This is a genomic window from Sphingomonas limnosediminicola (genome assembly GCF_039537965.1).
Classification (GTDB): Bacteria; Pseudomonadota; Alphaproteobacteria; order Sphingomonadales; family Sphingomonadaceae; genus Sphingomicrobium; species Sphingomicrobium limnosediminicola.
The window spans coordinates 1789315-1843990 of record NZ_BAABBM010000001.1 but is presented as its reverse complement, the minus strand read 5'-3'; the positions used below and the strand labels follow the sequence as shown (position 1 = coordinate 1843990).

General features: G+C 63.5%; 63 protein-coding genes and 1 tRNA gene (2 of these 64 running past the window's edge). 23 read left to right on the top strand and 41 right to left on the bottom strand.

Features of this window, described 5'->3' with window-relative positions; translation table 11 throughout:
- The 3 genes in view from ABD704_RS09275 to ABD704_RS09265 are tightly spaced (at most 55 nt apart) and all read right to left on the bottom strand, a layout consistent with a single transcriptional unit that may run on beyond the window.
- Window positions 1-69 carry the 5' portion of a kynureninase/PvdN C-terminal domain-containing protein gene (locus ABD704_RS09275; RefSeq protein WP_344699401.1) on the bottom strand. The gene continues 1086 nt to the left of window position 1, outside the view, so the window shows 69 of its 1155 coding nt (coding positions 1-69); its start codon is at window positions 67-69; the stop codon falls past the left edge of the window.
- Between the two features lie 13 nt (window positions 70-82).
- Window positions 83-850: a tryptophan 2,3-dioxygenase gene (locus tag ABD704_RS09270; protein ID WP_344699399.1), complete on the bottom strand. Its 768-nt coding sequence runs from the start codon at window positions 848-850 to the stop codon at window positions 83-85.
- 55 nt (window positions 851-905) lie between these two features.
- Window positions 906-1370 carry an outer membrane protein assembly factor BamE gene (locus ABD704_RS09265; protein ID WP_344699397.1) on the bottom strand — a complete coding sequence of 155 codons (465 nt, stop codon included), beginning with the start codon at window positions 1368-1370 and terminating at the stop codon, window positions 906-908.
- A 130-nt stretch (window positions 1371-1500) separates the two neighbouring features.
- Here ABD704_RS09265 and ABD704_RS09260 point away from each other — a divergent pair, with 130 nt between their 5' ends.
- Entirely contained in the window at window positions 1501-2010 is a 510-nt protein-coding gene (locus tag ABD704_RS09260) for a ubiquinol-cytochrome C chaperone family protein (protein ID WP_344699396.1), read from the top strand.
- On the top strand, window positions 2007-2534 hold the full coding sequence (locus tag ABD704_RS09255; RefSeq protein WP_344699395.1) for a YceD family protein: 528 nt from the start codon (window positions 2007-2009) through the stop codon (window positions 2532-2534). Before ABD704_RS09260 ends, ABD704_RS09255 begins: the two co-directional genes overlap by 4 nt.
- Here ABD704_RS09255 and ssb read toward each other — a convergent pair.
- From ssb to ABD704_RS09230, 5 genes are all read right to left on the bottom strand, one after another.
- Entirely contained in the window at window positions 2531-3025 is a 495-nt protein-coding gene (ssb, locus tag ABD704_RS09250) for a single-stranded DNA-binding protein (RefSeq protein WP_344699394.1), read from the bottom strand. The two genes, ABD704_RS09255 and ssb, sit on opposite strands and share 4 nt — an antisense overlap.
- Before the next feature lie 28 nt (window positions 3026-3053).
- A complete protein-coding gene (gene feoB, locus ABD704_RS09245; protein ID WP_344699393.1) occupies window positions 3054-4901 on the bottom strand; it encodes a ferrous iron transporter B in 1848 nt (615 codons plus the stop codon).
- A complete protein-coding gene (locus ABD704_RS09240; protein ID WP_344699392.1) occupies window positions 4898-5167 on the bottom strand; it encodes a FeoA family protein in 270 nt (89 codons plus the stop codon). Before ABD704_RS09240 ends, feoB begins: the two co-directional genes overlap by 4 nt.
- A 79-nt stretch (window positions 5168-5246) precedes the next feature.
- On the bottom strand, window positions 5247-5900 hold the full coding sequence (locus ABD704_RS09235; RefSeq protein ID WP_344699391.1) for a COQ9 family protein: 654 nt from the start codon (window positions 5898-5900) through the stop codon (window positions 5247-5249).
- Window positions 5901-5905: 5 nt separating this feature from the next.
- Window positions 5906-6799, bottom strand: a complete 894-nt coding sequence (locus tag ABD704_RS09230) for a DMT family transporter (protein WP_344699390.1) — start codon at window positions 6797-6799, stop codon at window positions 5906-5908.
- 88 nt (window positions 6800-6887) lie between these two features.
- Between ABD704_RS09230 and ABD704_RS09225 the strand changes: the two genes are divergently transcribed.
- Window positions 6888-7514, top strand: coding sequence for an SOUL family heme-binding protein (locus ABD704_RS09225; RefSeq protein ID WP_344699389.1), 627 nt, complete (start codon window positions 6888-6890; stop codon window positions 7512-7514).
- Here the strand turns inward: ABD704_RS09225 and ribH are convergent.
- The 8 genes from ribH to ABD704_RS09185 form a co-directional block, all read right to left on the bottom strand.
- A complete protein-coding gene (gene ribH / locus ABD704_RS09220) occupies window positions 7511-7933 on the bottom strand; it encodes a 6,7-dimethyl-8-ribityllumazine synthase (RefSeq protein WP_344699388.1) in 423 nt (140 codons plus the stop codon). The two genes, ABD704_RS09225 and ribH, sit on opposite strands and share 4 nt — an antisense overlap.
- The gene (gene ribB / locus ABD704_RS09215) at window positions 7934-9217 is read right to left on the bottom strand and encodes a 3,4-dihydroxy-2-butanone-4-phosphate synthase (RefSeq protein ID WP_344699387.1); all 1284 of its coding nucleotides are present in this window, start codon (window positions 9215-9217) and stop codon (window positions 7934-7936) included.
- A 52-nt stretch (window positions 9218-9269) separates the two neighbouring features.
- Complete coding sequence (locus ABD704_RS09210) at window positions 9270-9878, bottom strand: riboflavin synthase (RefSeq protein ID WP_344699386.1); 609 nt, start codon at window positions 9876-9878, stop codon at window positions 9270-9272.
- 9 nt (window positions 9879-9887) lie between these two features.
- A complete protein-coding gene (gene ribD / locus ABD704_RS09205; RefSeq protein ID WP_344699385.1) occupies window positions 9888-10865 on the bottom strand; it encodes a bifunctional diaminohydroxyphosphoribosylaminopyrimidine deaminase/5-amino-6-(5-phosphoribosylamino)uracil reductase RibD in 978 nt (325 codons plus the stop codon).
- Window positions 10862-11182, bottom strand: coding sequence for a hypothetical protein (locus ABD704_RS09200; protein WP_344699384.1), 321 nt, complete (start codon window positions 11180-11182; stop codon window positions 10862-10864). The genes ribD and ABD704_RS09200 overlap by 4 nt, the downstream gene beginning before the upstream one ends.
- 51 nt (window positions 11183-11233) lie before the next feature.
- Entirely contained in the window at window positions 11234-11908 is a 675-nt protein-coding gene (locus tag ABD704_RS09195) for a TonB family protein (protein ID WP_344699383.1), read from the bottom strand.
- Window positions 11909-12001: 93 nt separating this feature from the next.
- On the bottom strand, window positions 12002-13321 hold the full coding sequence (gene gltX / locus ABD704_RS09190; protein WP_344699382.1) for a glutamate--tRNA ligase: 1320 nt from the start codon (window positions 13319-13321) through the stop codon (window positions 12002-12004).
- Window positions 13318-14979: an NAD+ synthase gene (locus ABD704_RS09185; RefSeq protein WP_344699381.1), complete on the bottom strand. Its 1662-nt coding sequence runs from the start codon at window positions 14977-14979 to the stop codon at window positions 13318-13320. The genes gltX and ABD704_RS09185 overlap by 4 nt, the downstream gene beginning before the upstream one ends.
- Window positions 14980-15070: 91 nt before the next feature.
- Here ABD704_RS09185 and ABD704_RS09180 point away from each other — a divergent pair, with 91 nt between their 5' ends.
- The 4 genes from ABD704_RS09180 to rplT all read left to right on the top strand — a co-directional run bounded on the left by ABD704_RS09180 (window position 15071) and on the right by rplT (window position 17414).
- Window positions 15071-16006 carry a ribose-phosphate pyrophosphokinase gene (locus ABD704_RS09180; protein WP_344699380.1) on the top strand — a complete coding sequence of 312 codons (936 nt, stop codon included), beginning with the start codon at window positions 15071-15073 and terminating at the stop codon, window positions 16004-16006.
- A gap of 32 nt (window positions 16007-16038) precedes the next feature.
- The gene (locus ABD704_RS09175) at window positions 16039-16695 is read left to right on the top strand and encodes an SDR family oxidoreductase (RefSeq protein WP_344699379.1); all 657 of its coding nucleotides are present in this window, start codon (window positions 16039-16041) and stop codon (window positions 16693-16695) included.
- A 132-nt stretch (window positions 16696-16827) separates the two neighbouring features.
- Entirely contained in the window at window positions 16828-17031 is a 204-nt protein-coding gene (gene rpmI / locus ABD704_RS09170) for a 50S ribosomal protein L35 (protein WP_028968696.1), read from the top strand.
- A 14-nt stretch (window positions 17032-17045) separates the two neighbouring features.
- Window positions 17046-17414 carry a 50S ribosomal protein L20 gene (rplT, locus tag ABD704_RS09165; protein WP_344699377.1) on the top strand — a complete coding sequence of 123 codons (369 nt, stop codon included), beginning with the start codon at window positions 17046-17048 and terminating at the stop codon, window positions 17412-17414.
- Window positions 17415-17477: 63 nt separating this feature from the next.
- Here the strand turns inward: rplT and ABD704_RS09160 are convergent, their stop codons facing one another.
- A complete protein-coding gene (locus ABD704_RS09160; protein WP_344699376.1) occupies window positions 17478-18266 on the bottom strand; it encodes a hypothetical protein in 789 nt (262 codons plus the stop codon).
- 163 nt (window positions 18267-18429) lie between these two features.
- On the opposite strand from ABD704_RS09160, the gene ABD704_RS09155 reads away from it, so the two are divergent.
- Window positions 18430-19239 (top strand): L,D-transpeptidase family protein, encoded by an 810-nt coding sequence (locus ABD704_RS09155; protein ID WP_344699375.1) that lies wholly within the window; start codon window positions 18430-18432, stop codon window positions 19237-19239.
- 7 nt (window positions 19240-19246) lie between these two features.
- Here ABD704_RS09155 and aceB read toward each other — a convergent pair whose 3' ends face one another.
- From aceB to aceA, 3 genes are read right to left on the bottom strand one after another with little or no spacing between them, the layout of a single operon-like run.
- Entirely contained in the window at window positions 19247-20767 is a 1521-nt protein-coding gene (gene aceB / locus ABD704_RS09150) for a malate synthase A (protein ID WP_344699374.1), read from the bottom strand.
- A gap of 44 nt (window positions 20768-20811) precedes the next feature.
- The gene (locus tag ABD704_RS09145; protein WP_344699373.1) at window positions 20812-21009 is read right to left on the bottom strand and encodes a DUF4170 domain-containing protein; all 198 of its coding nucleotides are present in this window, start codon (window positions 21007-21009) and stop codon (window positions 20812-20814) included.
- A gap of 10 nt (window positions 21010-21019) precedes the next feature.
- Entirely contained in the window at window positions 21020-22312 is a 1293-nt protein-coding gene (gene aceA / locus ABD704_RS09140) for an isocitrate lyase (RefSeq protein ID WP_344699372.1), read from the bottom strand.
- Window positions 22313-22441: 129 nt separating this feature from the next.
- Between aceA and ABD704_RS09135 the strand changes: the two genes are divergently transcribed.
- On the top strand, window positions 22442-23857 hold the full coding sequence (locus ABD704_RS09135; protein ID WP_344699371.1) for a helix-turn-helix domain-containing protein: 1416 nt from the start codon (window positions 22442-22444) through the stop codon (window positions 23855-23857).
- On the opposite strand, the gene ABD704_RS09130 is transcribed toward ABD704_RS09135, so the two are convergent.
- The gene (locus tag ABD704_RS09130) at window positions 23854-24765 is read right to left on the bottom strand and encodes a DUF5996 family protein (RefSeq protein WP_344699370.1); all 912 of its coding nucleotides are present in this window, start codon (window positions 24763-24765) and stop codon (window positions 23854-23856) included. The genes ABD704_RS09135 and ABD704_RS09130 overlap by 4 nt on opposite strands.
- 58 nt (window positions 24766-24823) lie before the next feature.
- Here ABD704_RS09130 and pheS point away from each other — a divergent pair, with 58 nt between their 5' ends.
- On the top strand, window positions 24824-25885 hold the full coding sequence (pheS, locus tag ABD704_RS09125; RefSeq protein ID WP_344699369.1) for a phenylalanine--tRNA ligase subunit alpha: 1062 nt from the start codon (window positions 24824-24826) through the stop codon (window positions 25883-25885).
- On the top strand, window positions 25882-28236 hold the full coding sequence (pheT, locus tag ABD704_RS09120) for a phenylalanine--tRNA ligase subunit beta (RefSeq protein ID WP_344699368.1): 2355 nt from the start codon (window positions 25882-25884) through the stop codon (window positions 28234-28236). The genes pheS and pheT overlap by 4 nt, the downstream gene beginning before the upstream one ends.
- Here pheT and ABD704_RS09115 read toward each other — a convergent pair.
- The 4 genes from ABD704_RS09115 to ftsE are packed head-to-tail and all read right to left on the bottom strand — an operon-like array spanning window position 28233 to window position 31025.
- Complete coding sequence (locus ABD704_RS09115; protein WP_344699367.1) at window positions 28233-28910, bottom strand: lysophospholipid acyltransferase family protein; 678 nt, start codon at window positions 28908-28910, stop codon at window positions 28233-28235. The genes pheT and ABD704_RS09115 overlap by 4 nt on opposite strands.
- The gene (locus ABD704_RS09110) at window positions 28910-29446 is read right to left on the bottom strand and encodes a YdcF family protein (RefSeq protein ID WP_344699366.1); all 537 of its coding nucleotides are present in this window, start codon (window positions 29444-29446) and stop codon (window positions 28910-28912) included. The genes ABD704_RS09115 and ABD704_RS09110 overlap by 1 nt, the downstream gene beginning before the upstream one ends.
- Window positions 29443-30312, bottom strand: a complete 870-nt coding sequence (locus tag ABD704_RS09105; protein ID WP_344699365.1) for a cell division protein FtsX — start codon at window positions 30310-30312, stop codon at window positions 29443-29445. The genes ABD704_RS09110 and ABD704_RS09105 overlap by 4 nt, the downstream gene beginning before the upstream one ends.
- Complete coding sequence (gene ftsE, locus ABD704_RS09100; protein WP_344700524.1) at window positions 30312-31025, bottom strand: cell division ATP-binding protein FtsE; 714 nt, start codon at window positions 31023-31025, stop codon at window positions 30312-30314. Before ftsE ends, ABD704_RS09105 begins: the two co-directional genes overlap by 1 nt.
- Window positions 31026-31138: 113 nt before the next feature.
- Between ftsE and ABD704_RS09095 the strand changes: the two genes are divergently transcribed.
- Window positions 31139-32047 (top strand): zinc-ribbon domain-containing protein, encoded by a 909-nt coding sequence (locus tag ABD704_RS09095; RefSeq protein ID WP_344699364.1) that lies wholly within the window; start codon window positions 31139-31141, stop codon window positions 32045-32047.
- Between the two features lie 6 nt (window positions 32048-32053).
- Here the strand turns inward: ABD704_RS09095 and ABD704_RS09090 are convergent, their stop codons facing one another.
- Window positions 32054-32281 (bottom strand): hypothetical protein, encoded by a 228-nt coding sequence (locus tag ABD704_RS09090; protein WP_344699363.1) that lies wholly within the window; start codon window positions 32279-32281, stop codon window positions 32054-32056.
- Between the two features lie 169 nt (window positions 32282-32450).
- Between ABD704_RS09090 and ABD704_RS09085 the strand changes: the two genes are divergently transcribed.
- Window positions 32451-32537, top strand: a tRNA-Leu gene (locus ABD704_RS09085).
- Window positions 32538-32561: 24 nt separating this feature from the next.
- On the opposite strand, the gene ABD704_RS09080 is transcribed toward ABD704_RS09085, so the two are convergent.
- The 5 genes from ABD704_RS09080 to ABD704_RS09060 all read right to left on the bottom strand — a co-directional run bounded on the left by ABD704_RS09080 (window position 32562) and on the right by ABD704_RS09060 (window position 38092).
- A complete protein-coding gene (locus ABD704_RS09080; RefSeq protein WP_344699362.1) occupies window positions 32562-35249 on the bottom strand; it encodes an MSCRAMM family protein in 2688 nt (895 codons plus the stop codon).
- A gap of 27 nt (window positions 35250-35276) precedes the next feature.
- Entirely contained in the window at window positions 35277-36107 is an 831-nt protein-coding gene (locus tag ABD704_RS09075) for a fimbrial biogenesis chaperone (protein WP_344699361.1), read from the bottom strand.
- 113 nt (window positions 36108-36220) lie between these two features.
- A complete protein-coding gene (locus tag ABD704_RS09070; protein ID WP_344699360.1) occupies window positions 36221-36712 on the bottom strand; it encodes a DUF4402 domain-containing protein in 492 nt (163 codons plus the stop codon).
- A gap of 210 nt (window positions 36713-36922) precedes the next feature.
- Entirely contained in the window at window positions 36923-37432 is a 510-nt protein-coding gene (locus ABD704_RS09065) for a DUF4402 domain-containing protein (protein WP_344699359.1), read from the bottom strand.
- 138 nt (window positions 37433-37570) lie between these two features.
- Entirely contained in the window at window positions 37571-38092 is a 522-nt protein-coding gene (locus ABD704_RS09060; RefSeq protein WP_344699358.1) for a DUF4402 domain-containing protein, read from the bottom strand.
- 119 nt (window positions 38093-38211) lie between these two features.
- Between ABD704_RS09060 and ABD704_RS09055 the strand changes: the two genes are divergently transcribed.
- Complete coding sequence (locus ABD704_RS09055) at window positions 38212-40326, top strand: transglycosylase domain-containing protein (RefSeq protein WP_344699357.1); 2115 nt, start codon at window positions 38212-38214, stop codon at window positions 40324-40326.
- On the opposite strand, the gene ABD704_RS09050 is transcribed toward ABD704_RS09055, so the two are convergent.
- Together ABD704_RS09050 and ABD704_RS09045 are read right to left on the bottom strand one after the other, a co-directional pair.
- Entirely contained in the window at window positions 40279-40998 is a 720-nt protein-coding gene (locus ABD704_RS09050) for a M48 family metallopeptidase (protein ID WP_344699356.1), read from the bottom strand. The two genes, ABD704_RS09055 and ABD704_RS09050, sit on opposite strands and share 48 nt — an antisense overlap.
- Window positions 40976-41413, bottom strand: coding sequence for a YcgN family cysteine cluster protein (locus ABD704_RS09045; RefSeq protein WP_344699355.1), 438 nt, complete (start codon window positions 41411-41413; stop codon window positions 40976-40978). The genes ABD704_RS09050 and ABD704_RS09045 overlap by 23 nt, the downstream gene beginning before the upstream one ends.
- Before the next feature lie 63 nt (window positions 41414-41476).
- Between ABD704_RS09045 and ABD704_RS09040 the strand changes: the two genes are divergently transcribed.
- Window positions 41477-42067 carry an ankyrin repeat domain-containing protein gene (locus ABD704_RS09040; protein ID WP_344699354.1) on the top strand — a complete coding sequence of 197 codons (591 nt, stop codon included), beginning with the start codon at window positions 41477-41479 and terminating at the stop codon, window positions 42065-42067.
- Here ABD704_RS09040 and ABD704_RS09035 read toward each other — a convergent pair whose 3' ends face one another.
- The 8 genes from ABD704_RS09035 to ABD704_RS09000 form a co-directional block, all read right to left on the bottom strand.
- Window positions 42068-42553: an MmcB family DNA repair protein gene (locus ABD704_RS09035; protein ID WP_344699353.1), complete on the bottom strand. Its 486-nt coding sequence runs from the start codon at window positions 42551-42553 to the stop codon at window positions 42068-42070.
- A gap of 88 nt (window positions 42554-42641) precedes the next feature.
- Window positions 42642-43232, bottom strand: coding sequence for a cell wall hydrolase (locus ABD704_RS09030; RefSeq protein ID WP_344699352.1), 591 nt, complete (start codon window positions 43230-43232; stop codon window positions 42642-42644).
- A 275-nt stretch (window positions 43233-43507) separates the two neighbouring features.
- Window positions 43508-43849, bottom strand: coding sequence for a DUF1491 family protein (locus ABD704_RS09025; RefSeq protein WP_344700523.1), 342 nt, complete (start codon window positions 43847-43849; stop codon window positions 43508-43510).
- Window positions 43846-44310 carry a PTS sugar transporter subunit IIA gene (locus tag ABD704_RS09020; RefSeq protein ID WP_344699351.1) on the bottom strand — a complete coding sequence of 155 codons (465 nt, stop codon included), beginning with the start codon at window positions 44308-44310 and terminating at the stop codon, window positions 43846-43848. The genes ABD704_RS09025 and ABD704_RS09020 overlap by 4 nt, the downstream gene beginning before the upstream one ends.
- A 59-nt stretch (window positions 44311-44369) precedes the next feature.
- Window positions 44370-44936, bottom strand: coding sequence for a ribosome hibernation-promoting factor, HPF/YfiA family (gene hpf / locus ABD704_RS09015; protein WP_344699350.1), 567 nt, complete (start codon window positions 44934-44936; stop codon window positions 44370-44372).
- Between the two features lie 67 nt (window positions 44937-45003).
- Complete coding sequence (gene dnaQ / locus ABD704_RS09010) at window positions 45004-45702, bottom strand: DNA polymerase III subunit epsilon (RefSeq protein ID WP_344699349.1); 699 nt, start codon at window positions 45700-45702, stop codon at window positions 45004-45006.
- 8 nt (window positions 45703-45710) lie between these two features.
- On the bottom strand, window positions 45711-46304 hold the full coding sequence (gene coaE / locus ABD704_RS09005; protein WP_344699348.1) for a dephospho-CoA kinase: 594 nt from the start codon (window positions 46302-46304) through the stop codon (window positions 45711-45713).
- The gene (locus tag ABD704_RS09000; protein ID WP_344699347.1) at window positions 46301-46882 is read right to left on the bottom strand and encodes a Maf family protein; all 582 of its coding nucleotides are present in this window, start codon (window positions 46880-46882) and stop codon (window positions 46301-46303) included. Before ABD704_RS09000 ends, coaE begins: the two co-directional genes overlap by 4 nt.
- A gap of 341 nt (window positions 46883-47223) precedes the next feature.
- On the opposite strand from ABD704_RS09000, the gene hemE reads away from it, so the two are divergent.
- From hemE to rsmG, 8 genes are all read left to right on the top strand, one after another.
- A complete protein-coding gene (gene hemE / locus ABD704_RS08995; protein WP_344700522.1) occupies window positions 47224-48237 on the top strand; it encodes a uroporphyrinogen decarboxylase in 1014 nt (337 codons plus the stop codon).
- Complete coding sequence (locus tag ABD704_RS08990) at window positions 48234-48686, top strand: CopD family protein (protein WP_344699346.1); 453 nt, start codon at window positions 48234-48236, stop codon at window positions 48684-48686. Before hemE ends, ABD704_RS08990 begins: the two co-directional genes overlap by 4 nt.
- 182 nt (window positions 48687-48868) lie before the next feature.
- Window positions 48869-50125, top strand: coding sequence for a transcription termination factor Rho (gene rho, locus ABD704_RS08985; RefSeq protein WP_344699345.1), 1257 nt, complete (start codon window positions 48869-48871; stop codon window positions 50123-50125).
- A 12-nt stretch (window positions 50126-50137) separates the two neighbouring features.
- Entirely contained in the window at window positions 50138-50809 is a 672-nt protein-coding gene (locus tag ABD704_RS08980) for a YjbE family putative metal transport protein (RefSeq protein ID WP_344699344.1), read from the top strand.
- A gap of 8 nt (window positions 50810-50817) precedes the next feature.
- Complete coding sequence (locus tag ABD704_RS08975) at window positions 50818-51462, top strand: YjbE family putative metal transport protein (RefSeq protein ID WP_344699343.1); 645 nt, start codon at window positions 50818-50820, stop codon at window positions 51460-51462.
- 3 nt (window positions 51463-51465) lie between these two features.
- On the top strand, window positions 51466-52743 hold the full coding sequence (mnmE, locus tag ABD704_RS08970; RefSeq protein ID WP_344699342.1) for a tRNA uridine-5-carboxymethylaminomethyl(34) synthesis GTPase MnmE: 1278 nt from the start codon (window positions 51466-51468) through the stop codon (window positions 52741-52743).
- Window positions 52744-52781: 38 nt separating this feature from the next.
- Window positions 52782-54458: a tRNA uridine-5-carboxymethylaminomethyl(34) synthesis enzyme MnmG gene (gene mnmG, locus ABD704_RS08965; RefSeq protein ID WP_344699341.1), complete on the top strand. Its 1677-nt coding sequence runs from the start codon at window positions 52782-52784 to the stop codon at window positions 54456-54458.
- Window positions 54455-54676, top strand: partial view of a 16S rRNA (guanine(527)-N(7))-methyltransferase RsmG gene (rsmG, locus tag ABD704_RS08960; protein ID WP_344699340.1) — the 5' end (the start) only. Its footprint extends 390 nt past the window's final position; 222 of the gene's 612 nt are visible here — the first part of the coding sequence; its start codon is at window positions 54455-54457; the stop codon falls past the right edge of the window. The genes mnmG and rsmG overlap by 4 nt, the downstream gene beginning before the upstream one ends.

The window sequence follows — 54676 nt, the reverse complement described above, 5'->3', positions numbered from 1 at the left end:
GTGCGCTGCGAAGTGCAGCCGATCGGGATCGGCCGACAGGCTTCGCGAGAAGAGAGGTTTGAAGCTCACTGGGGCTTGAAGCTCAAAGAGCGGTCCTCAGCGACCACAGCTCCGGGAAGACGCGCTTTTCGAGAGTCGCGCGAAGATAGGGGGCGCCAGCGGAGCCGCCCGTGCCCGCCTTGTTGCCGATGATCCGCTCGACTGTAAGTACGTGCTTGTGACGCCAGGATGCGAGCGCGTCGTCGATGTCCACCAGCTTCTCCGCAAGCTCGTAGAGCTCGAACCAACGATCGGCATCGCGGTAGATCTCGAGCCACGCCTTCGCGATCGCTTCCGCCGAGCGGTCGCCCAGGTCGAAGCCGGCCCGTTCCAGCGCGCCGAGCGACGCCTCGCGCAGGCTCGGCTCGGACAAGGCCGCTTCAAGTGCCGCGCGCTCAGCGCTGTCCTTGTCATAATGATTGATGAAGTTCGGCTCCTTGAGGCCGAGCCGAAACTCGATCTCCCGAAACTGCGCCGACTGGAACCCGGACGAGGTGCCGAGTACGTTGCGAAACTTGAGATAGTCGACGGGTGTCAGTGTCGAGAGGACGTCCCACGACAGTGTCATCACCGCCTGGATGCGGCTAATCCTCGCCATCGCCTTATAGGCTTCGGCAAAGCGATCTTCCTGCACCAGCGAAACGGCGAAGCGGAGCTCGTGAAGAAGCTCCTTCATCCACAGCTCCATCGTCTGGTGGATGACGATGAACAGCATTTCGTCGTGGAGGGTCGACAGAGGCTGCTGCGCCGACAGAAGCGGGTCGAGCTTGAGGTAGTCGGCATAGGTCATGCCGGCGGGCGTCGCGGTCATGCAGAGACCGTTACGGCAAACCAAAGCTCAAGACAAAGCGCGCGAGAAAGTGCGCTTAGGGCTTGGTGCCGCTGCCCCCGATGCCGCCCGAACCGACGGAACCAATGTTGCCGAACAGCTCCTCGAAGAAGCTCTTCTGCCGACCGAGCGTCGGCGTGTTTCGCTTTGTCGGGTTGACGTTCATCACCAGCTCGCGGCCAGTTTCATTAACCGACGTGACATTGCCCTTCGCGTCGAAGGTCACGTGCAGCACCGTCGTCTTGCGGACCCGCGGATTTGCGAAGCCGAGCTGGTTGGTATCGCGCGACACATAATACCAGTCGTTCGACGTGAAGGCGCCGTCAAAACTGGGCCGGCCAAGCAGCTTCTCAACCGAATCCTTGTTATCGACGCCGGGCTGAATCGCGCCGACCAGCCGACGGTCGATGACGGTCCCTTTGTGAACCTGGTTGGTGGCGCAGCCCGCGAGAAGCGCCGGCAGCGCAGCCGCGATCAAAACTGTCCGAACAACAACCTTCATTCCGTAAGACCTCTCCATGAGGACGCGCCTATGTGCGCGAATCCGTGAGCCGGGCTTGCCTCGCCGCTCGCCGGCCTCAATATGCTGGCGACAAGCAAGGGCGCAAGCTTTAGCGCCCAAAGAAGGACCTATGCTCGGCTCCCTGTTCCGCAGATTAACGGCCGAGAATGCCGCCGGCCCCGCACTGTTCGACGCGATCACCGCGCGGACGCGCCAACCGCATTGGTATGTCGAAGGCGGCTTGCCCGACACGCTCGACGGGCGATTCGCCGTGCTGAGCACGATCACCGCGCTCGTTCTGCTGAGGCTGGAGCAATTCGATGAGGCGGGCAACTCGGCGTCGGTTGCACTGACCGAGCGCTTCATCGAGGTGATGGAAGCAGAGCATCGCGAGCTGGGGCTCGGCGATCCGACATTGGGCAAGACGGTGCGGAAGCTCGTGGGTTCGCTTGCTCGTCGCACGGCGTTGTGGCGCGAGACGGTCGGCCAAGCTGATTGGTGTGAGGCGACTCGCTCGAGCCTCTACAGAGATAATCCGTCCGCCGAGGCGATCCGTCACTCAGAAAACGCGCTACGAACGTTGTGGGCCGGCCTCCGAGGGGCCGATCTCAAGGCACTCGAGGAGGGCAAGCTTCAATGACGGACGGCTTCGCCCATCAGCTACGCCTCGATCAGATCCGGGACGGTGAGCGGCTCGAGCTGATCGCCGACGACGCCGAGCGTCACGCCATCGCGCAGCGGCTTGGCCTTGGCGGCATTGATCGGCTGGAAGCGCACGTGACGCTGACGCGGCAGGGCGAAGCAGTTCGCGCGTCGGGCCGTCTGATGGCCTCGTTGGAGCAGGCTTGCGTCGTAACCGGCGACCCGGTCCCAGCCGCCGTGGACGAGCCGTTCGACCTGATCTTCACGCGGGAGCCCGTGGTTGGCAGCCCGGACGAGGAGATCGAGCTTGGCGCGTCCGACTGCGACGTTGTCTTCTACGATGGAGCGATGATCGATCTCGGCACGGCCGTCGGCGATACGCTCGCGCTTAGTCTCGATCCCTACCCGCGCAGCGCGGGCGCCGAGGCGGCGCTCAAGGAAGCGGGCGTTATGAATGAGACCGAGGCAGGCCCGTTCGCGGCACTCGCTGCGCTCAAGCGGACCGACAGCAACGAGACTTAGAACGGGACGTCGTCGTCCAGGTCGGTGTCGAACGCCGCCGGCTGCGGCCGCGACTGCTGCCTCGGCGGTGCGCCGCCCCCGAAATCGTCGCCGCCACCAAAGTCTTCGCTGAACGCGCCGCGGCCACCGCCACCACCGCCGCCGTCACGGCTGTCGAGTAGGACGAGTTCACCGCGGAAGCGCTGAAGGACGATCTCGGTCGTGTACTTGTCGTTGCCCGATTGGTCCTGCCACTTCCGCGTCTGCAGCTGGCCTTCGAGATAGACCTTCGACCCTTTGCGCAAGTAGCTCTTCGCGACCCGCCCAAGGTTTTCGTTGAAGATCACGACATTGTGCCATTCGGTCCGTTCCTGGCGGTTGCCGTCGCGGTCCTTCCAGCTTTCGGACGTGGCGATTCGCATGTTCACGACCTCGCCGCCGTTGTTGAGCGAACGCGATTCCGGATCCGCTCCCAGATTGCCGACCAGGATCACCTTGTTCACGCCCGCCATCTCAGTCTCTCCCTTGCTTGAGGGACAGCTATAGACCCAGCGCGACCGCCGTCCAGTAGGTCAGTCCAGCTGCGCAATAAGCAAGGACAAAAAGGTACGAGACCATGAAGATCGGCCACTTCCATCCGTTAGTCTCCCGGCGAGTGACGGCGATCGTGGAGATGCACTGGGGCGCGAAAACGAACCAGGCGAGGAAGGCGAGCGCAGTGGCCAGCGACCAGCGATGCTGGAGACGCTGCTCGAGCTTCTGCGCGCCGGCGCCGTCGTCGGCCGAGTCTATCGAATAGACGGTCGCAATCGAGCTCACCGCCACCTCGCGCGCCGCCATCGCGGGAAGCAGCGCCATGCTGATGTCGCGGTTGAAGCCGATGGGCTTCACCAGCACTTCAATGCCCGCGCCGATCTTACCGGCGATCGAGACATCGCTCTGCCTTTGGCCGGGTCCCGCCTGCGGGATGCTGGCAAGCGCCCACAGGATGATGGTGGTGCCGAGGATGATCGTTCCGGCCCGCTTGAGGAAGATTTGCGCACGGGTGAGCAGGCCGATCAGCACGTCCTTGAGCGGCGGCCACTGATATTTCGGAAGCTCCATCATGAAGCCGCTGCCGCTGCCCTTGAGGACGCCGCGGCGGAGCACGAGCGCGGCGATCAGCGCCCCGGCGATCCCGGCGATGTAGAGGCCAAACATCACCAGCCCCTGCAGCCCGACACCCCAGGCCACGCGGGTGTTCGGGATGAAGGCCGCGATGATCAGCGTGTAGACCGGCAGCCGCGCCGAGCAGGTCATCAGCGGCGCCACAAGGATCGTGGTCAAGCGGTCCTTGGGATCGTCGATGGTGCGGGTCGCCATGATGCCGGGAACGGCGCAGGCGAAGCTCGACAGAAGCGGAATGAAGGCGCGCCCGGAGAGGCCGACGCCATGCATCAGCTTGTCCATCAGGAAGGCGGCGCGGACCATGTACCCGGTGCCTTCGAGAAGGAGGATGAACAGGAACAGGATGAGGATCTGCGGCAGGAACGTCACCACCGCGCCGACGCCGGCGATCGCGCCGTCGACAACCAATGATCGTAGCAGGCCGCCCGGGAGCACGGCGGTCGCTTGCACCGACAGCCAGCTCACAGCGTCCTCGATCCACGACACCGGCGTCTGACTCCAGGCGAACACGGCCTGGAACATGACGAACATGATGAGCGCGAGGATGACGGGGCCCGCTATCGGATGGAGGAGCACGGCGTCGAGACGATGCGTCCAGCGGCGGACAGGTGTTTCACTAACCACCGCAGCCGTGGCGATTTCGCGGGCGCGGCGCTGCAGGTGGATCAGGTCACTCTTTGCCGGTGGCTGCACGCCGCAGAACGGCGCGGAAAGCATATCGTCCAGCGCCATCTGCAGCTCGGCAATGCCGCGGCGCCGCACGGCAACGGTCTCAATTACGGGAACGCCCAGTTCAGCCGACAAGCGCTGTGGATCCAGTTCGAGTCCGTCGCGCCGGGCGAGGTCGACCATGTTGAGCGCAACGATGGTCGGCAGCCCAAGCTCGAGCAGTTGGAGAGCGAACCGGAGGTGGTTGTCGAGATTGGACGCGTCGAGGACGATGACCAGAGCGTCCGGCTGGCGCTCACCTTTTTGCCTTCCCAGAAGAACGTCACGGGTGACCGCTTCGTCGGGGCTTGCAGGATCAAGGCTGTACGACCCGGGAAGGTCGACCATCTCCACGGGGCGACCATCCGCAAGCGTGAGACGACCGGATTTCCGCTCGACGGTGACGCCGGGATAATTTCCGACCTTTTGGCGCGCACCGGTGAGCGCGTTGAACAGCGCGCTCTTGCCGGCATTGGGATTGCCGGCGACAGCAACGAGTGGAAGCGGGTTCACCTGCCGAGCGGGACGACGCGGATGGCGACGGCGTGCTTTCGCCGGATCGCGACTGTCATGCGCCCGACGCGAATCGCAATCGGGTCGCGGCCGAACGGGCCGAGATGCATTGGCTCAACCGCGACGCCTTCATCGAAGCCGAAATTCTGAAGGCGGCAAGCTTCGCCTTCCTCCAGCCGTTCCCACTCAATCGAGGCGACGCGCGCTTTGGTCCCAACCTTCAGTTGGTCGAGGCTGATCATCTCAGGCTGAAATGGCGCGTTCATTCTTGCGACTGATTATCATTAACTGCCTAGCGATTCCAGTCACCGTGGCATTTTTTGCGCAGGCGCAGCATGCGTAACTCTACCTAGGCGGGTAGCGCAGCCTGCCGAGGAACCGCGAGAGGCTCAGTCGCTGCTCGGAAGAACCGCGCCATTCGGCCTTCATCTTCTCAATCTTCATCACATCGTCGATGCGCCGGTCGAGAAAGGCGGCGGTGTCAGTCCATCCTTCCGTCTGGTCGTCGAGCCAGACCAGCAATGTCGAGGCATAGACGGCACCGAGCGTCATCCGCTTCGTGTAGTGGTTGAAATCGGTGCTGGTGTCGCCGGCGATGCGCCACATGGTGTCGGCGGTGCGCCAACCGATGCGCAGGCCGAGCGGCAGGTTCTGCGGCATGGCGAGGATGGCAAGCGCGCGCCGCAACGCTTCGCGGGCCGGTCCCTGGATTTCCAGCCGGTGCCAGATAAGCGAACGGATCTTTTCGCGAATTTTCATTCCGGCGAGACGCTTGGGCGTGAACCAGGCTTCGAGCGCGCGATCGACCTCCTGGATGTAGAGGTCGATCATCTCGGCGTGGCCCTTTGGCACCGCGAGGCGCGCCTGAACCGGATCGATCCCTAGCTGCCGCGCAGCCGAGTCGACAGCGGCCTGCGTCCAGCCGTCGAACACGGCATTTTCACCGACCGCGAGTGCGAGCTGGCGGCGCAGTTTCTCTAGAGGGCTTGGGCTGTCCATGGCGCTCAACTGGGCTGCTCTTCCAGCGTTCGCAACCCCCGCTCCGGCAAACGCACGAGCACCAAGGCCGCGCCGATCGCAAACGCCCCGACCCAGTCGAGCGGGCGGAGCTTCTCGCCATAAGCGAACCATCCGACCAACGCCGAGATCGCGGGCTGCGTAAGCAACACGAGCCCGACGGCGAGCGGCGGTACGTGCCCGATTCCGTAAACGAGCAGCCCCTGTCCGAGGACCTGGCTGCCGAGCGCGAGTAGGAAAACGTAGGTCCAGTCGTGCGGAATGATCTGTTCGCCGAGCAGCAAAGAGACGGGAAGAAGCATCGCGGCGCCGAAGAGGCTGGACAGAAACAACAAGGGCATCGGCTTCAGTGAGCCACGGCCCTGCTGAACGGCGATGAGATAGCCCGCATAGAGAATGCCGGCGAACAGACACAGCAGGTCGCCGGCAAAATTGCGCGGGGAGAGCTCGAAGCTGCTTCCCATCAGCAAGGCTGCTCCCAGTGCGGCGAGGCCGAGCGCGCCGGCTTGCAGCGGCGACGGCATCCGGCGCGCCAGCCACAGGCCCCAGGCTGCAAAGGCGAAGCTGGACACATTGCCGAACAAGGTCGCGTTGCCGAGCTTCGTCATGTGGATGCCCGCGTGCCAGGCGGCGAGGTCGGCTGCAAAGAAGAAGGCAGCGAAGGCGACAAGAACCGCGAGTTTTCGTCCCGGCCAGTGGACGGCTTGCCCGGTCACCGCTGCGATGACGAAGAGGAAGGGCAACGCCAGCGCCAGGCGCCAGAAGCCGGCTGCCACCGGTCCAACCTCCGACAAGCGGACGAGCCAAGGCCCGAACGCGAGTGCGCTGCTGCCGACAAGGACGGCAAGAAAGGCGAAACGATGCCGGTCGGGTTCGGTCACCTCGGCGCCTTAGCGGACGGGCCCGCCGAGTCGAGCGTGGCGTGGGAACAGCCTGTTAGGTCGCCGGTTTGATCGCCGGAGGCGAGATATGCGGAAGAGTGCAATTGCGGGCGCGGCTGTCGGAGTGGCGGCACTTGGCGGCGCGTTGATCTATTATTTTCGGGAGAAGGCGACGCCGGGCCCCGAATATCGGACGCTTGAAAGCGACGGCGAGTTTGAGCTCCGGGCTTATCCGGACATCGTCGTGGCCGAAACTGTCGTTCAAGGTCCGCGGAAGGACGCGTTGAACCAAGGTTTCCGGATCCTCGCTGACTATATTTTCGCCAAGTCGCGCGATGGCGAGGAGCTGCCGATGACGGTGCCCGTCGTGCAGGACGGCGGCGATCCGATGGCAAGTGAGCCGCCCGTTTTCGATGACGGCCTCGAAGGAGCGTGGCGCGTTCGCTTCGTCATGCCGGAAGGCCGCACGAAGGCCGACCTGCCCGAGCCCCCGGAAGACGTGTCGCTCGTTGAAGTGGGGCCGCGGAAAATTGCCGCCGTCAAATTCTCGGGCGTGGCCAGCAACGAGAAGCTCGACGACGCCGAGCACCGGTTGCGTGGCTGGCTTGCGCGACGTGGACATCATACCGCGACGACGCCTGAATATGCCTTCTACAACTCGCCGATGATTCCGCCGCCGTTACGGCGCAACGAAGTCCTGCTCCCACTGAATTAAGGCGCGTATTTCTCGCGAAGCTGGAAGAGCGACAGGGCGGCCTCCGCGGCGCCGCCGCCCTTGTTACCGAGCCGCGGATCGGCGCGCACCCGGGCCTGCTCTTCGTTCTCGACGGTGAGGATGCCGTTGCCGATTGCGAAGCCCTGCAGCGTCAGGTCCATCAGACCGCGTGCGCTTTCGTTCGAGACGGCCTCAAAATGATAGGTCTCGCCCCGGATCACGACGCCGAGCGCGACAAAAGCGCAGAAGCGGCCACTGCGAGCCGCAAGCGCGATTGCGCCGGGGAGTTCGAGCGCACCGGGGACCGTTAGCGTCTCATGCTTGTGGCCCGCGGCTTCGATGGCTGCGCGAGCGCCCTCAAGCAGCATGTCGTTCAGGTGCGGGTAGAAGCGCGCCTCAGCGATCAGGATCGTCGACATCTACGCGGCCGCCTTGATGCGACGTTCCTCGACGATGGCCAGACCGTAGCCGCCAAGCGCGATCGGCGAATGGTGTGTGTTGGTCAGCAGGATCATGTCGTGAACACCGAGCGCGGCAAGGATCTGCGCCCCCGTGCCGTAACCGCGAACCGCGTCTCCCGCTTCGGCGGGTTTGCCGGCGCGAAGGTCAATGGAGCGCGACAGCGATCCGGGTGCCGCAGCGTGGAGGGTAACGAGCACGCCCGAGCCTTCCTCTTCAATCATGCGCATCGCCGCCTGAAGCAGTCCCGAACGCGGCGTTGCCTCTTCGAGCACGTCGGAGAAGAGGTCGAGGCTGTGCATGCGCACCATCACCGGCTGCGAGGAATCGATCGCGCCGTGAACGAGGGCGAGTTGCTCTTCGCCGCTCGACTTGTCGCGGAAGACCTGCGCCTGCCATTCGGCGCCGCTGCTCGCCTTGAAATTGGCCGTCGAGACGCGCTCGACGAGATGATCCTTCTTGAGGCGGTAGGCGATGAGGTCGCGGATCGTGCCGATCTTGAGGCGGTGCGTCCGCGCGAATTCCATCAGGTCTTCGAGGCGGGCCATAGTCCCATCCTCGCGCATGATCTCGCAAATCACGCCGCTGGAATTGAGGCCGGCCAGGCGCGACACATCGACCGCTGCCTCAGTGTGCCCGGCACGAACCAGCACGCCGCCGGGCTTGGCGACGAGCGGGAACACGTGGCCGGGGGAAACGATGGCGTCCGGCCCATGCGCTGCATCGATGGCGACGGCGATGGTGCGGGCGCGGTCGGCGGCGCTGATGCCGGTGGAGATGCCCTCGCGCGCCTCGATCGAAACGGTGAAGGCCGTCTCGTTGCGGCTACGGTTGGTGCGCGTCATCGGCTCCAGGCCAAGTTGATCGGCGCGATCTTTGGTAAGGGCGAGGCAGATAAGCCCGCGCCCGTGGCGTGCCATGAAGTTGACGGCGTCGGGCGTCGCCATCTGCGCGGGGATGACAAGGTCGCCCTCATTCTCGCGGCCTTCGTCGTCGACGAGGATAAACATGCGGCCGTTGCGGGCCTCATCGATAATCGCCTCGGTACCGACCAGAACTTCGGTGTTCCCGCGCTGGATCAGCTTTTCGAGCCGCGTCAGCGTATCGGCCGTCGGATTCCAGTCTGCCTGCCCGACCTTGCGCAGGCTATTGGGATGAAGGCCGGCGGCGCGGGCGAGGCCGGCGCGGCTGACTTCGCCCGTGGCGATGATCGCTTCGAGCTGCTCGATCAGATTGGTGCTCATAAGCACTCCATATCACATTATGATGTGATCGAAAGGAGGAACAAATGTGTTCCTACTGTGCGCGAGCGGACAGCATCCGGTCAATGTAGCGGGCAAGCACGTCAATCTCGACATTAAGCTGTCGCCCCACGGCCAACCGAGCGAGCGTCGTCTGCTGCGCCGTATGGGGAATGATGTTCACCGAGAAATGCGTGCCTCCGTCCTCCGCATCGCGAACCTCGTTGACGGTCAGTGACACACCGTCGATCGAAATCGACCCTTTCGCCGCAATCATCGGACCGAGTTGGCGAGGCACCGAGATGCCGACCTTTACCGAGTCGCCCTCGGGACAGACGTCAACGACCTCAGCAACCGCATCGACGTGCCCGGTGACAATGTGTCCGCCCAGTTCATCGCCAAGGCGTAGAGATCGCTCCAGATTCAGCTTCGCGCCTTCGCGCCATATGTCCTTGGCGGTCCGCGACAAGGTTTCCCCCGAAACGTCGACCGCGAACCAGTCCTCGCCCTTATCGACGACCGTCAGGCAGACACCAGAACAGGCGATCGAGGCGCCCAGATCGACCGTTCCAAGATCATAACCGGTCTCAATCTCCAGCCGCAGGTCGCCGCGCTGCTCGGCCTTTCGGACGGTGCCGACGTCGGTGACGATCCCGGTGAACATGCGCCGCGCCTAGCCTTCGCGGACCCGCTCGTAAACTTCGAGGCGGTCGACGCCGAGATGGTGGTCGTCGACAAACCGCCAGCGGCCATGCGCGTCGCCGATCGCGTCGAGGCCGACATAGCCGAACGATGACTTGCCTTCGCCGACGATGATCGGCGCGCGATAGATGAGAATGCGGTCAACCAAATCTTCGGCCAGAAACGCCGTCGCGGTCGCCGACCCGCCCTCGACCAGCAGCTCGTTGACGTCATGAAGTCGATATACATCTTGCGGATCAGTAAGGATTTCCCAGCCATCGACCGCTTCTCCATGAGTGAGGAGCGCGCGCCGAGGCGAGCGCTCCTCAAGACCGGGGAGCCTCACGTCGAGCCGCGGCTGATCGGCCAGGTAGGTCCCGCGCCCGACGAGGATCATGTCCGAGTGCGCGCGTTCCAAATGGACGTGGCGCCGGGCATCCTCCCCGGTGATCCATTTGCTCTCCCCTGACGGCAGCGCGATCTTTCCGTCGATCGACAGCGCCAGCTTGAGCGTCACGCGGGGGCGGCCAAGCTTCGATCGCGTCAGCCAACCAGCGAGGGAGCGTCTTGCCGCGTCACGGTCAAGGCCAAGTTGAACTTCGATACCTGCTGCACGTAGCCGCTTGATGCCTTTGCCGCTGGTGCGCGGGTCGGGGTCCTTAAGCGCGATGACAATACGTTCGGGCTTGGCTGCCCGCAGGAGCTCCGCGCACGCCGGCCCGCGCGGGCTTTGGTGCGCACAGGGTTCGAGCGTCACATAAACCGTCGAGCCGGCCGCCTTCTTGCCTGCCTGCTGAAGCGCGATAGCCTCAGCATGCGGCCTGCCGCCTGAGGCGGTAGAGCCGCGCCCCACGATGCGGCCGTTTGTCGATACGATCACGCAACCGACGTTGGGATTGGGCGCGCTCTGCCCGCGCGCGGCTTCGGCGAGCGCCAGCGCTTCGGCCATGAAGCGCTTGTCGGCGCTCACATCCCGAGCTGTTTCTCGAGCTTCTGGTATTGCCGTTGCTTCTCGAGCTCGGCGGCGCGCTTTTTCGCCGCGTCCTTCTTCTGGTCAGCGATGATCTGCGCGTCCGTGCGGTTCGACGGGAAAAGCTCGACGTAGACGACTTGCGGCGGCGGCGCCGTGCCCATCTTCGCATCGAGCACGAACTCGATGACGATGATCGTCGTCACCAGGACTGCGAGCATGCCGCCGATCACCTGCTCCCGGCTGCGGTGACGCAGGAAGGCGGCAAGGTCGGCAAAGGCGGCGCGTGGGCCGGACGGACGGGGAAACCAGGACATCGTTCACGAAAATAGGGCTGGCGGGGGGCCGGCGCCAGCCCTGGACTAAAACTAGCCGTTGAGCTCGAAGCGGAGCGTCACGACGGTGGTCGAGGCAATCGCGTGTCCGTCTTCGCTCGCCGGCTTGAACCGCCAGTGCGCCATCACATGCTTGCGCGCCGAGGCAAGGAAAGCGGGATCGGCACGCCCGACTGGATCGACGGCGACGACGTGGCCGTTGTCGTCGATCGTCAGCTTGACCGTGACCGCGCCTTCCTCCTCGTTGAGAAGCTTCATTGGCGGATAGGGCGGCTTCAGCTCTGCACCTGACGTCAAGAGGCGCGCGGCAGAGCGAACCGAGTTCGGCGGGATGATAGGATCGATGTGCGGGATCACGGTGGTTCCCGTGCCACCAAGCGTCCCGAGGTCGATGGGGTCCGACCCTGTCTCGGCCTGCCGGCCTATCGTCGTGACCAGATCGACTTGGGTCGGAGGCCTGTAAATTACGGACAGCGTTGTCCGCGGCGGTTGCGGCACCTGCGGCTTGATATCGATTGGAGGAGGATCGTTCTCTATCGGCACGAAAATGAGATCGGTTCCGTGAAAGGTGGGTCGGATCGGCAGGTCCATCTTGGCGCTCATCAGGATGGCGACGGCGGCAACGTGCGCACCGATCACAATCAACATGAGATTGGGGTTGGAGCTGCGGGCGGCGATGCGCCTGCTGCCGGCGGCGTAAGCGAGCATACAACCCTCCTTCACGCGACTCTGATGTAAGGAATGTTACATCATTACATTTGTTCCGCAAGAGGCTTGTTGATGCGGCGCGTGGGGGCAGAATCAGCGTTTGGCAGCGGCTTCGAGGCGACGGAGCGCGCGGTCCTTGCCCATCGTTTCGAGCAAGCCGGCCATCTCCGGCCCGCTGTCGCGTCCGGTGAGCGCAAGGCGCAAGGGGTGAAACAGGTCGCGACCTTTGCGCCCGCTCGACTGTTTCAGCTCGCCGGTCAGGGTCCGCCAAGTGTTGGCGTCCCAGTCCAGCTTTTCGGCCGCGGCCGCTGCGTCGCGGATGAAGAGACGCTCCTCGTGGCTGAGCACCGCCGGATCGACTTCCCCGTGAAGCACGGCAAACCACTCGTCGAAGTCCGACAACTTTTGCAGATTCGGGCGCAGGAGCAGCCAGTCCCCCTCCGTGGCATCTTCGGGGAGCCGATCGGCGACATCGGAATAGTCGAGCTGGTGCAGAAGTCGCGCATTGACGAGTTCGACCTCATGCGGGTCGAAGTGCGCAGGCGCGCGGCCGAAGGTTGCGAAGTCGAAGCTGTCGGCAAGCGCGTCGAGACTGGCGACCGGCTCAACCGGCTGCGACGTGCCAATGCGGGCGAGCACGGAGAGCATCGCCATCGGCTCTACGCCCTCGGCCCGAAGATGTTCGGCACCATATGACCCAAGCCGCTTCGACAATTTGCCCTCGGCCGCAACAAGCAAGGCCTCGTGCGCGAACTCTGGCGGGCTCGCGCCGAGTGCTTCGAACATCTGGATCTGCGCAGCGCTGTTCGAGACATGGTCCTCGCCGCGCACGACGTGCGTGATGCCGAGGTCGACGTCGTCGATGACGCTCGGCAACAAATAGAGCCAGCTGCCGTCTTCGCGCCGGACGACCGGATCGCTGAGCAACTTGGGATCGAACCGTTGCTCACCCCGAATGAGGTCGTGCCAGACGATCGGCACCTCATGATCGAGCCGGAAGCGCCAGTGCGGCGCCCGCCCTTCAGGCACCGGCGCGTCGGCCGGCTTGCGTTCGTAGACCGGCGGGAGGCCACGCCCGAGCAGCACCTTGCGCCGAAGGTCGAGCTCTTCCGTCGTCTCGTAGCAGGCGTAGACGCGGCCCGCAGACTTCAGCCGCTCGAACTCGCGCTCGTAGAGATCGAACCGCTCCGACTGACGGACGAGCTGGTCAGGATCGAGGCCCATCCACTGAAGGTCGTCCCGGACCGCCTGGTCGAATTCGGCGGTCGACCGCTCCCGGTCGGTGTCGTCGATGCGCAGAATGAAGCAGCCGCCATGCTTTCGCGCGAACAGGAAATTGTGAAGCGCTGTTCGGATGTTCCCGACGTGAAGCCGACCGGTCGGCGACGGGGCGAAGCGGGTGACGACAGTCATTGCGACGCCTTCGCGCTCGGCCCGGTGTGGAAGAAGTTGCTGATCGGGTAGCGGCGGTCTCGGCCGAAATTGCGGTTTCCGATCTTTACGCCTGGCGGCGCCTGGCGGCGCTTATACTCGGCCCTCAACATCATCGTTTCGATACTGGCGACGAGAGCGGCGTCCTCACCGGTCGCGTCGGCGACCTCCTTCACCGAGAGCTCCCTATCGACAAGGCCGTCGAGGATGCGATCGAGCACCGAGTAAGGCGGCAGGCTGTCTTCGTCTTTCTGGCCGGGGCGGAGCTCGGCCGTCGGCGGTTTCGTGATGACTCGCTCCGGCATGACCGGACCGTCGGGGCCAAGGGCACCTTCCGGCTTGTGCTCGTTCCGCCAGCGCGAGAGGGCGAAAACGGTCGTCTTGTAGGCGTCCTTCAGCACCGAATAGCCGCCTGCCATGTCGCCATAGAGGGTGGCGTAGCCGACTGACATCTCGCTCTTGTTGCCGGTGGTCAGCAGCATCTGCCCCTGCGCGTTCGAAAGCGCCATCAGCGTCACCATGCGTAGCCGCGCCTGAACGTTCTCCGCTGCCAAGCCCTTGAGATCCGGAAGCATCTGGTTGAGCGCATCGACGCCGGGCACGATGGGAATGACGTCATGACGGCATCCTAGCAGGCGCGCGCACTCCTGCGCGTCCTCCAGACTTTCGTCGCTAGTGTACTTTGAGGGAAGCATTACGCCCCACACCTTGTCGGTTCCGAGCGCGTCGACCGCGACTGCCGCCGACAGCGCGCTGTCGATGCCGCCGGAGAGACCGAGGATCACACCGGGGAAGCCATTGCGCCCCACATAGTCGCGCAGGGCGACGACCATCGCTTGGTAGACATCGGCGGGAAAGGCATCGAGCTGATGCTCGCTGCGGGTCTCACAGCGCCAGCCGTCGGTGGTGCGCACCCAGTCAGTGATCAGCAGGGCTTCATCCCAGTCGGGCATCTGCACGACACGCTCGCCATCGGGATGGACGATGAAGGACGACCCATCGAACGCCAGTTCGTCCTGACCGCCGACTCGATTGATGTAGGCGATCGGCAGGCCGGTTTGCAGCGCGCGGCTGCGAACCAGCTGATAGCGCTTGTCGTCCTTGTCGAGCTCGTACGGGCTGCCGTTCGGGACCAGCAGTATCTCGGCACCAGCCTCCGCGAGGTGCGCGCAGACCACCTCTTGCCAGATGTCCTCGCAGATCGGCACGCCTATCTTCACGCCCTTGAAGTCGAAGGGTTCCGGGAGAGGACCCGCCGAAAAAATGCGCTTCTCGTCGAAGGTGCCGTAATTCGGCAGCTCACGCTTGAGCGTCCGGCCGAGCACCTTACCGCCGTCGGCCAGCACCACCGCGTTGTATATAGAGCCGCCCTCGTTGACGATCGTGCCAATCAACATCGCGGGTCCTGGTTCGACGGTCGCCGCCACTAGCTGGTCGGTGCAATCATGCGTCCGCCGGACGAATTCCGGCTTCAGCACTAGATCCTCTGGCGGATAGCCGATCACCTGCAGCTCCGGGCAAAGCAGCAGGTCCGCCCCTTTCGCCCTTCGACGCATCTCGAGCATCGCCGCCGCGTTGCCCTCCAGATCCCCCACACGTTGGTTCATCTGGGCAAAGGCGATACGCAAACGATCGGTCATGCAGGCGATTTAGCGACGGTGCGGGCCGGGGCAACCTTTGCGAGAACGAATGGGCTCGCTAAAGCCGAGTCTCGCCTCGGGGAACACGCGCATGAAATTGCTTGCAGGGAACAGCAACCTACCGCTGGCCCGGTCCATTTCAGACTATCTTGAGGTGCCGCTGACCGACGCCAGCGTGCGACGGTTCGCCGATGAGGAAGTGTTCGTCGAGATCAACGAGAACGTCCGCGGCGAAGACGTATTTGTGATCCAGTCCACGAGCTACCCGGCCAACGACAATCTGATGGAGCTGCTGATCTGCATCGACGCGCTCCGGCGCGCGTCTGCGAAGCGGATCACGGCGGTCGTGCCTTATTTCGGCTATGCCCGGCAGGACCGGAAGCCCGGGCCGCGGACACCGATATCGGCCAAGCTGGTCGCGAATTTGATCACGACTGCGGGGGCGAACCGCGTCCTTTCGATCGACCTGCACGCGGGTCAGATCCAGGGCTTCTTCGACATCCCAACCGATAACCTTTTCGCTTCACCCGTCATCGCGACCGACATCCAGGCGCGGATGGCCAACCGCAATCTACTCGTCGTGTCGCCGGACGTCGGCGGCGTTGTGCGCGCGCGCGGGCTCGCTAAGCGGCTCGACAACGCGCCGCTGGCCATCGTGGACAAGCGCCGCGAGCGGGCGGGCGAATCCGAAGTCATGAATATCATCGGTGACGTCGAAGGCCGCACCTGCGTGCTGATCGACGACATCGTCGATTCGGCGGGCACGCTTTGCAACGCCGCGGCCGCGCTGAAGCAACAGGGCGCGACGGAGGTATTCGCTTATTGCACGCACGGCGTGCTTTCCGGCGGCGCCGCGGCCCGCGTGGCCAAGTCCGAGCTCAGCGAGTTGGTGGTCACCGACACGATCTGGACCGGCGAAGCCGATCCCAAGGGCAGCAAGATCCGCCGCCTGAGCGTCGCGCCCTTGCTCGGCGAGGCCGTGCGGCGGATTGCGGACGAAAGCTCGGTCTCCAGCCTGTTCGACTGAGGAACTTCTCAGCAGGCACGCGTTGAGTGCCCATGCCCACAGTCCTCATCACCGGCGCGAACCGTGGCATCGGTCTCGAGTTCGCGCGCCAATATGCCGCCGACGGCTGGGAAGTCATTGCCACCGCCCGGCAAGCCAGCCCGGAGCTCGACCAGGTCGCCGCCCGGATCGAGCAGCTCGATATGCAGAACCTCGACGCGGTCGTCGCGCTCGGCTCGCGCATCGACCGCCTCGACCTGCTGATTGCCAACGCGGGGACCTGGAAGCCGGAGCAGGCTCAGACTGCCGAAGACGGAAGAGCTTGGGCAGCGATGCTGGTGACCAACACGGTCGCTCCATACCTGCTAGCGAAATCGGTGCTTCGGCAAGTTGCGGACGCGAAAGGGAAGCTGATGGCGCTGACCAGCGGCATGGGCAGCATCGGTGAAAGCTCCGGCGGCTACGCGCCTTATCGAAGCTCAAAGGCGGCGCTTAACATGGCGTGGCATGCGCTCTCCGTAGAAGCCCAGCGCCCTGGCGTTGTCACCGCTGTCCTCGATCCCGGCTGGGTGAAGACGCGGATGGGAGGCGCCAATGCGCCGACGCCGCCAGAGCAAAGCGTCTCTGAAATGCGCGCGCTGATCGAACGGCTCGGCCCAGACGATAGCGGCGGATTCTTCAAAAGAGACGGTTCGCGGCACGCCTGGTAGGTTGCCTTAGCGAGCATCGCTCTCTATAGGCGCCCGCTTTCCAGATCATTGGAAAACCAATGGCCCGGCCAAAAGGCATGCCGTGGCGATCGGATAACGTCGCGTCCTTCGGGACGCACAAAGGAGACGAAAATGCCCAAGCTGAAGACGAAGAGCGGCGTCAAAAAGCGCTTCAAGCTCACCGCCACCGGCAAGATCAAGCACGGCGTCGCTGGCAAGCGCCACCGGCTGATCAGCCACAACGCCAAGTATATCCGCCAGAACCGCGGCACGGAAATTCTCGCAGACGCCGACACGGCGCGCGTGAAGGCCTGGGCCCCGTACGGCCTCAAGTAAGGAGCGGATAAGACATGGCACGCGTCAAACGGGGTGTAACCACCCGCGCCAAGCACAAACGGCTCCTGGAACAGGCGAAGGGCTATTACGGCCGTCGCAAGAACACGATCCGCGTCGCCCGTCAGGCCGTCGAGAAGGCCGGGCAGTACGCCTATCGCGATCGCAAGGTGAAGAAGCGGAGCTTCCGCGCCCTGTGGATCCAGCGCATCAACGCCGCGGTTCGCGCCGAAGGACTGACCTACGGCCAGTTCATTCACGCGCTGAACCTTGCCGGCGTCACGCTCGACCGCAAGGTTCTCGCGGACATTGCGATGCACGAAGCGGAGGCGTTCAGCGCCATCATCGCGCAAGCGAAGAGCGCGCTGGAGAAGAAGGCGGCCTAAGCTTTCATCACGGAGACAAGGCAAAGGGCGCCCGGAGCAATCCGCGGCGCCCTTTCCTTTTTATCAGCGACCGGTGACGGGACCTGACCGGGGTGTCCCGAAGGCGAGCGGATCGATCGATGCGCCAGGTGACCCGGCGGTGACCAAATCATAGATGCCTGTTCCGACAGGGCTGTAGGTGATCGCCTCGATTAGGACGAAAGCGCCGATCATGGAGGCGATGCCATAAAACCAGGCCGGATGGGCGCGACCGCTCCGCCTGAGGTCAGCGATGACGCCGGCGATCGGGAACAGCATGGTCGCCGCGAACGCCGCCTCCCATGCCCAGGGCTGCAGCAGCGGCATGGGCAGCAAGCGTCCAAACGCCGGGCCAAGCAGCAGAGACATGCCGCAGAAGTGCAGGCGACGGTGCCATTCGGTACGCTTGCGGTTGATTACCGCGGCAATGGTCAGCCCGGCAAAGGCGAACAGGGTTAGCGGGTCGAAAATCAGGAACTGCAGCGGCCGGAAGAAGAAAGGCACGGTGCCGTTCCGCAACATGGCCACTGTGACGATGCAGCCCATGACGATCATCGGCACCATCCAGCCGACGGCGATCCAGCCGAGGCGGCGGTGCAGGTTCATCCGGTCGGTTGCGACGAAGATGTTCTGCAGCAGGTAGATCGCCACCCAACCCATGAAGACGATGGCGTGAGCGTGAACGCGAAGCGGCGCGCCAAAGGTCGACCGGCCCATCGCATATTGCAACGAGAAGCCAGCGATGATCGTGATCGTCATCACGATGGCACCGCGCAGGAAGAATCGTTCGTCGCCTACCGCCGGCGACGATGGCGCTTGAGCTAGTGTGGCCACGTTCTTCACCCCCGAAGTGTCCTAACGCCGGCCTTTATCTGGTTGGATGCGCGCATCAAGTGGGGTTCCACTTCTTCCGATGCCGGAACGATGCGCGGTAATCGGGCGAGATGACTCGCCTCTGAAGCCGATTTGGCGTACGGCGCTGGCGGGGCAATAAGCGATGAGCGCAGGCACATCTGATCGACGCAAGTATTGGATCGCGGGCACGATAACTTCGTCGATCGCGCTCGGCGCCTTCGCATTTGTCAGTTTCTCGCCAGCACTTGGACCGGTTGCGGGTGCGATCGTTCCGCAGCTTTACGTCGACTCGTTGCCCAGCGCGCAAATCCCGGTGCGCGGGCCTTATGTCCTCGTCGATGCCGCCTCGGCCCGCCTGTACATGATGATGGACGGCCGCGTTCAGGACTCGATGAAGGTGATCGTGGGCAAGCCCGAAACGCCGACGCCGGTCCTCAAGAGCGTGATCAACTATGCAACGGTGAACCCGTACTGGCACGTCGGCGCCGACCTCACGAGGACGCTAATTGCACCACGCGTGCTCAAGGACGGCAAAGCCTACCTGATCCAGCAGGGGTATGAAGTCGTCACCGAATGGGGGCCAGGGGCCCAGGTGATTTCGCCGGACAGCGTGGACTGGAAAGCGGTTGCGGCCGGCCAAACGCGAGTCTTCATTCGCCAGCGGCCAGGCCCCGCGAATTCCCTTGGGCATTTCAAATTCGAATTGCCCAACGGCGACGGCATCTATCTGCACGACACCCCGAAGAAAGAACTCTTTTCGGCAGACATGCGCGCCCTGAGTCATGGCTGCGTGCGTTTGGAGGATGCGCAGAGGCTCGCGCGTTGGCTTCTCGGCAAGGATCCGCCGGTAGCATCCGTGCCCGAGGACAACGTGTTACTGCCCCGCCCCGTGCCGATCATGATCAGCTATCTCGATCCCCAGAGCCGGATGCAGCTAACCTCGCTTCAATAAGCGTAGCCTAGTCCAGCAACTCGTAGGCCGGGAGCGTGAGGAACTCGACGAGGTCGTCAGAGACGATCATGTTGTGGAACAGCTGCGCGGCCTCGCCGATGTTGGGCACCTCGGCGAGCAGCCCGACCTCCTCGTCGTACCATTGCTCGAACAAGTCGAGGTCGAAGCTGCGCCCGTCGGCCAGACGCGCTTCGAACTTCAGCCATTGCCATAGCTGCGTGCGGCAGATCTCCGCGGTAGCTGCGTCTTCCATGAGATTGTAGAGGGGCACCGCGCCCTTTCCACCAAGCCAGGCCGCGAGATATTGGACGCCGACGCGGATGTTTTCGCGGGCACCAGCTTCGGTGCGTGGACCCTCGTGCAGCTGCAGCATCTCGTCGCGGCCGGGGATATGGGCCGGCATCTTCGACAACTGGTTTGGGCCGTGCAGCGTCTCGAACACTTCCATCGCAATCGGGACCAGCGCCGGGTGCGCGACCCAGGTGCCGTCATGGCCGTTGCCGACCTCGCGCTGCTTGTCGGCGCGGACCTTGTCGAGAGCGCTTTGGTTGGCAGCTTCATCCCCCTTCACGGGGATGAAGGCCGACATGCCGCCCATCGCGAACGCTTGGCGGCGGTGGCATGTCGACACCAGACGCAGCGAGTAAGCAGCAAGGAAGGCCTTATCCATCGTCATCAGTGCGCGGTCCGGCGTCAGCCTGCTCGGCGATCGCCCAAGGCGCTTTATGTAGCTGAAGATGTAGTCCCAGCGGCCGCAGTTGAGGCCGACAATATTCTCGCGCAGCGCGTACAAGATCTCATCCATCTCGAACGCCGCCGGAAGCGTTTCGATGAGCACCGTCGCCTTGATCGTTCCGCGCTCGAGCCGAAGCTTGCTCTCGGCAATCGCGAAGACGTCGCTCCACAGTGCGGCCTCGTGCCGGCTTTCGAGCTTCGGTAGGTAAAAATATGGGCCGGAGCCGTGCGCCAGCGACGATCTCGCATTGTGCCAGGCGTACATGGCGAAATCGAACAAAGCGCCCGAGACTTCCTCGCCGTTCACGGTCACATGCTCTTCGTTGAGGTGCCAGCCGCGCGGCCGGACCATGAGCACGGCGGGATTGTCGCCGACGGCATAATATTTGCCGCTGTCGGGGTCGCTGTAGTCGAGGCGGCCATTCCAGTAATTGCGCAGATTCACCTGGCCCTGAATCAGTTCCTCCCAAACCGGTGAAGTGGCGTCCTCGAAATCAGCCATGAAGACCTTCGCGCCTGAATTGAGCGCGTTGATGACCATCTTGGCATTGGTCGGGCCGGTAATCTCGACGCGCCGATCGAGCAGATCGTGCGGGATGGCGCCGACAGTCCATTCCGCGTCGCGGATTTCCTGCGTCTCGGCTGGAAAGTCCGGCAGCTCGCCGGCGTCAAACCGGGCCTGACGATCGGCCCGCTTGTCGAGCAGATTGAGCCGGCGCCCGTCAAAGCGCTCGTGAAGCTCCGACAGAAACTCCAGCGCGCTCGGCGTCAGGATGTCCGCCGCGCCGCGCACCCTGCAAGGTTCGGCGATGATAGGGGAAATATCCAGCACGCTGCTCACTGTAGCACCGGCTCCACGCAGATCGAGTAGCGTTCGGTCGCGCCGCAGCGGTCGCGGAAGGTCAGTCGCTGCCATTGCATTCGCGCCTTGATCTCGTCGCTATACGGCCCGTGCACGATTTCGGTGCCCGGCTCGAGATCCGTGAAGCGGCAGTCCGCATAATGGCCGCCGATAACCCAGTAACGGTGTCCCATGATTTCTCTCCTACTCGGCCGCGACCGCTTCGTTCCCTTGGAACTGGGCGGCCTCGGTGGATTCTGCGAGCGCGACGGTGGATGCCTGGCCACCGGAAACGGCGGTGGCGATCGCGTCGAAATAGCCGGTGCCGACTTCGCGCTGGTGGCGGGTCGCGGTGTAGCCAGCCGCCTCGCTATCGAACTCGGCTTGCTGCAGTTCGGAATAGGCCGCCATGCCGCGGTCGCGGTAGGCGCTTGCTAGCTCGAACATCGCGTGGTTGAGGCTGTGGAAGCCGGCCAGTGTCACGAACTGATATTTGTACCCCATGGCGCCAAGCTCCCGCTGGAAGTTGGCGATGGTTTGTTCATCGAGCTTCGCCTTCCAATTGAAGCTGGGTGAGCAATTATAGGCGAGCAGCTTGCCCGCATATTGGGCGTGGATGCCCTCGGCGAAGGCGCGCGCCTCCTCAATATTCGGGTGGCTGGTTTCAAACCACAGGAGGTCGGCGTGCGGCGCAAAAGCCAGGCCGCGCGCGATGCAATGATCGAGTCCGGTGCCGTCCTTCAGGCGGAAGAAGCCCTCAGGTGTCCGCTCGCCGTTAATGAAAGGCTGGTCGCGTTCGTCGACGTCGCTGGTGATGAGCTTGGCGCTCTCAGCGTCGGTCCGGGCGACAATGATGGTCGGAACGCCGCAGACATCGGCGGCGAGGCGAGCGGCATCAAGGTTGCGGACCGCTGCCTGCGTAGGGATCAGCACCTTGCCGCCGAGGTGACCGCATTTCTTCTCGCTCGCGAGCTGGTCCTCGAAGTGAACGCCGGCCGCGCCCGCTTCGATATAGGCCTTCATGATCTCGAAGCAGTTGAGTGGGCCACCGAAGCCGGCTTCCGCGTCGGCGACGATCGGCGCGAACCAGTCGCGCTTCGCGCCGCCTTCCATATGCTCGATCTGGTCGGCGCGCTGCAGCGTCTTGTTGATCTTCTTCGCCAGTTCCGGCCCGGAGTTGGCCGGGTAAAGTGATTGGTCTGGGTACATGGAGCCCGAGACGTTGGAGTCCGCCGCGACCTGCCAGCCGGACAGATAGATCGCCTTCAGCCCCGCGCGGACCATCTGCATGGCCTGGTTCCCGGAGAGGGCGCCGAGTGCGCGCACTGGTTCGTCCTGGTGAAGCAGTTCCCACAGCTTCAGCGCGCCACGGCGGGCGAGGGAATGCTCGATCGGCACGGAGCCGCGAAGCTTCAGCACATCCTCGACGCCGTACGGCCGTTCGATCCCGTCGAACCGCCCGTTGGGCGCCGCCACCACCAGTCCGAAGTCGTTCATTTCCATTCCCCTGAGTCGCGTTGTCAGGAGCAGGAGAACTCATCGGCATGGTAAATGTCGCACAGAGAAGAGCTTACATGTCGACTTCAAACTTGTGCTTTTGTAAATTCTTTGACAATTTCACAGACCATGCTCCAACGGAAGCTCTTCCTCGGCGCCAGGCTCAAGCGGGTACGACGTGAGCGCGGGCTCAACCAGAGCCAGATGGCCGGTGAGCTCGGCATTTCCGCCTCATACCTGAATCACCTCGAGCGCAACCAGCGGCCGGTGACTGCAGGCATCCTGCTCCGCCTGGCGCAGGGCTTCGACGTCGACGTGAAGACCTTTGCGTCGGAAAGCGGCGAAGGCGGCGGAGCGAACCAGCTGAGCGAGGTCTTCTCCGACCCGATGCTTTCAGACCTCGGCGTCAGCCGGTCCGAGCTGGTCGAGCTGGCCGACAATGCACCCGCAGTCGCCGACGGCATTTCGCGCCTCTACACGGCCTTTCGCGAGCTTCAGCGCCAGCCGGCCGAGGCCGAAGCCGCCGGATCCGACCCGCGGGTCCTGATCACCCCGGAGACTTGGGTTCGCGACTATATCCAGGCCCAGCGCAATCACTGGCCGGAGCTGGAGGAAGCATCGGAGACGCTGGGCGGGGCCCTCGTCCACCCTCTATCGACGGCCGAGCCGCTTCGCCTTCGCCTCAAGGATGCTTGGGGCGTCGAGGTACGTGTGGTCGGGCCCGAAATCCTCGAAGACGCGAGCCAGCAATACGATCCACAACGCCGCGTATTGATGCTGTCATCGCTGCTGCGACCCGAAAACCGCCAATTCGGTCTCGCGTACCAGCTCGCGCTGCTCGAATTCGCACCGATCATCGCGCAGATGCTTGAAGCGGCCCGGCCGCCGGACCCGGGCAGCCGCCGCCTGCTCCACATGAGCTTTGCAAACTACGCCGCGGGCGCGATCATCATGCCCTACGGCAAGTTCCTGCGCGCGGCGGAGGAATATCGCTATGCGATCGACCGGCTGTGTGCGCAGTTCGGGTCCAACGTCGAACAGGTGGCGCACCGCCTGACCACGTTGGGGCGGCCGGGTGCAAAGGGCGTGCCCTTCTTCATGCTGCGGGTCGATCCGGCCGGGAACATCTCTAAGCGCTATGCTGGCGAGGCTTTCCCCTTCTCCCACTTCGGCGGCACCTGCCCGCGTTGGCACTTGCACAATGCTTTCCAGACGCCGGGCCAGACGATCCGCCAGCTGATCGAGACGCCGGACGGGCAGCGCTTCTTCACCATCAGCCGGACGATCGAGCGGCCGATCAGGCCCGACCTGCGAGATGACGCGCTTCTGGCCATCGGGCTCGGCTGCGACATCAAGCACGCGCCGCGGATCGCTTACGCTGATGGGCTCGACCTGTTGAACACGCCGGCGACGCCGGTCGGACCGGCCTGCGCGGTCTGCCCGCGCCTCCAGTGCCCCTATCGCGCCACCGCACCCGCGGGACGGATGCTGGCAGTGGAAGAGAATCGGAAGACGATTTCGCCGTATCCGTTCGTCCCAAGCTAGGGCGCGACGGGCTTCCGCTCCAGCGCCGCGCGGTCCCATTTCGCGAGATCAGCGCCTGCTTCATAAGCCGATTGCAGGAACTCGCCGAGCATCGCTTCCTGGTCCGGTGCAGCGCGCACTTCTGCGTAGGGCAGCACATATTCGCCGAAGGTTTCGTCGAAACGGCCGTGCGCGACCTTGGCTGACCGATATCCCTCCGGCTCGGGATAGATGTAGCTGTAAAAGAAGGGCTCGGCCTTGATTGCGCCGCCAGCCCAAAAGCCGCCGCTCGCCACTTCGTCGCTGTAGGCCTCGCGGGTGATGCGATCAGGCAGCCCCGGCACGCCGCCGGGATGCGGCGGCGCCCTGCGGCCGGAGAAACGGCTGGTCGCCAGGTCGAACGAGCCCCACCAAAAATGAACGGGACTGGACTTGCCGCTGAAGCCAGCGCGGAAATGCCCGAACACGGGCATCATCGCCGCTAGCGCCTCGCGGAATCGCTCGGCCGAATCGCGATCATAGTCGCGAAACTGTTTGTCCATCGCGAACGGCACCGCGTTTTCGACTTCGTTGGGCGTGCCGCTGAACGTCATCGGCAGATCGTGGCGGTCGAGCACGCGGAGCAACCGCTGGTGCAGCGTGGCGACACTGCCGGCGTTCAGCGGCACCTCTTCGCGCGAGCCGTCGCTGACCCATAGCACGATCGCATGGCGGCATAGATCGAGCGTCAGCGTGAAAGTTCGACTGTCGCTAGCCTCCGTCGGCAGGGTCGACAGCCCCCGTGCGTTTGGCTGCAGCGCAACGTGCCAACCATGATTGGTCCAGGGGGCATTCGCCACCCTTATCTTGCCAAGCATTTGCGCTGCCATGTGGAGGATCGTCAGGGTCTCGTGGTCGCGCTCCGCGCTCAGTTCGGGCCAGTCGCTCATGGTCAGTCCTTAACACGCCTTTGCAATTCCTGCGCGCGCACGGCTAAGGCCCTCGGCCATGTCCGACGCGCTGATTGACCGCATTGCCGCCGCCGAAACCTTGCAAGATCTCGATTCCGTGCGGGTGTCCCTGCTCGGCAAGTCGGGAGAGATCACGGCCAAGCTCAAGTCGCTCGGCTCAATGGATCCCGACACCCGCGCTGCGGAGGCGCCGAAGATCCACGCCCTTCGCGAGGCCGTCATCACAGCTCTCGCCGATCGCAAGGAGGCGATGGAGACGGCCGAGCTGGAGCGAAAGCTTGCGACGGAACGCGTCGATCTGTCGCTTCCGGCGCCTGAAAACATCACCGGCACCGTCCACCCGGTCAGCCAGGTGATGGACGAACTCGCCGAAATCTTCGCCGATCTTGGCTTCTCGGTCGCCGAAGGGCCGGAGATCGAGACGCAATGGTACAATTTCACCGCGCTCAACATGCCGGAAAACCATCCAGCGCGGGCGATGCAGGACACTTTCTACCTGGAACCGCGCACGCCTGACGAAGAGCCACGCGTCCTTCGCACCCACACCTCGCCGGTGCAGATCCGCGCCGGTGAAAGCCAGGGCGCGCCGCTTTACGCCATCGCCCCCGGCCGCGTGTACCGCTCCGACAGCGACGCGACGCACACGCCGATGTTCCACCAGATCGAAGGATTGGTGATCGATCGCGGCATCACGCTCGGCCACCTGAAGTGGACGCTGCAAACCTTTCTCAAGGCCTTCTTCGAGCGCGACGACGTCGTGCTGCGCATGCGCCCGTCTTACTTCCCGTTCACAGAGCCGTCGGCCGAGGTCGACGTAGGCTGGTCGATGGAGAAAGGCCGACGCGTCGTCGGCGGACAGGAAGGCTGGATGGAGGTTCTCGGCAGCGGAATGGTCCACCCGCGCGTCCTTTCGAACATGGGGCTCGACCCCGACGAGTGGCAGGGCTTTGCGTTCGGCTGCGGCATCGACCGGCTAGCGATGCTCAAATATGGAATGGATGACCTGCGCGCCTTCTTCGACGGCGATATCCGCTGGCTCAAGCATTACGGCTTCCGCGCGCTCGACGTGCCGACGCTGTCGGGCGGAGTCGGCGCATGAAGTTCTCGCTCGATTGGCTGAAGCAGCATCTCGACACGAATGCTTCGGCGCAGGAAATCGCCGACAAGCTGACCGCCATCGGCCTTGAGGTCGAAGAAGTCACCAACCCCGCCGAAGCGCTGGCGCCCTTCCGCGTCGCCAAGGTGCTCACCGCCGAAAAGCATCCGCAGGCGGACAAACTGCAGGTGCTGACAGTGGATGCCGGCACGGGCGAGAACATCCAGGTGGTCTGCGGCGCGCCCAACGCGCACGCGGGCATGCTCGGCGTGTTCGGGCCGCCGGGCGCTTACGTGCCGGGGTCGGACCTGACGCTGAAAGTGGCCGCGATCCGCGGCGTCGAGAGTCGCGGGATGATGTGCTCAACGCGCGAGCTCGAGCTTGGCGACGATCATAGCGGTATCATCGAGCTTCCCGCCGACGCGCCAGTGGGCACGCCCTACACACAATATGCCGGGCTCGACGATCCGGTGTTCGATGTGAACGTCACGCCGAACCGGCAAGATTGCATGGGCGTGCGTGGCATTGCTCGCGATCTCGCTGCGGCGGGTATGGGCACCTTAAAGCCCCTGGCGATTCCACAGATCGAAGGAAGCTTCGACTGCTCCGTTCCAATCCGCATCCAGGACCCGGACGGCTGCCCTGCCTTCTTCGGGCGCGCGGTGCGTGGCGTGCAGAATGGCGTTTCGCCCGACTGGATGCAGCGGCGGCTGAAGTCGGCGGGACAGCGTCCGATCTCAGCGTTGGTCGACATCACCAATTATGTGATGTTGGATCATGGCCGCCCGGCACACGCCTATGACATCGCTAAGCTGTCCGGCGGGCTGACCGCTCGCCCCGCGCGTGACGGCGAAAAGGTACTGGCGCTCAACGAAAAGGAATATGTGCTTGCGCCGTTCATGACGGTGATCGCCGACGACGCTCAGGTGCACGACATCGGCGGCATCATGGGCGGCGAGGATTCGGGGGTGAGCGAGGCGACGACCGAGGTGATGCTCGAAGTCGCTTACTTCACCCCATCGCGGATCGCGCGCACGGGACAAGCGCTCGGCCTTACCAGCGACGCCCGCAGCCGCTTCGAGCGGGGCGTCGACCCAGCATTCCTCGACGACGGCTTGGCAATCCTGACCGGCCTCATTCTCGACATTTGCGGCGGCGAGGCATCGAACGCGCTTCGCGTGGGCGAGCCCCCGGTCGAGCGTCGCACTATCCAGTTCGATTATGCAAGGACCAAAGCGCTCGGCGGCATCGATGTCCCGGAAGCCCGCCAGCGCGACATCCTGGCGGGCCTCGGTTTCGAGGTGAGTAGCAGTGACCTGACCATTCCAACCTGGCGCCGCGACGTCGAGGGCCCGGCCGACCTGGTCGAGGAGGTTGCCCGCATCGTTGGGTATGACGAAGTGCCGGCGACGCCGCTTGATCGCGCGCCCGGGGTCGCTCGCCCCACTGCGACGCGCTCGCAGCTGGTGGAACGACAGGTACGCCGCACCGCCGCCGCGCGAGGGCTGGACGAAGCGGTCAACTGGAGCTTCATTTCGAATGCCGAGGCTGAAGCGCTTGGCGGCGCCGACTGGCGCCTCGCCAATCCGATCAGTGAAGAACTCAAGGTCATGCGGCCCTCGCTGCTGCCGGGCCTCATCGCGGCCGCACGGCGCAATGTCGACCGTGGCGCGTCGTCGGTGCGCCTTTTCGAGCTTGGCCGCCGCTACTTGGGGGATGCCGAGCATGCGACGCTCGGCCTGTTGCTTGCGGGCGAACGCCGCGGGCGCGAATGGCAGTCGGGCAAAGCGCAGCCATTCGACGTGTTCGACGTGAAGGCGGAGGTCAGCGCGTTGCTCGACGCCGCTGGCGCACCGGTCGGGAATCTGCAGGTGTTTCCAGACGCTGGTCCGACTTGGCATCCCGGCCGTTCGGCCAAGCTTGGCCTCGGCCCGAAGACGATCCTTGCCAGCTTTGGGGAGCTTCATCCGCGCCTGCAGAAGCAACTGGACGCTCCGGCAGGAACGGTGGCGGCGGAGATATATCTCGACGCAATTCCCGCGCCGCGCTCGAGCGGTCACGCGCGCTCAGCCTACGCCCCGCCGGCGTTGCAGCCTGTTACGCGCGACTTCGCCTTTATCGTTCCGGCTGACTCACCGGCGGAGAGCCTAGCTCGCGCCATCCGCGGCAGCGACAAAGCTGCGGTCACTGGCGTCCGCTTGTTCGATCGTTTCGAAGCGCTCGAGGGCTTGTCGCTCGCGTTCGAAGTGACGCTTCAGCCGGTCGAGAAGAGCTTCACCGAGGAGCAACTGGCGGAAATCTCGCGGCGGATCGTCAGCGCGGCGGAGAAGCAGGGCGCGCGCCTGCGCACCTAAAGCGCATTAATCGCGCGGTGTACTCTCGCTTCAATTTCGTCGCGCTTTAGGCCGGGCGGGATCGTTTCACCGACCCGGAATGTGATGGCCCCAGGACGGTGGATCAGTCCTCGGCCCCATAAGCGTCCACTGTCGACGGCGATTGGCACCACCGGCATATTAAGGGCGCGATAGAGACCGGCAAAACCGGGCCGCAGGGGAGGCGCCTCATCCGCCCCCACTCTCGTTCCCTCCGGATAAATGATGACCGAGCGCCCCGTCTCGACCGCCTTCTTGCCCGCCGCAACCATGTCGCGGAGCGCCTTTGCGCCGGCCGAGCGCTCGACGGGAATGACGCCATAACGCCGCGTCAGTGTTCCGAAGAGCGGGATATCGGCGAGTTCGCGCTTCAGGACGATGACCGGCAGGTTCGTCAGCCGCACCATCTCCAGCGTCTCGTACATCGCCTCGTGCTTGACCGCGATGAGGTATGCGCCACTCGGAATCTCCCCCTCCATCCGCGAGGTGATACCTAGGACGTGCTCGCAGAGCCTATGATGGAACCGGACCCAGCCCAGGACAACGGCGAGCGTCGGCTTGTCGCCAAACAAGGTCGCAACAATGCCGGCGAGAACAAAGACTACCGTGCCGGGGTAGAAAATCGCCGCGTAGAGCAGCGACCGAAGGGCCGCCATCAGATGTCGGCCCAAACCGCAATGCGCCGAAGGACGTATTTGTTGTACTCGCCAAAGAGCGTGAGGAAGCTGGGCTCTGTGCGCACCGCATCGGTCACGAGGCTATATTTGGCGCCGAGCACCCGTTCGAATTCATAGCGCGCGCGTCGCATGTGCCAGTCGCTGGTAATGAGCCGGAGCGAATGAAACTTGTGCTGCGTCAGCCAACGGCTCGCTTCTTCCGCGTTCGAGCGCGTGTCGACGGACTCGCTGCCGAGATCCACGCAACACTGGAGGATCTTGCCATCGCCCTTCAGCCGCCGTGCGAGGTCGGCTTTGGTCACGGAGGGGTCGGCACCGGCAATGAGCAACCGCCTGGCTTTGCCATCGTGAAGGACGTCCGCGCCGTGCTCAATCCGGCCGCTGCCGCCAGTCAGGACGACGGCAGCGTCCGTCGTTGCGGCGTTCGTCGGCGCCGGCTTACCCAACGTGAATGCGAAGATCACGAAGCCGAGCAGATAAGTGAGCAGAAGGAGCGAAACGAGGCGGCTGATCATAGTGCCTGGCGCAATGCCGCGAGCACGGCCGTTCGGGCAACCCAGGTTGCAAGTGCGGTGAGCGCAATGGGAAGCAACGCAAGGAGAATGAGGTTGCCGGCGCTCAGCGTCGCGCCGCCGGTGAGCTCGCCCGCAAAGCTTGCGCCCGCAGTAAGTCCGAGGAGAACGAGTGCGGCAGCCACCGCGCCAGCGAGGCTGCCAACCAGTGCGTCGATCGCAATCTTGCGCTGGAAGAGGTTGGTCACCTGTCCATCTGTAGCGCCGATCCCATGCATGACCTCGATCGTGAAGCGATGCGTGTCGAGGGCACCGCGGGCCGCCAGGACCACGGCGGCGCAGGCCGCGACGCTCAGCAACAGGACCAGACCGAACGCGACCCACTGCAGCAGTCGGAGCGAGCGAAGCAGGGGACCGACGGCCTCCTGGTGAGCCGTGATTGTTGCACCGGGCGCCGTCGCCTGCACCCGCTGCTGAATGGCTGAAATGTCGAAGCCAGGCCGGACGTCGAAGTTGATCAACGCAGGTACCGGCAGGTCTCTGCTCTGCGCAGCCTCGCCGAGCCAGCGCTCGAGCGTCTTGCGCATTTCGCTTTCCGGGACGGCCTGCGCCGAAGTAACGCCAGGCGACTGACGAACCGCTTCCAGCGTGTTCGCCAAGTTCGGGCTCCCGCCCGGTACCTCGACGGCATAGCGCGCTTCGATCGCACCGCTTAGCGTACCCGCGGTATTCGCAAGCGCGAGTCCGGCCGCCGCGATGACCATGATCGAAAAGCTCATGATCGCGACGACCCACGCCGTCGGACCGCGCAAACGTCCGCCGCCGAGAAGCCTCCGTTCCGCCTGCGACGCGAATAGCCAATCAAACATCAGGACTGTCCTCGCACCGGTCGCGGCGGATTTCGCAATGTGCCGGTTGGATCTACGAGCGTGCCATTCTCCAGCCGTATCAGGCGCGCACCCGGCGTCGCGCTGATCAGACCGATATCGTGGGTTGCGACGACCACCGTGGTGCCAAGCCGGTTTAGCGCGCCGAACAGATGCATCAGCCGCTGCGCCATCTCGGCATCGACGTTGCCCGTCGGCTCGTCCGCCACTAGCAAGTCCGGCCGGTTGATAACGGCGCGCGCGATTGCGACGCGCTGCTGCTCGCCGCCCGACAACGTCGGCGGACGCGCACTTGCGCGATCGGCGAGGCCGACCCAGGCAAGCATTTCGCGCACCGGCCCTTCGACTTGCTCTTCGGTGGCGCCCGACAGCCGGAGTGGAAGCGCGACATTGTCGAACGCCGAAAGGTGGCGGATCAACCGAAAGTCCTGGAAGACGACGCCGATCCGGCGCCGGAATTGCGGTAAGCTTTCGCGCGGTGCCTCCGTCAACTCCTCTCCGAAAAGGCGGATCCGGCCGCGCGTCGGCCGCTGCGCGAGGTAAAGCAGCTTCAGAAGCGACGTCTTGCCTGCGCCCGAAGGGCCGGTGAGAAAATAGAACCCGCCCCTGCCCAGGCGGAAGTCGAGATCGCGCAGCACCTCGGCCCCGGTGCCGTACCGAAGCCCGACGCTATCGAATTCCGCAACTTCCGACAGTTTCGTCCCCTTCCCGCTTTCCTTCGACCCGGTGACCGGGCTCGCGCCTTGCCAAGACAAGCGCATTCCTGTTTACCCTGCGCTCACCGTCCCGGAAGAGGCCTTTTGCAGTAATGATCCTCACCTGCCCAAATTGCTCGACGCAATATGTGGTGAAGGACGGTGCCATTCCGCCGCACGGGCGGCAGGTTCGCTGCGCTTCTTGCAAGCACAGCTGGCATCAGGATCCCGAGACTTCGGACGTCGAGGACGATCAAGGTGCACCGGCGGAAGAAAGCATCGCCGGAGCGACGTTGATCGAGCCGCGAAGCGGTCCGGAAGCAGAAGAACGCGCCTACGAGGAGTCGATTGTCGAGTCCGCCCAGTCGGAAGCGCCCGTCGAGACTTCTGAGACAGCACAGGCTGCGGACGAGCCTGGAGAAGCGCAGGAACGGCAGGCCGCGGAATATGCAGCCGAGCAGCACGCGCGCGACTTGTCCGCAAATATCGACGGGACTTCGCTCCCCGATTCCGTCGCGATGGTCGCTGCCGACTGGCGCGAGCCGCCCGTGGCCGAGGCCGCGGATGACGAATTCAGTCCGTTCCCTGCGGGCGACGATCTCGAGCCGAAACGGCGCAGTCCGATCCTGGTCATCCTGATCATCGCTTTGCTAGTCGCGCTGGCCGCGGCGGCGTTCTACTTCCTCGCGCCAGCCGACCTGAAGGCCCGCGTCGGTTTAACCGGCGGCGCCGTCAGCAAGCTGACGCTGTTGACGACCCATATGGATCGCCAGAAGCTCGAAAGTGGGAACGAGCTCTTCACCGTCACTGGGCGGGTCATCAATCCCACCGGAACGGAGCAGGATGTCCCGCCTATCCAGGCGCAGCTCCGCAGCAAGTCGGGCCAAATCGTCTACAGGTGGACCATTCAACCGCCAGCGCGCTCACTCCCTCCGGGCGCTAGCGCGAGTTTCAACAGCGCCGAGGTCAACGTCCCGCCCGGCGGCGACGAACTCACGATCTCGCTCGGCCCGAAGGCCTGAGCTAAATCATTCAAATTCAATGAGACTTGCTTTCTGGGCGATGCCGCCAGGATGAACCGTCGCGTCACGTGCCGGCGGCGCATCGCCGCTCAAGGCGCCTTCGCCGAGACGCAAAGTGACCGCCGAGATAATGCGCACTACGGCACGCGCTTGGACCGTCACGACCGTCGGAGAACGTGCCTCGTCAGGTGGAGCCGATAGTGCAGCGGCGGCGGCCAGAAGAAGCATAGGCATCACGCTAACGCCTAGGCTCGGCAATGGTAAACAGCTTGTTAGGGATTGTGCCGAAACGGAGCGAATTTGCTTCGCCGGAGACGCCATTGCGCCCTTCTAGCGCCTTTGCTAGACGCGCCGCCTTGCCAGTGGCGGCGACCATTCCGGTCGGCCTGCTATTTCATGACGTGCGGTCGTGGCGGAACTGGTAGACGCGCAGCGTTGAGGTCGCTGTGGCCGAAAGGCCGTGGAAGTTCGAGTCTTCTCGACCGCACCAATGATTATGGGGAAATCCTGCCCGTCAGGGCGTCGCGGCGGTCGACGCAAGGATTGCGACAGGGCGAACCTGCACGGAGCCGAGCCTGACCACCGGTTTATCTGCACTTACCTGGACCGTCAGGCCAACGTCGGTTGAGATCTTCGCCGCGGCGGCCGAATCCTTCGAAATGCGGATTGCGTATCTGCCGTAAGCCACGCGCTCAAACAGGAAGAAACCGTCATAGTCTGTGCGCGCGGTGCCAACGACCTTGCCGGCGCTGTCGACCAACTCAAGATCGAGGCCTTCAAAGCCCAGGCCACCGCTCTTTACCAGCGCGCCTTCGATATCGCCGCCGCCCACGAGACCGATCTGCACGTCGGCCGGGACGCCGGGCCGCGGCACCACGACTTGCAACGCCTTCTTCGGCACCAGCATGGGGTCGGCAAGGCTTGTCTGGTCGAGACCGACAGCGATCGGCTGGTAGGCGGTAAGTCCGCCGATGGTTACCGCACCTTTCGCGTCGGTGGGTTTCTCGGAGAGGACACTTCCTGTCGTGATTACGGCGCCCTTTTCGAGCGGCTCGGACGAATCGCGCACGCCATTGTCGTTGAGATCGCGGTAGACGGTCGCGCGAACCGCCCCCGCCTGTGCGAGCGGTCTACGCGACAAGCTCAGCCCGTGCGCAGGGTCGAGAGAAAAATTCAAATTGACGCCGAGCGCGATCGAGCCGTCAGTGGCCCCTTCGCCTGTCAGTGCAAGCGCGAAGCTGTTCATCCGCCGAATGTGCGAAATCCTGGCTCGCCCGCGATGCGCGTCGGCGTCGTAGACGAGGTCCCCCTGCCAATCGATGTTTTCGGACGCTGACCAATAAGCGGACAATTCTGCAGATCGGAAGCGCGCCGATGGCGTGACGTCGAAGCTGCCGCCAGCCCTCAGCCGCACATCACCGACGCGACCGGTGCCGATGAAGCCAAAATTGAGTTCGCCGCCGGGCGATAGGCCGCCTGCCAGGCGTTGTTTGGTGTAGCGGACGTCGGTCGAGAGATTGAAGCGATCAATGTTCGCAGACAATCGTGCTGCCACCTCGAGCTGGCTCCCGCCATCGGGCTTGCTTGTCATGCGCACTTCGGCGTGGGCGGGCAGCATGGTCCGGCCGATTCGCAGCGGTGTGTCGATGGAGATGCGGCCTTCGCGCACGCTTTGTCGGTCACCGCCCCGCAAATGAAAATCATTCGCGACAACAGCCTCGGCACTCACGGCGACGCTCCCGAACTTGCCCAGTATTTGGGCATGCGCCGCGAAGCCGCCGCCGCTTTCGCGCGCAGCGCCCAACTCGACCAGTGCTGGGCCGATCGATCGTCGAACATCGCCCTCGACGAACGTCACGTGTTCGTCGCCGAGGAGCATGGCGCGCGCCAGCACGCCCACCGACGTCCGCTCGTTGATGCCATGCTCAACTGAAACTGCCGCCTGTCCCTTGGGCAGGGTGGAGGTATCCGGGGGCTTTTCGAGCGTGAAGAGGTCTTTCCCCGGCTGGTTGAAGCCAGCCCAGTACCAGGTCTTGCCGGCGGGCACGTTGTCCTGACCGACGTTCACCGATTCATGCCGCGCCCGAATCTGGCCCTGCGGGCCATACAAGCGAATCTCGATGTCGTTCTCGCCGTAGATTAGTTGCACGTTGTCAAAGACATAGCGCTGGCTGGCGTCCGGCTTGGCGAAGGCAAGAAGCTCCCCATTGCGGTATATCTCTGCCTCCCAGCCGCTGGGCAGATCGCCCTCAAATCGGGTGCGATCGAACGCCACCCGAGCCGCAAGGGGGCGGTTCGTGATGACGCCGCCGCGGCCAGCGGCAAGTGAGCCGGTCAAGCCAGTGTCGAATCCGGCAACGTCGCCGAACCCGAAATGCGTCGCGTGCAGTGGCCCTAGCAGATTGCCGTCGGGGTCAGATCGATAGGCGCGGAGCCGCACCATGTTCGGCTTGCCCGCCTGCGTCGTGCTGAGCTGTGCTTCATAGGACAGGCGCGCAATCTCGCCGGCGGCGATGATTGAGCTCTGGCGATCGACACGGATTCCATCGCTGGCACGATAGGTGGCCCCAGCACTGACGACAAAGTCGAGTGCCGGAGAGCGCCACATTCGATAGGGCACGCGCACGTGCGGCAAGGATGAAAGGTCGAAGCTGGCGGGCTTGAGATGCGCCGCTCGCTGTTGGCGCTCCATGGCGAGCTCTACGGGCAATTTGGCAGGCGAATCGAGCATCAGCACGGCGCCGGCCGTCATTGGCTTCACGCCAATCCCGAACCACCGCGTGAGCGCTTGGGTCTGGACGCACCAGCCTTCGGGAACCTCGCGCACCGTTCCCGGCGCGATCGCTTCCTTTTTGGCGCCATAGGACGCCTGACCGCTCGCAAGGTCGACGGAGATGCGGTTGGCTTCCGTGAAAGCCCAACCGCTGGCCTTTTTGGCCCCCAGATCGATGCGCATCGGCACGTCGAGCGCGGTCAGAAAGTCGCCTAAGACGACACAAGTGCCCTCGGGCGTGTTGTACGCACGGACGCCGTCGCCGAGCCGAAGCTGGCGGATGTTGACATCGAGCAGGAACTGCTCGTCGGGCTCTGCCTTCCACGACGCCGCAGTCGACGGCGGTGGCGCCGATGCGCCGACGGCCGCGCCCGCGCACATCGCGACAAGCACGGCGGCCTTGCGCAGCCACTTGCCGCGGCCCAACATGACGTGAACTCCGGAGCCGCCCCTCCGTTAGCGGAGCGTCGCCTGTGTTTCGGCAATCACGTGACTGCCATCGTCGAACGTCTCTACATATTGGACAGTCACAGGGCCGGAAACCGCCCCCTTGAAGTCAGGGTTGACCGGAATGGCGACATGCCGACTGTTAACCTCGGTGTAGACGGCGATGCCCTTCTGCAGCGCCACCGGATCCTTCAGTCCGGCTTTCAGCACACGGACTTCACCGAAGGTCGAGCGCGCGCCCTGCCGCTGAAGGTCGAGGGAAACGACTTGCTGCCCATCCTTCTTGTCGAGATGAACATTTGTAATCCCGGCCGTCGCTTGGAGATTGCCGAGGCGGACGATGACCGGGATGGTCACTCCGTATACCGGGGTCAGCTGGAAACGGAGGCCTTTCGGCTGCTCGGCCGCGGCCGTCTGTACAACCGGGTTGGCAGGCGGGATGGCGCGGAAAAGCAGGTGGACGCGATATTCGCCATCGGGAACGCCCTGGCCCGGACGCGCGGCGATACGGATCGCCTGCGGCTCGTGCGGCGCAAGCGTAACGCGGCGCGGCGCGTAGATCAGCATATCCTCGGCGGTCTTGTCGGCGGCGGTGGGCGTGGCCACGTCCTCGAGCGATCCGCTCGGCGTCATGCGGCGGAACTCGACCGATACGCGGTAGGTCGCCGGCTCGTCGCCGATATTGTTGAGCACGATTTCCGTGCCCTTCCGCCCGTCCAGAACGATGCGGGTGGGCGCGACGAGCAAGTCGCCGACGCCGGCCTGAGCTGCCGTCGAGAATGCGAAGAATGGCGCGGCGGCAAGCGCGGCCGATGCAAAAGCCCTGGTCCAAACAGTCATCTAGCGATCCCCACTTTGCTCCCACACGGAGCGATCGCTCCATCTTTGCTCCAGAATGGTTGATTTTCGGTCAACCATGGCGCGTAAGCGGGGAGAAAATCGGCCTGCCGGGCCTAATAGTCGCAGGTGACGTTGAAGGTGCCGGCGTACGTACCCGCCGCTGTGGTGGCGCTGACGGTAATCGACCCGCCGATGCTGAAATCGACACCCGGAATACCCGAGGACGTCAAAATCACGCTGGCCGGAGCGTCCGTGACCAGGGTCAGCGTCTGGGTCGCATCGCTTTGGTTGGTCATCGTGACATTTGGCACACTGATCCGCACGGTCTGATTGTTCGAACCTTGGACGTTGTACTTGGCTACGGCCGTCGCCGCACTGCAAATCGTATTCGGATTGGAGCAGCTGAACGCGCCGGTCTGCGACAGCGAGATGGTCGCATTGCTCCAACTACCCGGCGCCAGGGTAATCGATCCAAGATCGAGGCTTTGAAGCATCGTCACAACGAGCGGCTTGATAGTCCCGGCGTTCACCGTTGCGGTGATCGTCGCAGCGGAGGCCGACGAGCCGCAGCAGCTGGCGGCCATCAGCAGGGCGATCGCCTTCAAGGACGCGGACAGTTGCAACGCCTTCCCTCGATCGAGCCCGCAAGACATGGGGGCTCACGTACAACTGAAATGGTTGAATTTCGGTCAACCATGGCGCCGACGTTAACCTTCGAGGTATTGTCGACGTCCATTGGGCAACGAAGAAGGGGCCGCCCCACACGGCGACCCCTCTCCCCCACTTTCGCGGCAGTGCCGCTTCTGAAATCTGACTTATTGGTAATCTGCAGTGACCGTCCACGTGCCGGTGTAGACGCCGTCCGGCGTCGTCGATGCGAGCGTGATCGAACCGCCAAGTAGCACGTCGATGCCCGTAGTCAGGCCGGCTGCGCCCAAATTCACGGTCTGGGTCGTCGACGTCGGCGTCACAACCAAGGTCGACGGACCAGTAAGATTGAACGACGGGGACGTAACGGTGACGGCCGCGTTGTTCGAACCGACAAGGTGGAACTTCGCCGGAGTGGGGGCGCCACCACAGGTCAGGTTGCCGCCGCCGCTGCCGCACGTCACCGGCCCCGAGGTGTTCACGCGGACGATTTCTCCAGTGAAGCTGGCGCCCGCAAGGACGATCGTGCCGAAGTCGAGATCCTGCGTCTTCTGGATTGTCAGCGGCTTGTAGATCCTGGCTGTTCCGGTAGCCTGCGCCGAAGGCGATGCGGCCTGGGCGGTTGTGCCAGTTAGCGCAAGCGCGGCGGCAACAGCCGTCGAGAGAAACCTGGTCATGACGATCCCCACTTGTTCCGAGCAACGAGTGTCAGAAGCCCGACATCCGTAGCTTGCCCATTAACCAAAATCGCTTTCACCTTTGCTCAAGGCTTTGGTTAATATTGCCGTAAGGATCAGCCGATCTGGATCAGATGGTCAGAGGTAGTCGACCGTAATAGGCATATCGCCGCGATACTGGCCTTCGCCATTGCCGGTGATCGTGATCCGGCCCCCGAACCGAAACGTCAGCGTCCCGGCCGAATCGAGACGGGGCACGGACGGCAGATCGCTCGCCACATCGTCGAAGCTGATGCGCCCGCCGCTTAGGGAGAAGAGTTCGATGCGGCGCGGCAAGTCGACGCGTAGCAAGCGGCCGGGTTGCCCCCGGACGACTACGGTACCGACCATCGCCCGCGGGCCGACGCTGGAGACCGAGCCCGTCGCGGTGCTGGACCCGTCCGGCCGGATCGTTGCCGAGCCCTGGCCGTCGCCGAAAATGATCAATCGGTCGAAGTTGAGATTGGTTTCGAGCTCGAGGCGGATGTCATCATTGGCAGTCGCCTCCTCGCGCGTGGTGGTTGGCGTCGAGCACAGCCGGCACTGTGCCGTAACGCGCGTCGGAGCCCCGAGCGCCACGCACACTGCAAGCATCGTCGCCAAGATACGTATCCCACTCATGGCCTCGATCTAGCGCGCCATCGCTAAAGCACGGTTAATCGGCAGCTAACCTTGTCCTGCGCAGGAACGGCGTTCGCCTATTGTCGCAACGCTCAGAGCTTTCTATCCGGACCTGACGAATGGCCCGCACGCGCTCCGCCACCGCCTCTTCGGGGCGCTCGACATTCAAGACGATCCTTCAGGGCATCGTCTATGCTGCTGTGCTCGCCGTCCTCGCGTTGATCGTCGCGGTTGCCGTCGCTGTCGCCAACCTGCCAAGCTATTCCGAGCTCACTAAGCGCAACGATCTCGGCCAGATGATCCGCGTCCGCGCGGCAAACGGGCAGGTGCTTGTCGCGCTGGGGCCGAGCTTCGGCCACTGGCTGCGCTACGACCAGATTCCTGCGGAGATGCGCGCCGCAATGATCTCGACCGAGGACCGCCGTTTCCGAAGCCATATCGGCGTCGACCCGATCGGAATAGGCCGCGCCCTGGTTTCCGCAGTTACGCGGGGCAAACGGGTCAGCGCGACGTCTACGATCACGCAGCAGCTCGCCCGCAACATCTTCCTTACCAACAACCGCAGCTTTACCCGCAAGTTCAAGGAAGCGATCCTGGCACTCGCGTTGGAGCGGAAGTTCAGTAAGGACCAGATCCTCGAGCTTTACCTCAACCGGGTCTATTTCGGCGGCGGCGCCTACGGCATCGATGCGGCTTCCGGCAAATTCTTCGGCCACGGCGCCGATCACCTAAGCCTCGGTGAGGCGGCGATCATCGCCGGCCTCGTCAAGGCGCCGTCCAATTATTCGCCGACGGCCGACGTCCAGGCTGCACGCTCGCGTTCCGGCGTCGTGCTGCAGACGATGGTCAAGAACGGCTTCATTAGCGCCGACGCCGCGGCCAATGCCGACCCCGCAAGTATCCGTATCCAGCAGACGACGAACAACAACAGCGTCCGCTACTTTACCGATTGGGCGCTGCCCCAGCTCGATCAGCTGATCGACCAGACCCAGGACCCGATCGACGTGTGGACCACGCTCGATCCCGGCATGCAGGCGGTGGCCGACAAGTCGATCCGCGCCAACGCACCCAACGGTGTGCAAGGCGCGCTTGTGTCGATGGACCGCGACGGTGCGGTTCGCGCGATGGTCGGCGGCAAGGATTATGTCGATTCAATCTACAACCGAGCGACGCAGGCGACGCGGCAGCCTGGATCGGCGTTCAAGCTGTTCGTTTACCTGAGCGCGCTCGAATCGGGAATGAAACCGACCGATACGATCGTCGACGAGCCGATCACGATCGACGGCTGGACGCCGCGCAACTCGACGCGCACCAACCTTGGCCCCGTGAGCCTGCGCGAAGCTTTCTCGCGGTCGATCAACACCATCAGCGCAAAGATCGGGGCGCAGGTCGGCTTCACGACCATTGCCGACATGGCGCGGCGATTCGGCATTACGACCCCGATCTCGACCTATCCGTCGATGGTGCTGGGATCGAGCGAGGTTCGGCTGATCGACATGACCCGCGCATTCGCATCGGTGCAGAACAAGGGCGTTGCAATCACGCCTTACGCCATCCGCAAGGTCGTCACCGCCGACGGCCGCATACTTTATCAGCACGACCAGATGGAGCAGCGCGTGCTCGTCGCGCCCTGGGTCGCGGCAGAGATGACCGACCTTCTGCAGTCGGCAGTGCTGAGTGGTACCGGGCGCGCGGCGCAGATTGGCCGTCCTGTCGCCGGAAAGACTGGCACCACCAGCTCCAACAAGGACGGCTGGTTTATCGGCTTCTCGAGCGGACTGACGACCGGCGTATGGATGGGCCGCGATGACGCGAAGCCGATTGCCGGACTTCAGGGTGGCACGGCACCGGCCCGCGCCTTCCACGATTTCATGACGGTTGCTGTCGCCAATCGCCCGGTCGAGCAGTTCGATACGCAGGTGCCGATCCCCGACTGGCAGCTAACGCCCGAAGAAGAAATGTACGGTGACACGGCGATCGACGCGAACGCTATGTCCCCGTCCCTGGTGGACGAGAATGGCATGCCGCTCGAGAATCCGCCCGCACAGGGAGTGCCCCAGCAGCAGCCGATGGTCAGACCCGACGGAACGGGCGATCCGACTCAGCAGGAGCTTGATCAAGCGTTCCCGCCGCAGCAGCAACAGCAGCCGCAACGGCCTCCGCCGCCGCAGCCTAATCGCGACCCTTCATCCCCGCCGCCCGATGCGACGGAGCCGCGGACCGTCTCGCCGTAGGATTGACTTCGCCTCACTGAGGCCGGTCCCGAACAGCCGCGCTTCGAGTGCTTTGAACTCTGGCCCGTGGTTGAGATGCCGCAGGTGCGCTACCTCATGCGCGACGACGTACCGACGCGCGGCCGGCGCCGCGAGAATCAGTCGCCAGCTAAAGCGGATTGTCTTGCGCGATGAACAGCTTCCCCACCGTGAAGCCGGATCGCCGACGCTGACATTTGACGCCATGACGTCAGCCAGGGCGGCAAATTCGGCAACCTCGGCGGACATGATCCTGAGCGCGTGAGCCTTCAGGAGACGTTCGACTCGGCCAGACAAACCCTCGATCGGGCCTCCGACGCGAAGTTCATCGCCAAGCAGTTGCGGCGTGCGCGGCGCTCCAGTCGACCAGATGATGCGGACATCGCGGCCTTCAACCGGAATCACGGCACCGTCGGCAAACGGCTCGGCCGCGCCGGCTCGCGCGAGCTGCGACTCGATCCAGTCGCGCTGGTCGAGCGCCCAAGCGAGCGCCGAGCGACGGCTGGTGCGCCACGGACAGGTCAACTTCAGCGTGCCGCTCGCCTCGTCGAAGCGAAGGCGAAGTCGCCGCGCGTTTCGTATGGGGCGGATTTCGATCGGGACGGATAGCTCGGGATCGAGCGTCAGGGCTTCAGAGCGGCCGCTCGACCACATGGAATTCAAGCTCCCCCGCATCCTCTTCGCTGACGGTCCACCCGCGTGTCGACTGCCCAGCTTCATGCACTGTCTCACGGCTGCCCGAGATCAGATAGTGCCATTCGGGCAGCGGTTTGCCGGCCGCACGCAATTTGTAGGCGCAGCTATCCGGCAGCCAGTCGAGGCTCGAAAGATTCTTGCGATCAAGCTTCACGCAATCAGACACGAGTTTCTTCCGGTTCTTGTAATCGCGGCATTGGCCGGCGCGTCGGTCGAGCAGCTTGCACGCGACATTGGTAGGGTAGAGAAGCCCTGTGTCCTCGTCCTCGAGCTTGTGGATGCAGCATCGTCCGCAGCCATCGCACAGCGCTTCCCACTGGCCTCCGTCGAGCGCGGTCAGGGGCAATTCCCAGAATGGCGTGCGGTCGTTCATGACAAGAGCAGCCTTGCTCTGCTAACCGGTCTCCGGTCAAGCATTGAGGGCGGGCATAAGTCGGTGAAAGCATTCAACTTTGCGCAGCTCGCGGTCGGAACAGCACTGGGCCTCGCCTCACCTGCAGCCGCGCAGATGACGGGCGGCGGATACAAGGGCGTCGAGTTCGTCGAGGCCGTCCGCAAAAGCGATGGCGACAAGGCGATGGAGCTTCTGACCAGCAGCGCGCCGGGCATCGTCGATTCCAAGGCCGATGACGGCAACACCGCCCTGATCGTGGCACTCATGCGGCGCGACGAAGAATGGACGGGCTTCCTCCTCAACAAGGGCGCGGATCCGAACCTGGCGGGAAAGGGCGGGGACACCCCGCTGATCGTCGCGTCGCGCATCGGTTTCGATCAAGCTGTCGAGTGGCTGCTCTCGATGGGCGCCAAGGCAGACACGTCCAATCGCATGGGTGAAACGCCGTTGATCGTGGCCGTGCAAGCGCGCCAGACGCCGGTCGTAAAGCTGCTACTCAATGCCGGAGCTGACCCTGATCGCACCGACACCGCCGCCGGCTATTCCGCCCGCGATTACGCGCAACGTGACCCACGGGCGCGCGACATCCAACAACTCATTCAGGCCAAAAAGCCAAAGCCAGCCGGAAAGTAGCTAGTTCGCGTCGCCTAGCGACGGATCGATCTGCGCGGACAGACGCCGCGCGGCTCTCCTGGCGAAACGCAGCACTTCCGCCTTTCGGCGCGCAGGCGCCAAGGGACGGTCCGCTGCCTCACGGACCACGGCGGCGTCATAGCGGTCCGCGACAATCAGTCCGGCGGCCTGCGGGAGGTAGCGTTCCTCGTCGAGAATCCGTGCCAAGTGCGGGGGAACTGCCCAGAAGAAACGGTCGCAATATTCCAGATAATCGGTCCATTTGCCGTCGCCCAGCAGGTCGGACTTGGCAACCTTGATCTCGACGATGGTCAACCCGCCCTTTCCATCGATCGCCATCAGGTCCGCGCGCCGGCCATTTGGCAGCGGCACTTCGCAAACGGCGAAGAGATCCTGACGGCAGAACAGTCGTGTGACACCGCGTGCAACTTCGGCGGCGATCGGCGGCGCGTCGGTAAAGCAGAGAGAATCGGGCTGCGTGGCCATTCGTCGTCATTAGAACATCGTGAGAACGCAGCAAAGAAAAACGGGCGGGAATTACCCCGCCCGTTTCGCCCCCAAACTTTTATCCGCCTTAGCGGTAGAAAACGTGGTTTCCGATCGAAGCCACGCGCTTGAGCCGCCAACCCGGCGACACGTAGCGAGCGTGGAAGAACAGCGCGTTGCCGGCCGACGATTGCTGGAGCCGCTGGTCGACGATCTTCGCCATCGCAACCGCGGTCTGCCATTGCCGGCTCGCGCGCGGGACAGACGGAAGCCGTCCACCGTGCACGAAGGAGAACTGGCCACGCTGGAACAGTACTCCGCAATAGGTCGACGGGAAACGGCCGCCGCTTTGCGCGCGGTTGGCGATCACTTTCCCCACGGCAAGCTGACCGGCAAGCGGCTCGCTCTTCGATTCGAAGTAGATCCCGGTCGCGAGGCACTCGAGCTCGTGGCTCCCGGCATCGGCGTCGCGCAGCTGCGCCACCATCGTGGAAAGATCGCCGGTCGCCTTTACGGACGTCTCGTCGTTATCGGTGGAAGCAGTCGCGGCGGACGGCGCGTTATCGCTGTCCTGGTTCTGATGCGACTGAGAATCGGTCAAAACGGGCTCGTCACGCGGATCGAGCAAATCAGGGATCGCTACCTTTTGAATGGTAGCATTGGCACTCTCCACGAACACGTTCTGCTCAGTGGAAGGTCCAGCGCGCGCGGGAGCAACCGTAGTTGCCGTAAGCGCAGCACAAATCAGCAAGGCTGATCGAAGCGAAGCCAACATGAAAATCTTAATTCTGCGGTGAAAAACCAGCAAAAAAACTAGGCGAATTACTCAGCGAATAGTGCCGCTTCCGCCCTGTGGCTGTTCCCCGTCTCGCGTGGCATCCCTGCTCGATTTACCCGAGCAAAATGCCCCCCGCTCTGTTGTTGCTCAGGGTTTCCCCCGGCTCGCTAGCAGGGTCAACCCGCGGCGGTCGTTTCAGCGATGAACCGTTCAGCGTCCGGGATATCCAGTTCCAGCACCCAGGAATCCTCGTCGAAACGTGCTCGTTTGGCGAGGAAGTCAGCAATTTCGATGGAACTTGCGGATTCGCCCGGTCCGACAGCGCGCCAGCTGTAAGTTCCGTCGAGAGAAAGCACGCGCTCCAGGCAAGCGACGTGCCGCCCCCGGCTACTGATCACCAACAGGATCGAGCCACGCTCTGGGTCGCCCTTGCGTAGCACCACTCCGAAACCGCCAAGCGCCTCGGCGTGGCGAAGCATGCCGGCGGCTTCGACATGCGCTGGGAGCCGTTCGCTCAGGCTGCGTCGCGCTCGTCGGCGCCCATCAGCACAGCGGCCAGCGCATCGCGGCTGCGTGCGCCCCGCATCTTCTCGAGCGTCGCGCCATTGCGCGTGACGCGGCTGATCGCCGCCAGCGCCTTCAAATGCTCGGCGCCAGCATCGACAGGAGAGAGCAGCAGGAAAATGAGATCGACCGGCCTCCCGTCGATCGCTTTGTAGTCGACAGGTTCGGCGAGCCTGACGAACAGGCCGTAGATGCGGCTCAAGCCTTCGATCTTGCCGTGCGGGATGGCGACTCCCTGACCGAAACCGGTCGATCCCAGTTGCTCACGCTCATTGAGGCTCGCATGCAGCGTAGCCGCGTTTACGCCGAGCCGCTGCGCGGCAAGGTTCGCCAATTGCTGCAGCAAGGAGCGCTTGTTTCCTCCGGGAAAACCCGTGCGGATCGCGTCGAAATCAAGGAAATCGGCAAGCTGCATGTTCGAACCCGTTACTCGGCGCGAGAGCCCGCGCCCTGGCTGCCCCGGGGCAAATGATATCAGTTGCTGCGCGGCTCAACCCAGCCGATGTTTCCATCCTCGCGGCGATAGACCATGTTGAAGTCGCCCGTTGCGCTATTCTTAAACAGAAGCGCGCTCGTATTCCTGAGGTCCATCAGCATGACGGCGTCGGACACGCTCGCTTCGGGAATGTCGACTCGCGTTTCGGCGACGATTGCCGGTGCGTCGGCCGCCTGGGCTTCCTCCGGCGCTGGCGAAAGGATCGTGTAGGCCGCGTTGTCGACCACGTCCTGTGCCGACTCGTCGACCTTATGCTCCTTGAGACGGTTGGTGTAGCGGCGGAGCTGCTTTTCGATGCGGTCGGCAGCGCCGTTGAAGGCGAGATCCGGCTCTCGCGCGTTGTGCGACGCCTTGAGGACAACCCCGTTCGCGACGGGAGCGACGATGTCGCAGGTGAAGTCGTTGTTGGGTCCACGCCCGAAGGTAACGTTGGCCCCTACCGACCTCGAAAAATACTTTTGGGTAATGTCGGCGACCCTGCGCTGAGCATGCTCCCGCAGTGATTCGCCGGTGTCGACCTGATGTCCAGCGACCCGAACGTCCACTTTTCCTTGCTCCTCAATCGACGGCGCGCCGCTTATGACCGCCCCCGACCTGCCGTCAATAAAGCCCTTACAGGACTCCGGGGATGCGTGCCCAAAGCGGGTTGGCCAGGCGGGAGATAAACGCTCGGTGCCGTGCAAGTTCCTCTTCCGCTGCCGCATGGGGCCTGGGCGGACGAGGTTCACGCACGGTGACCGGACGCGACGAATCCTGGACTGTGATGCTGCCTGCATCGGCGACAAGGCCAAGGCCGATCTGCCGGCCCCCAGTGAGCTCGACATAGACCTGCGCGAGAAGCTGCGCGTCGAGCAGAGCGCCGTGCTTCACCCGATGGCTGCGGTCGATCCCGAAGCGCATGCACAGCGCGTCGAGGCTGTGCTTCGCGCCGGGATGCCGGGTGCGTGCAAGCGCTAGCGTGTCGCGCATGCGGGTAATGCAGACGGCGGGCTTGCCGCAGCGACCGAGCTCGAAGTTGAGGAAGCCGAAGTCGAACGAAGCGTTATGCGCGACGAGCGGCGAATCCTCGATGAATTCGAGCAGCTCTTCGACCTTCTCGAGGAAGCGCGGTTTGTCCGACAGGAAAATTGTCGATAGCCCGTGCACTGCCTCCGCCTCGGGCGGCATATCGCGCTCGGGATTGAAATAAGCGTGGAAGTGCCGGCCGGTTTCGACTCGATTGAAAATCTCGATGCAGCCGATCTCGACCATTCGATCGCCGGCGGCAGGATTCAGCCCGGTGGTTTCCGTATCGAAGACAATTTCCCGCACACAGAAATCTATCTACCCCCACGGAGTAAGAGACAAGCAATTATGTCGCGGACCTGGGCCTCGGTTGTGGATAGGTCGGCGCCCGTGTCGATGATGAAATCAGCGCGTTTGCGCTTCTCCGCATCAGTCATCTGCCGTGCGAGAATCGAAGAGAATTTGTCGGCGGTCATCCCGGGCCGTGAGAGCACCCTGGCGCGCTGAGCTTCGGCAGGCGCCGAGACGACAATGACCTTGTCGAATGACGCTTCGCCGCCGGTCTCGAACAGTAAGGGAATGTCAAAGAGAAGGGCCGGCGCGTCTCGATGCTTATCGAGGAACGCCTGGCGCGCATCCTGGACGGCGGGATGAACGATCGCCTCCAGCGCGGCGAGTTCTGGCGGGTCCTCGAGGACGACGCGGGAAAGCCTCTCCCGATCGAGCACGCCGCCTTTCACGGTGCCCGGAAAGCGCTCGCCAATGCGCTCGACCAGCGCACCGCCCGGGCCCTGGAGGCTGCGCACGACAGCATCCGCATCGAACACCGGTACGCCGGCTCGTTCGAACATTGCGGCGACGGTCGACTTGCCCATGCCGATCGAACCGGTGAGGGCGAGCTTGATCATGAAGGGAGCAATCCTCGCTCCCGCAGTGCGCCGAGCAGCGGGAGGAGTGGCATGCCGAGGATCGTAAAATATTCTCCGTCGATGCGATCGAACAGCTGCACGCCGCGGCCCTCCATTCGAAACACGCCCACACAATAGCCGACCTCGGGCCATTCAGCGTCGAGATAGGTTTGAATGAAGGGTTCCGACAGCGCCCGCACCTGCAGTCGCGCAACTTCCACGTGGCCCCACTCCACCACCGACTTGCGCGCGATTGCGACAGCGCTGGTCAAGGTCATTGCCTTGCCCGAAAAGAAACGGAGGTGTTCAACCGCCTGATTGCGGTCCTTGGGCTTGTCGAACAGGCGACCTTCGACGCTGGCGACGCTGTCGCTGCCGATGACTGTCGCGGCAGAGTGCCCATTGCTGACGTCGATTGCCTTCGCCCGCGCAAGCGCCAGGGCGATCTCTTCGGGCGCCGTCAGCCGGGCTTTCGCATGAGCTTCATCGACGTTCGACGGAATCGCCTGGTACCCCACGCCCGCAGCGTCGAGCATTTGGCGCCGGATCGCGCTCGACGAAGCAAGAATTAGTGTCACGCGAACAACCTTGTGGAAAAGCTCCAGCGAAACGCAAGGGCGAGGCAGGGGACAGGCCCGCGCGGAAATTCATCCGCGCTTCACTGCGGTTGTTTCGAGGATTCATCCACGGGGACTGAATCAATCCCCAGGCTGTGAATCATGGGAGGATTAAGACTCGACTCGCGCACGCCGTGAGGGGCGGCGCAGCGAAGGTCATGTTGGCAAAATCGGGAGCGCCGCCTAAACCCCGCCTTCCTGGTCCCAATTACAACATCAATATTCTTTAAATAATACTATAGGGAGAGAAGAGGGTGGCTCCGAAGCCTGGCGAACCGGCACTTGGCCAGGTGAGCAAGCCCATGCTCGCCGTGCTTCGCGGTGAACGTCGCGACCCAACGCCGGTGTGGATGATGCGACAGGCGGGACGTTACCTTCCTGAGTACCGTGAGCTGCGGGCGGAGAAGGGCGGCTTCCTCGACCTGGTCTACGATAGCGATGCGGCCGCCAATATCACCCTTCAGCCTTTGCAGCGCTTCGCCGCGCTCGATGCCGCGATTCTCTTTTCCGACATCCTGATTGTCCCGTTCGCCATTGGCCAAAACCTCACCTTCGTCGCCGGCGAGGGGCCGCGGCTGACGCCGACGATGCTTGCGTCGAAGCTTCAGGACCTCACGCCCCACGCTGGACGTCTAGATCCGATCTACGAGACCGTGGCAAAAGTGAAGGCTCGGCTCGACCCGTCCAAGACCCTCATCGGCTTCGCTGGAAGCCCATGGACGGTCGCTACGTACATGGTCGCCGGGCAGGGCAGTCGGGAGCAGGCGGAGACGCGGCGGTTCGCCTACGCCGATCCTGGAGCCTTCAGTGCGATCATCGGGCGGATCGAAGAGGTCACGATCGAATATCTGTCGCGCCAGATCGACGCGGGCGCCGATGCAGTGCAGCTTTTTGACAGCTGGGCCGGGAGCCTCTCGCCGGCACAGTTCGAGCAATGGGTGGTGGCGCCCACATCGCGGATCGTGGCGAGCTTGCGCGAGCGTTACCCGGACGTTCCCGTCATCGGCTTCCCCAAGGGCGCCGGCGGCAAGCTTGCGGCTTATGCGCGCGAAACCGGTGTCACCGCGCTGGGCCTCGATGAGACGGTCGACCCCCACTGGGCAGCGAACGAGCTTCCGGCGGACCTGCCCGTGCAGGGCAATCTCGATCCCTTGTCATTGATCGCCGGCGGCGAAGCCTTGAAGAACGCCGTCTCGCGAATCCTTGACGCGTTCGCTGGTCGTCCTCACATCTTCAATCTTGGGCACGGCATCCTTCAGGACACGCCGATCGCCAACGTGCAGAGCATGCTCGCGCAGGTGAAGGGGGAAGCTTGACAGACCTGACCGGTTTTCTCGGCCCGGCTTATCCATGGGTGAAGGCGGCACACGTCACCTTCGTCATTTTCTGGATGGCAGGCTTGTTCCTGCTTCCGCGCCTATACGTCTACCATCAGGAAACGGCGCTAGGTTCGCCCGAGGACCGCGCGTGGATCGAGCGCGAGGCGCGAGTCCGCTCGATCATCCTGACGCCGGCCATGATCCTGGTGTGGATCCTGGGCCTCATGCTGGCCTTCAACATCGACGCCTGGAGCCAGGGCTGGTTTCACGCCAAGCTGGCTCTGGTGATTGCGCTCAGCGGCTATCAGGGCTGGCTTGCATCATATGGTAAGAAGCTGGCCAACGGACACCGCCCGCTTTCAGGCAAGACCGTTCGCATGCTGAACGAGGTGCCCGGAATCGCCGCGGCCATCATCGTCGTCTTAGTGATCGTCCGCCCTTTCTGAACGATTCACCGCTGTTGTGGCGTGAGGCCGATTGACACCCGGCACACTCACCCATACCTCGATTCCCGGCGGCCTTCCGGTCAGTTCAATCTCCACCGGCGATCCGTCCTCCCAACATGCGGCGTCCTGCCGCACGCGCTTTCGTTTCCGAACGCCAGAATTCCCCAAGAAAAGAACACCTTATGCATCTAAAAGATTTGAAAAAGAAAACACCCGCCGAGCTCGTCGCAATGGCAGAGGAGATGGGGGTCGAAGGCGCGTCGACGATGCGCAAGCAGGACCTCATGTTCTCCATTCTCAAGATCCAGGCCGAAAACGGCACCGAGATCATGGGTGCGGGCACGATCGAAGTGCTCAACGACGGCTTCGGCTTCCTGCGGTCGCCCGAGGCAAATTATCTGGCGGGCCCGGACGACATTTATGTGGCCCCGTCGATCGTCAGGCGCTTTGGTCTCCGCACGGGCGACACCGTCGAAGGCGAAATCCGCGGGCCCAAGGAGGGCGAGCGCTATTTTGCGCTGACCCGCGTCACCACCATCAATTTCGATGATCCGGAGCAGGTCCGTCACCGCGTCAATTTTGACAATCTGACGCCGCTCTACCCCGACGAGAAGCTGAAGCTCGACACACTCGACCCGACCATCAAAGACAAGTCGGCACGCGTGATCGATATCGTCTCGCCGCTCGGTAAGGGACAGCGCGCCCTGATCGTCGCCCCGCCGCGGACCGGTAAGACCGTGCTGCTGCAGAACATCGCCCGCGCGATCACCGACAATAATCCCGAAGTCATACTAATCGTGCTGCTCATCGACGAGCGCCCGGAAGAAGTGACCGACATGCAGCGGTCGGTGAATGGCGAGGTCATTTCCTCGACCTTCGACGAGCCCGCCCAGCGCCACGTCCAGGTCGCCGAGATGGTGATCGAAAAGGCCAAGCGCCTGGTCGAGCACAAGAAGGACGTCGTCATCCTCCTGGACTCCATCACCCGCCTTGGCCGCGCCTACAACACGGTCGTGCCGAGCTCGGGCAAGGTGTTGACCGGCGGCGTCGACGCCAATGCGTTACAGCGCCCGAAGCGCTTTTTCGGCGCCGCGCGCAACATCGAGGAGGGCGGCTCGCTTTCGATCATCGCCACCGCGCTGATCGATACCGGTTCCAAGATGGACGAAGTCATCTTCGAAGAGTTCAAAGGAACCGGTAACAGCGAAATCGTCCTCGACCGCAAGGTCGCTGACAAGCGTATCTTCCCGTCCCTGGATGTCGGCAAGTCCGGCACTCGCAAGGAAGAGCTGCTGGTCGAACAGGGCACGCTCACCAAGATGTGGGTGCTCCGCCGCATTCTGATGCAGATGGGCACCGTCGATGCGATGCAGTTCCTCCTCGACAAGATGAAAGACGCCAAGTCGAACGAGGATTTCTTCGCTTCCATGAATCAGTAAAGCAGCGTTGTCATGGTTGCGTTTCCGAGCTTGAATTTCGGCGCGGTCGCCACCGCGTCGGGCATGGCCAAGCTTGGTCAGATCATCATTGGCGACCTCACGATGGCGGGCGACAACGTCGTCATCATGGGGTCGCTGGCGTCCGGCCTTCCGCCCAAGGACCGCCGCAAGGTACTTCTGCTCGGCGTGGGGATGGCGCTCTTCTTCCTCATCGCCTTTGCGCTGATCGCCACACAGCTGCTGAAGATTACGGGCCTTATCTTCGCCGGTGGCCTGCTGCTGTTGTGGGTTGCCTACAATATGTGGCGAGAGCTGCATCCGGCGAAGGAGGTCGTTTGCGACGATCCCGACACCCCGGAGATTGAGGGCCCGGCGCGGACCAAGACTTTCCTCCAGGCGGCGATACAGATCACCATTGCCGACCTCAGCATGAGCCTCGACAATGTCCTGCTAGTCGCCTCGATTGCGAGGGACGAGCCGGCGCTGCTGTTCATTGGCTTGACCTTCTCGGTGCTCTTCATGGGTTTCGCCGCCAACTATGTTGCGCGGCTGATCCACCGCTATCACTGGATCAATTACGTCGGCCTGGTCGTGATCCTGTGGGTAGCGCTCAACATGATTTATGATGGCTGGGTGGGCGGTGAGCATGTGTTGGGGTTGAGGGACCTGCTCGGCCTCGGTTAGGCTGCGTCATGGACATCGCCGCTTTCCTGACGCCGTCGGCGATCACCGCGCTTATCGAAATCCTTTTTATCGACATCGTCCTGGCCGGCGACAATGCGATCGTCGTCGGTGCGCTTGCGGCCGGGCTTCCGGCCGATCAGCGTCGCAAGGTCATCATGATCGGCGTGCTGGCGGCGCTTGTGCTGCGGATCGTCTTTGCGCTCGTGGTTTCACAGCTCCTGCAGATCGTGGGCTTAGTCCTTGCTGGCGGCCTGCTGCTGTTGTGGGTTGCATGGCGCATGTATCGCGAAATTCGCGACCCGAACGAGAATCCGGGTTCGGAAGAGGTCGTCGGTGACGAGCATTCGGGCCTGAAGGCGCCCAGGAGCTTCGCCAATGCAGCTTGGGGCGTCGCGCTTGCCGACGTCAGCATGAGCCTCGACAATGTTCTGGCGGTCGCCGGCGCGGCCCGCGAGCACCCATACATTCTCGTCTTCGGTCTCGTGCTGTCCGTTATCATGATGGGGATCGCCGCCAACTACATCGCTCGTTACATCGAGCGGTACCGCTGGATCGCTTGGGCGGGCCTGTTGGTGATTCTGTGGGTAGCTTTGAAGATGATCTGGGAGGGCGCAAGCCACGTCGCGCCGGTGATCGCGCCCTTTTTCACCTGACCGATGGAAACCATTTACGCGTTGTCGAGTGGCCGCCCACCGGCAGCCGTTTCTGTCATCCGAATCAGTGGGTCCAAGGCGCATGACGCTGGGCGGAGGCTCGCCGGCGAGCTGCCCGAGGGACGTCACGTTGCGCTTCGGCAATTGACTGATCCGGCGACGGGAGAAGTGCTCGACGACGCACTCGTCCTGCGCTTCGACGCGCCGGCGAGTGCGACCGCTGAAGACGTTGTGGAAATCCAGTGCCATGGCGGGCGAGCAGTTGTGGATTCGATCCTGACGGCGCTGGGTCAGATCGGTGGACTGAGAGAAGCCCAGCCGGGCGAGTTCACACGCCGGGCCTTCGAAAACGGCCGCATCGATCTGACGGAAGCCGAAGGTCTCGCCGACCTACTTGAGGCCGAAACCGAAGCGCAGCGGAAGGCGGCGCTTGCCCTCGCGGAAGGTGGACTGACCAGGCAAGTCGCCAACTGGCAGCATCATCTACTCGGGCTTTCAGCTGAGGCTGAACGCGCCATCGATTACGATGAGGATGATGAACTGGGTATCGACCCCGGGCTCTTGCGCGGATGCGAAAAACTGCTTGGCGAGCTGCATGAATGGCTCGGCCGCCCTCGAACCGAGGTGCTTAAAGACGGTGTCCGCGTGGTCGTTGCCGGACCCGTCAACGCCGGGAAGTCAAGTCTAATCAACGCGATAGTGGGTACCGAGCGTGCGATCGTGAGCGACGTGCCCGGCACAACGCGCGACCATATCGATGTGCCGCTGGCGCTTGGCGGGCTCCCGATTCTGCTGACCGACACCGCCGGCCTGCGCGACACAGCTGATCGGGTCGAGGCGATTGGCATTGCACGGGCGAGCAAGCTTGTCGGTGCAGCAGACGTCTTGGTGTGGCTTGGCGAGCCGGAACTTGCCCCGCAACACCCTCGCTTGATCAAGGTCCATGCGAAGGCAGATCTGCCTGGACGCGAGACGGTGCCTGCGGGCTCGATCGGTGTTTCATCGATTACGGGCTATGGCGTTTCCGACATCTTGGAGACCGTGCGTGCGCGCTCGAAAGAAGTGATGCCTGCCGACGGTGCGCTCTCTCTCAATCGGCGTCAGGCCGAACTGGTGGGCGAAGCTGTCGGCTCTCTTTCGGCGGCGCTTCGTGCACCGGATGTGGTCGTGCTTGCGGAGAGTTTGCGTTCAGCACGGAATGCATTTGACCGTCTTACGGGGCGGGCCGGCGTGGAGGATGTGCTCGACGCGTTGTTCGGGCGGTTCTGCCTCGGCAAGTAGTGTTTCACGTGAAACACTGGTCCGCTAAGAGACCCCTCGTGTTCGATGTAGTTGTAATCGGTGCGGGCCATGCCGGCTGCGAGGCGGCTACGGCCGCGGCTCGTCTCGGCGCCCGCGTCGGGTTGTTGACCTTCGACCCCGGCAACCTTGGGCAGATGTCCTGTAACCCGTCTATTGGCGGCGTAGGCAAGGGCCATTTGGTCCGCGAGCTCGACGTGTTCGACGGATTGATGGCTCGCGCCGCGGACCGTGCGGCGATTCATCGCCGAATGCTCAATCGAAGCAAAGGTCCTGCAGTGTGGGGTCCGCGCGTGCAGGCTGACCGTCGGATCTATCGCGCCGCGGTCGCTTCTCTCGTCGCGTCGAGCGGTGTCGAGGTTTTGGCTGGTGAGGCGCACGGCCTGCTCTTGAAGAGCGGTGCGGTAAATGGCGTATCGTCGTCAAATGGCACAGTCGAATGCCGTTCTGCGGTCATCGCTACAGGCACTTTCCTGGACGCCAGGATGTTTGTTGGTGAACGAGTGATGGAAGGCGGGCGGCGGGGCGAGCAGGCTTCGAATGTCCTAGCCGGGCAGATCCGCGAAATTGGCCTAGGGCAAGGACGTCTTAAGACCGGAACGCCGCCGCGGCTCGACGGTCGGACCATCGATTGGTCGCGGCTAGAAGAGCAGCCTAGCGATCGTGACCCGTGGACGATGTCCGCGATGGCGAATGGCATAGGACAACCACAACTCCGATGCGCGAAAACGCGCACCAACGAACGGACGCATGAGATCATCGCGGCCAACTTCAATCGATCCCCGCTGTTCGCTGGTTCTATTGAGGGACGCGGTCCTCGCTACTGCCCGTCCATCGAAGACAAAGTGAGACGATTTGCCGATCGCGACGCGCACCAGATTTTCCTCGAGCCGGAGGGACTTGACGATCATCTGGTTTATCCGAACGGCATCTCCACCTCGCTGCCGGAAGACGTGCAAGCCGAGTTTCTGCGGAGCATTGCTGGACTCGAGCGCGTTAAAATCGCGCGGCCCGGCTACGCAGTGGAATACGAGTTCGTTGATCCGCGCCGACTGAAGGCGACGCTCGGGGTTGCTGACATCACCGGCCTATTCCTCGCTGGGCAGATTAACGGCACCACCGGATACGAAGAGGCAGCCGCGCAGGGCCTCGTTGCCGGCCTCAACGCGGCTGCTCATGCACTTGCGCTAGAAGAAGTGCGGTTCGATCGACGATCGAGCTATATTGGGGTGATGATCGACGACTTGACGCTTCAGGGCGTGAGCGAGCCCTATCGAATGATGACCGCCCGGGCGGAGCACCGGCTTTCGCTGCGGGCTGACAACGCCACCACGAGGCTCGGCGAAGCGGCGCTGGCGACGGCCTGCGTGTCCGACGAGAGGTCCGCGCAGATCTTGGGGCACTTTGATCAGCGCGGTGGGATTGGTTGGGCAGATACTCCGGAAGGCTCCGCTGACCTCCTTTATACGCCTTATGTTGCGCGGCAGGAGCGCGAGTGGGAAGTTGTGCAGCGCGACTCTAATGTCTGGATTCCTTCGTCATTCCACTTCGGCGATGTTCCGGGTCTTTCGACCGAGATGGTAGAGCGCCTCTCCGCAGCTGCTCCCGAGACATTGGACCAGGCGAGCCGCATTGCCGGAATAACCCCGGCGGCGCTGTCAGCAGTGTACGTCGCCATACGCCGCCAAGCCGCATGAAAGCATCAATAGAGGCGGCGGCGGGCCGTACTGTTTCACGTGAAACGCTTGAGCGTTTGGCGGACTACCAGCATTTGCTACGATCCGAGAGCGGACGCCAGAATCTTGTTTCACGTGGAACACTGGACGATTTATGGAGCCGCCATATTGTCGATTCGGCCCAGTTGGCTCGCTATGAGCCGAGTTCCGGCGCCACTTGGCTCGATGTAGGATCAGGG

Excerpts from the sequence above, each read along its gene's own strand:
- ABD704_RS09225 (WP_344699389.1), top strand. The coding sequence starts at position 6,888 with ATGCGGAAGAGTGCAATTGCGGGCGCGGCTGTCGGAGTGGCGGCACTT.
- ABD704_RS09145 (WP_344699373.1), bottom strand. The coding sequence starts at position 21,009 with ATGGGACACCGTTACTGGGTTATCGGCGGCCATTATGCGGACTGCCGC.
- ABD704_RS09060 (WP_344699358.1), bottom strand. The coding sequence starts at position 38,092 with ATGAGTGGGATACGTATCTTGGCGACGATGCTTGCAGTGTGCGTGGCG.
- ssb (WP_344699394.1), bottom strand. The coding sequence starts at position 3,025 with ATGGCGGGCGTGAACAAGGTGATCCTGGTCGGCAATCTGGGAGCGGAT.
- ABD704_RS09095 (WP_344699364.1), top strand. The coding sequence starts at position 31,139 with ATGATCCTCACCTGCCCAAATTGCTCGACGCAATATGTGGTGAAGGAC.
- coaE (WP_344699348.1), bottom strand. The coding sequence starts at position 46,304 with ATGATCAAGCTCGCCCTCACCGGTTCGATCGGCATGGGCAAGTCGACC.
- rho (WP_344699345.1), top strand. The coding sequence starts at position 48,869 with ATGCATCTAAAAGATTTGAAAAAGAAAACACCCGCCGAGCTCGTCGCA.
- ABD704_RS08975 (WP_344699343.1), top strand. The coding sequence starts at position 50,818 with ATGGACATCGCCGCTTTCCTGACGCCGTCGGCGATCACCGCGCTTATC.
- ABD704_RS09135 (WP_344699371.1), top strand. The coding sequence starts at position 22,442 with ATGCTCCAACGGAAGCTCTTCCTCGGCGCCAGGCTCAAGCGGGTACGA.
- ABD704_RS09115 (WP_344699367.1), bottom strand. The coding sequence starts at position 28,910 with ATGGCGGCCCTTCGGTCGCTGCTCTACGCGGCGATTTTCTACCCCGGC.
- ribH (WP_344699388.1), bottom strand. The coding sequence starts at position 7,933 with ATGTCGACGATCCTGATCGCTGAGGCGCGCTTCTACCCGCACCTGAAC.
- mnmE (WP_344699342.1), top strand. The coding sequence starts at position 51,466 with ATGGAAACCATTTACGCGTTGTCGAGTGGCCGCCCACCGGCAGCCGTT.
- ABD704_RS08980 (WP_344699344.1), top strand. The coding sequence starts at position 50,138 with ATGGTTGCGTTTCCGAGCTTGAATTTCGGCGCGGTCGCCACCGCGTCG.
- ABD704_RS09110 (WP_344699366.1), bottom strand. The coding sequence starts at position 29,446 with ATGATCAGCCGCCTCGTTTCGCTCCTTCTGCTCACTTATCTGCTCGGC.
- ABD704_RS09180 (WP_344699380.1), top strand. The coding sequence starts at position 15,071 with ATGAAATTGCTTGCAGGGAACAGCAACCTACCGCTGGCCCGGTCCATT.
- ABD704_RS09065 (WP_344699359.1), bottom strand. The coding sequence starts at position 37,432 with ATGACCAGGTTTCTCTCGACGGCTGTTGCCGCCGCGCTTGCGCTAACT.
- pheT (WP_344699368.1), top strand. The coding sequence starts at position 25,882 with ATGAAGTTCTCGCTCGATTGGCTGAAGCAGCATCTCGACACGAATGCT.
- ABD704_RS09270 (WP_344699399.1), bottom strand. The coding sequence starts at position 850 with ATGACCGCGACGCCCGCCGGCATGACCTATGCCGACTACCTCAAGCTC.
- ABD704_RS09185 (WP_344699381.1), bottom strand. The coding sequence starts at position 14,979 with ATGACCGATCGTTTGCGTATCGCCTTTGCCCAGATGAACCAACGTGTG.
- rplT (WP_344699377.1), top strand. The coding sequence starts at position 17,046 with ATGGCACGCGTCAAACGGGGTGTAACCACCCGCGCCAAGCACAAACGG.
- aceA (WP_344699372.1), bottom strand. The coding sequence starts at position 22,312 with ATGAACGACTTCGGACTGGTGGTGGCGGCGCCCAACGGGCGGTTCGAC.
- ABD704_RS09200 (WP_344699384.1), bottom strand. The coding sequence starts at position 11,182 with ATGTCCTGGTTTCCCCGTCCGTCCGGCCCACGCGCCGCCTTTGCCGAC.
- ABD704_RS09055 (WP_344699357.1), top strand. The coding sequence starts at position 38,212 with ATGGCCCGCACGCGCTCCGCCACCGCCTCTTCGGGGCGCTCGACATTC.
- ABD704_RS09260 (WP_344699396.1), top strand. The coding sequence starts at position 1,501 with ATGCTCGGCTCCCTGTTCCGCAGATTAACGGCCGAGAATGCCGCCGGC.
- ABD704_RS09020 (WP_344699351.1), bottom strand. The coding sequence starts at position 44,310 with ATGCAGCTTGCCGATTTCCTTGATTTCGACGCGATCCGCACGGGTTTT.
- ABD704_RS09035 (WP_344699353.1), bottom strand. The coding sequence starts at position 42,553 with ATGGCCACGCAGCCCGATTCTCTCTGCTTTACCGACGCGCCGCCGATC.
- ABD704_RS09045 (WP_344699355.1), bottom strand. The coding sequence starts at position 41,413 with ATGAACGACCGCACGCCATTCTGGGAATTGCCCCTGACCGCGCTCGAC.
- ABD704_RS09130 (WP_344699370.1), bottom strand. The coding sequence starts at position 24,765 with ATGAGCGACTGGCCCGAACTGAGCGCGGAGCGCGACCACGAGACCCTG.
- ABD704_RS09090 (WP_344699363.1), bottom strand. The coding sequence starts at position 32,281 with ATGCCTATGCTTCTTCTGGCCGCCGCCGCTGCACTATCGGCTCCACCT.
- ABD704_RS09080 (WP_344699362.1), bottom strand. The coding sequence starts at position 35,249 with ATGTTGGGCCGCGGCAAGTGGCTGCGCAAGGCCGCCGTGCTTGTCGCG.
- ABD704_RS09175 (WP_344699379.1), top strand. The coding sequence starts at position 16,039 with ATGCCCACAGTCCTCATCACCGGCGCGAACCGTGGCATCGGTCTCGAG.
- ABD704_RS09255 (WP_344699395.1), top strand. The coding sequence starts at position 2,007 with ATGACGGACGGCTTCGCCCATCAGCTACGCCTCGATCAGATCCGGGAC.
- ABD704_RS09265 (WP_344699397.1), bottom strand. The coding sequence starts at position 1,370 with ATGAAGGTTGTTGTTCGGACAGTTTTGATCGCGGCTGCGCTGCCGGCG.
- ABD704_RS09155 (WP_344699375.1), top strand. The coding sequence starts at position 18,430 with ATGAGCGCAGGCACATCTGATCGACGCAAGTATTGGATCGCGGGCACG.
- pheS (WP_344699369.1), top strand. The coding sequence starts at position 24,824 with ATGTCCGACGCGCTGATTGACCGCATTGCCGCCGCCGAAACCTTGCAA.
- ABD704_RS09105 (WP_344699365.1), bottom strand. The coding sequence starts at position 30,312 with ATGTTTGATTGGCTATTCGCGTCGCAGGCGGAACGGAGGCTTCTCGGC.
- ABD704_RS09050 (WP_344699356.1), bottom strand. The coding sequence starts at position 40,998 with ATGTGGTCGAGCGGCCGCTCTGAAGCCCTGACGCTCGATCCCGAGCTA.
- ABD704_RS09075 (WP_344699361.1), bottom strand. The coding sequence starts at position 36,107 with ATGACTGTTTGGACCAGGGCTTTTGCATCGGCCGCGCTTGCCGCCGCG.
- ABD704_RS09210 (WP_344699386.1), bottom strand. The coding sequence starts at position 9,878 with ATGTTCACCGGGATCGTCACCGACGTCGGCACCGTCCGAAAGGCCGAG.
- rpmI (WP_028968696.1), top strand. The coding sequence starts at position 16,828 with ATGCCCAAGCTGAAGACGAAGAGCGGCGTCAAAAAGCGCTTCAAGCTC.
- ABD704_RS09240 (WP_344699392.1), bottom strand. The coding sequence starts at position 5,167 with ATGAACGCGCCATTTCAGCCTGAGATGATCAGCCTCGACCAACTGAAG.
- hemE (WP_344700522.1), top strand. The coding sequence starts at position 47,224 with ATGCTCGCCGTGCTTCGCGGTGAACGTCGCGACCCAACGCCGGTGTGG.
- ABD704_RS09235 (WP_344699391.1), bottom strand. The coding sequence starts at position 5,900 with ATGGACAGCCCAAGCCCTCTAGAGAAACTGCGCCGCCAGCTCGCACTC.
- ABD704_RS09195 (WP_344699383.1), bottom strand. The coding sequence starts at position 11,908 with ATGCTCGCTTACGCCGCCGGCAGCAGGCGCATCGCCGCCCGCAGCTCC.
- ribB (WP_344699387.1), bottom strand. The coding sequence starts at position 9,217 with ATGAGCACCAATCTGATCGAGCAGCTCGAAGCGATCATCGCCACGGGC.
- gltX (WP_344699382.1), bottom strand. The coding sequence starts at position 13,321 with ATGACTGTCGTCACCCGCTTCGCCCCGTCGCCGACCGGTCGGCTTCAC.